Annotated in this window: 44 protein-coding genes and 2 pseudogenes (2 of these 46 only partly in view); 22 read left to right on the top strand and 24 right to left on the bottom strand. The window is 51.6% G+C overall.

From position 1 onward, the window contains the following. From ABV298_RS25100 to ABV298_RS25040, 13 genes are all read left to right on the top strand, one after another. Window positions 1-1,252, top strand: partial view of a S9 family peptidase gene (locus tag ABV298_RS25100; protein WP_353718876.1) — the 3' portion only. It extends 794 nt beyond the left edge of the window; only the last 1,252 of its 2,046 coding nucleotides appear in the window; its start codon lies beyond the left edge, outside the window; it ends in the stop codon at window positions 1,250-1,252. Between the two features lie 61 nt (window positions 1,253-1,313). Beyond that, a complete protein-coding gene (locus ABV298_RS25095) occupies window positions 1,314-2,198 on the top strand; it encodes a DMT family transporter (RefSeq protein ID WP_353718875.1) in 885 nt (294 codons plus the stop codon). Window positions 2,199-2,308: 110 nt separating this feature from the next. Beyond that, complete coding sequence (locus ABV298_RS25090) at window positions 2,309-3,517, top strand: hypothetical protein (RefSeq protein ID WP_353718874.1); 1,209 nt, start codon at window positions 2,309-2,311, stop codon at window positions 3,515-3,517. Beyond that, entirely contained in the window at window positions 3,514-4,716 is a 1,203-nt protein-coding gene (locus tag ABV298_RS25085; RefSeq protein ID WP_353718873.1) for a hypothetical protein, read from the top strand. The genes ABV298_RS25090 and ABV298_RS25085 overlap by 4 nt, the downstream gene beginning before the upstream one ends. 72 nt (window positions 4,717-4,788) lie before the next feature. Beyond that, window positions 4,789-6,702 carry a hypothetical protein gene (locus ABV298_RS25080; protein WP_353718872.1) on the top strand — a complete coding sequence of 638 codons (1,914 nt, stop codon included), beginning with the start codon at window positions 4,789-4,791 and terminating at the stop codon, window positions 6,700-6,702. 37 nt (window positions 6,703-6,739) lie between these two features. Beyond that, the gene (locus ABV298_RS25075) at window positions 6,740-9,997 is read left to right on the top strand and encodes a DUF5107 domain-containing protein (protein WP_353718871.1); all 3,258 of its coding nucleotides are present in this window, start codon (window positions 6,740-6,742) and stop codon (window positions 9,995-9,997) included. A 13-nt stretch (window positions 9,998-10,010) separates the two neighbouring features. After that, the gene (locus ABV298_RS25070) at window positions 10,011-10,775 is read left to right on the top strand and encodes a hypothetical protein (RefSeq protein ID WP_353718870.1); all 765 of its coding nucleotides are present in this window, start codon (window positions 10,011-10,013) and stop codon (window positions 10,773-10,775) included. Further along, window positions 10,726-12,048, top strand: a complete 1,323-nt coding sequence (locus ABV298_RS25065) for a hypothetical protein (protein WP_353718869.1) — start codon at window positions 10,726-10,728, stop codon at window positions 12,046-12,048. The genes ABV298_RS25070 and ABV298_RS25065 overlap by 50 nt, the downstream gene beginning before the upstream one ends. 2 nt (window positions 12,049-12,050) lie before the next feature. Then, window positions 12,051-12,320 carry an ACT domain-containing protein gene (locus ABV298_RS25060; RefSeq protein WP_353718868.1) on the top strand — a complete coding sequence of 90 codons (270 nt, stop codon included), beginning with the start codon at window positions 12,051-12,053 and terminating at the stop codon, window positions 12,318-12,320. Window positions 12,321-12,450: 130 nt separating this feature from the next. Further along, the gene (gene agaR / locus ABV298_RS25055; RefSeq protein WP_353718867.1) at window positions 12,451-13,209 is read left to right on the top strand and encodes a transcriptional repressor AgaR; all 759 of its coding nucleotides are present in this window, start codon (window positions 12,451-12,453) and stop codon (window positions 13,207-13,209) included. A gap of 27 nt (window positions 13,210-13,236) precedes the next feature. After that, window positions 13,237-13,503 carry a DUF1016 N-terminal domain-containing protein gene (locus ABV298_RS25050; RefSeq protein WP_353718866.1) on the top strand — a complete coding sequence of 89 codons (267 nt, stop codon included), beginning with the start codon at window positions 13,237-13,239 and terminating at the stop codon, window positions 13,501-13,503. Window positions 13,504-13,563: 60 nt separating this feature from the next. After that, on the top strand, window positions 13,564-14,037 hold the full coding sequence (locus ABV298_RS25045) for a PDDEXK nuclease domain-containing protein (RefSeq protein ID WP_353718865.1): 474 nt from the start codon (window positions 13,564-13,566) through the stop codon (window positions 14,035-14,037). Window positions 14,038-14,180: 143 nt separating this feature from the next. Next, on the top strand, window positions 14,181-14,300 hold the full coding sequence (locus ABV298_RS25040) for a hypothetical protein (protein WP_353718864.1): 120 nt from the start codon (window positions 14,181-14,183) through the stop codon (window positions 14,298-14,300). Between the two features lie 1,779 nt (window positions 14,301-16,079). Here the strand turns inward: ABV298_RS25040 and ABV298_RS25035 are convergent. Beyond that, window positions 16,080-16,391: a helix-turn-helix transcriptional regulator gene (locus tag ABV298_RS25035; protein ID WP_353718863.1), complete on the bottom strand. Its 312-nt coding sequence runs from the start codon at window positions 16,389-16,391 to the stop codon at window positions 16,080-16,082. Window positions 16,392-16,528: 137 nt separating this feature from the next. Next, window positions 16,529-16,936 carry a hypothetical protein gene (locus tag ABV298_RS25030; protein WP_353718862.1) on the bottom strand — a complete coding sequence of 136 codons (408 nt, stop codon included), beginning with the start codon at window positions 16,934-16,936 and terminating at the stop codon, window positions 16,529-16,531. A gap of 309 nt (window positions 16,937-17,245) precedes the next feature. Here ABV298_RS25030 and ABV298_RS25025 point away from each other — a divergent pair, with 309 nt between their 5' ends. From ABV298_RS25025 to ABV298_RS25015, 3 genes are read left to right on the top strand one after another with little or no spacing between them, the layout of a single operon-like run. Then, window positions 17,246-20,461, top strand: coding sequence for a TonB-dependent receptor (locus ABV298_RS25025; protein ID WP_353718861.1), 3,216 nt, complete (start codon window positions 17,246-17,248; stop codon window positions 20,459-20,461). 38 nt (window positions 20,462-20,499) lie between these two features. Continuing rightward, entirely contained in the window at window positions 20,500-21,975 is a 1,476-nt protein-coding gene (locus ABV298_RS25020; protein WP_353718860.1) for a RagB/SusD family nutrient uptake outer membrane protein, read from the top strand. 55 nt (window positions 21,976-22,030) lie between these two features. Then, the gene (locus ABV298_RS25015) at window positions 22,031-24,331 is read left to right on the top strand and encodes a glycoside hydrolase family 20 zincin-like fold domain-containing protein (protein ID WP_353718859.1); all 2,301 of its coding nucleotides are present in this window, start codon (window positions 22,031-22,033) and stop codon (window positions 24,329-24,331) included. A 57-nt stretch (window positions 24,332-24,388) separates the two neighbouring features. Here ABV298_RS25015 and ABV298_RS25010 read toward each other — a convergent pair whose 3' ends face one another. Both ABV298_RS25010 and ABV298_RS25005 read right to left on the bottom strand, forming a co-directional pair. Further along, complete coding sequence (locus ABV298_RS25010) at window positions 24,389-24,616, bottom strand: hypothetical protein (RefSeq protein WP_353718858.1); 228 nt, start codon at window positions 24,614-24,616, stop codon at window positions 24,389-24,391. 281 nt (window positions 24,617-24,897) lie between these two features. Further along, window positions 24,898-25,506: a sigma-70 family RNA polymerase sigma factor gene (locus tag ABV298_RS25005; RefSeq protein WP_353718857.1), complete on the bottom strand. Its 609-nt coding sequence runs from the start codon at window positions 25,504-25,506 to the stop codon at window positions 24,898-24,900. 199 nt (window positions 25,507-25,705) lie between these two features. Between ABV298_RS25005 and ABV298_RS25000 the strand changes: the two genes are divergently transcribed. Then, a complete protein-coding gene (locus ABV298_RS25000; protein WP_353723252.1) occupies window positions 25,706-26,485 on the top strand; it encodes an SDR family oxidoreductase in 780 nt (259 codons plus the stop codon). Window positions 26,486-26,531: 46 nt separating this feature from the next. Continuing rightward, on the top strand, window positions 26,532-27,446 hold the full coding sequence (locus ABV298_RS24995; RefSeq protein ID WP_353718856.1) for a helix-turn-helix domain-containing protein: 915 nt from the start codon (window positions 26,532-26,534) through the stop codon (window positions 27,444-27,446). Between the two features lie 60 nt (window positions 27,447-27,506). On the opposite strand, the pseudogene ABV298_RS24990 reads toward ABV298_RS24995, so the two are convergent. The 7 genes and pseudogenes from ABV298_RS24990 to ABV298_RS24960 all read right to left on the bottom strand — a co-directional run. After that, window positions 27,507-27,623 (bottom strand): annotated as a pseudogene (locus tag ABV298_RS24990) (helix-turn-helix domain-containing protein); the annotation flags it as partial. Between the two features lie 49 nt (window positions 27,624-27,672). Next, window positions 27,673-28,572 (bottom strand): DUF6268 family outer membrane beta-barrel protein, encoded by a 900-nt coding sequence (locus ABV298_RS24985; protein WP_353718855.1) that lies wholly within the window; start codon window positions 28,570-28,572, stop codon window positions 27,673-27,675. Between the two features lie 117 nt (window positions 28,573-28,689). Next, window positions 28,690-29,670: an AraC family transcriptional regulator gene (locus ABV298_RS24980; protein WP_353718854.1), complete on the bottom strand. Its 981-nt coding sequence runs from the start codon at window positions 29,668-29,670 to the stop codon at window positions 28,690-28,692. Between the two features lie 718 nt (window positions 29,671-30,388). After that, a complete protein-coding gene (locus ABV298_RS24975; protein WP_353718853.1) occupies window positions 30,389-30,724 on the bottom strand; it encodes a cupin domain-containing protein in 336 nt (111 codons plus the stop codon). Between the two features lie 92 nt (window positions 30,725-30,816). Then, the gene (locus ABV298_RS24970) at window positions 30,817-32,967 is read right to left on the bottom strand and encodes an acetylxylan esterase (protein WP_353718852.1); all 2,151 of its coding nucleotides are present in this window, start codon (window positions 32,965-32,967) and stop codon (window positions 30,817-30,819) included. 327 nt (window positions 32,968-33,294) lie between these two features. Further along, entirely contained in the window at window positions 33,295-35,088 is a 1,794-nt protein-coding gene (locus ABV298_RS24965; protein ID WP_353718851.1) for a M56 family metallopeptidase, read from the bottom strand. An 11-nt stretch (window positions 35,089-35,099) separates the two neighbouring features. Beyond that, window positions 35,100-35,504 carry a BlaI/MecI/CopY family transcriptional regulator gene (locus ABV298_RS24960; RefSeq protein WP_353718850.1) on the bottom strand — a complete coding sequence of 135 codons (405 nt, stop codon included), beginning with the start codon at window positions 35,502-35,504 and terminating at the stop codon, window positions 35,100-35,102. A 146-nt stretch (window positions 35,505-35,650) separates the two neighbouring features. Here ABV298_RS24960 and ABV298_RS24955 point away from each other — a divergent pair. After that, a pseudogene (locus ABV298_RS24955) lies at window positions 35,651-37,182 on the top strand (serine hydrolase). A gap of 49 nt (window positions 37,183-37,231) precedes the next feature. Here the strand turns inward: ABV298_RS24955 and ABV298_RS24950 are convergent. Further along, window positions 37,232-38,371, bottom strand: a complete 1,140-nt coding sequence (locus ABV298_RS24950) for a Fic family protein (RefSeq protein ID WP_353718849.1) — start codon at window positions 38,369-38,371, stop codon at window positions 37,232-37,234. A 272-nt stretch (window positions 38,372-38,643) separates the two neighbouring features. On the opposite strand from ABV298_RS24950, the gene ABV298_RS24945 reads away from it, so the two are divergent. Continuing rightward, window positions 38,644-39,546 (top strand): arginase family protein, encoded by a 903-nt coding sequence (locus ABV298_RS24945; RefSeq protein WP_353718848.1) that lies wholly within the window; start codon window positions 38,644-38,646, stop codon window positions 39,544-39,546. A gap of 66 nt (window positions 39,547-39,612) precedes the next feature. Here the strand turns inward: ABV298_RS24945 and ABV298_RS24940 are convergent, their stop codons facing one another. From ABV298_RS24940 to ABV298_RS24885, 12 genes are all read right to left on the bottom strand, one after another. Beyond that, entirely contained in the window at window positions 39,613-39,861 is a 249-nt protein-coding gene (locus ABV298_RS24940; RefSeq protein ID WP_353718847.1) for a hypothetical protein, read from the bottom strand. A 293-nt stretch (window positions 39,862-40,154) separates the two neighbouring features. After that, entirely contained in the window at window positions 40,155-41,138 is a 984-nt protein-coding gene (locus tag ABV298_RS24935) for a Gfo/Idh/MocA family oxidoreductase (protein ID WP_353718846.1), read from the bottom strand. A 6-nt stretch (window positions 41,139-41,144) separates the two neighbouring features. After that, window positions 41,145-43,862 (bottom strand): PQQ-dependent sugar dehydrogenase, encoded by a 2,718-nt coding sequence (locus ABV298_RS24930; protein WP_353718845.1) that lies wholly within the window; start codon window positions 43,860-43,862, stop codon window positions 41,145-41,147. A 14-nt stretch (window positions 43,863-43,876) separates the two neighbouring features. Then, window positions 43,877-45,391, bottom strand: coding sequence for an ADP-ribosylglycohydrolase family protein (locus tag ABV298_RS24925; RefSeq protein ID WP_353718844.1), 1,515 nt, complete (start codon window positions 45,389-45,391; stop codon window positions 43,877-43,879). 96 nt (window positions 45,392-45,487) lie between these two features. After that, complete coding sequence (locus ABV298_RS24920) at window positions 45,488-46,237, bottom strand: endonuclease/exonuclease/phosphatase family protein (RefSeq protein ID WP_353718843.1); 750 nt, start codon at window positions 46,235-46,237, stop codon at window positions 45,488-45,490. A gap of 34 nt (window positions 46,238-46,271) precedes the next feature. After that, on the bottom strand, window positions 46,272-47,381 hold the full coding sequence (locus ABV298_RS24915; protein WP_353718842.1) for a metallophosphoesterase: 1,110 nt from the start codon (window positions 47,379-47,381) through the stop codon (window positions 46,272-46,274). Between the two features lie 72 nt (window positions 47,382-47,453). Then, window positions 47,454-48,857 (bottom strand): DUF5018 domain-containing protein, encoded by a 1,404-nt coding sequence (locus tag ABV298_RS24910; protein ID WP_353718841.1) that lies wholly within the window; start codon window positions 48,855-48,857, stop codon window positions 47,454-47,456. A 30-nt stretch (window positions 48,858-48,887) separates the two neighbouring features. Next, window positions 48,888-50,483 carry a RagB/SusD family nutrient uptake outer membrane protein gene (locus ABV298_RS24905; RefSeq protein ID WP_353718840.1) on the bottom strand — a complete coding sequence of 532 codons (1,596 nt, stop codon included), beginning with the start codon at window positions 50,481-50,483 and terminating at the stop codon, window positions 48,888-48,890. 33 nt (window positions 50,484-50,516) lie between these two features. Further along, on the bottom strand, window positions 50,517-53,909 hold the full coding sequence (locus ABV298_RS24900; RefSeq protein ID WP_353718839.1) for a TonB-dependent receptor: 3,393 nt from the start codon (window positions 53,907-53,909) through the stop codon (window positions 50,517-50,519). Window positions 53,910-54,116: 207 nt separating this feature from the next. Next, the gene (locus tag ABV298_RS24895) at window positions 54,117-55,247 is read right to left on the bottom strand and encodes a FecR domain-containing protein (RefSeq protein ID WP_353718838.1); all 1,131 of its coding nucleotides are present in this window, start codon (window positions 55,245-55,247) and stop codon (window positions 54,117-54,119) included. A gap of 103 nt (window positions 55,248-55,350) precedes the next feature. Continuing rightward, window positions 55,351-55,713: a sigma-70 family RNA polymerase sigma factor gene (locus ABV298_RS24890; RefSeq protein ID WP_353718837.1), complete on the bottom strand. Its 363-nt coding sequence runs from the start codon at window positions 55,711-55,713 to the stop codon at window positions 55,351-55,353. A gap of 10 nt (window positions 55,714-55,723) precedes the next feature. Beyond that, entirely contained in the window at window positions 55,724-55,966 is a 243-nt protein-coding gene (locus ABV298_RS24885) for a sigma factor (RefSeq protein WP_353718836.1), read from the bottom strand. Between the two features lie 214 nt (window positions 55,967-56,180). Here ABV298_RS24885 and ABV298_RS24880 point away from each other — a divergent pair, with 214 nt between their 5' ends. Both ABV298_RS24880 and ABV298_RS24875 read left to right on the top strand, forming a co-directional pair. Continuing rightward, on the top strand, window positions 56,181-56,825 hold the full coding sequence (locus tag ABV298_RS24880) for an integrase core domain-containing protein (protein ID WP_353718835.1): 645 nt from the start codon (window positions 56,181-56,183) through the stop codon (window positions 56,823-56,825). Between the two features lie 403 nt (window positions 56,826-57,228). Beyond that, a protein-coding gene (locus ABV298_RS24875; protein WP_353718834.1) for a penicillin-binding transpeptidase domain-containing protein crosses the window boundary here: on the top strand, window positions 57,229-57,671 show its 5' portion. The gene runs 358 nt beyond the window's last position; the window shows 443 of its 801 coding nt (coding positions 1-443); its start codon is at window positions 57,229-57,231; its stop codon lies beyond the right edge, outside the window.

Genomic DNA, 57,671 nt, shown 5'->3' with positions numbered 1-57,671 from the left:
GACCGGAACCAACGACAGCCCTGCGGAGGATACGCACATTGCCCTGTTACCGGCCAACGGCGGGCCATTCGAATATATGACCAAAAGCCTCGACCGCCGGATCGAACACATCCGCTGGCATCCGTCGGGCAGGTACATCTACTTCACCGCTGGCGACCGGGGCGACACTTCCGTTTACAGGATCAGCATTGAAAAACCGGATATTGAAGCTCGGGGCACTGATACACAGGGTGGTGACACGCAGAGTATCGATACACAAAATACTAATTCACAGCGCATTGAAAAAGTACTGGAAGGCCCGGGCTGCATTTCCGGGTTTTGCCTGGATGCCCGGGGCGATGGGCTGATTTTTGTAAAATCCGACACAAATCATCCCGCGGAGATTTTTCAAATCCGGAATGGCTACGGCAGCGCCCGACCAATCACGCAGGAAAACACCGCCTGGCTGGCGGCGAAGAACCTGCAACCGGCCGAAACCTTCTGGTTCGACAGCTTCGACGGCACCCGGGTGCAAGGCTGGCTCATACGCCCGGCCGGCCTCGAGGAAACGCGAAAGTATCCGCTCATTCTCGTTATCCACGGCGGGCCGCATAATATGTTCGGTCACGATTTCGACGAACGGATGCATTTGCTTTCTGCGGCGGGTTACGCCGTCGTTTATATTAATCCGAGAGGCAGCCACGGCTACGGGCAGACATTTTCAAACGGCACGCTTAACAATTGGGGCGGCGGTGATTATCAGGATTTAATGGCGGGAATAGACTTTGTTTTAAATCGAAACCCCTGGCTCGACGCCGAAAAACTCGGTGTTACCGGCCAGAGCTACGGCGGCTACATGACCAACCGGATCATCACCCGAACCACCCGCTTCAAAGCGGCCGTGACCGACGGCGGGCTTAGCAACCTGGTCAGCTTTGCGGGCACTTCGCTGTACCATTCGCTGATGGAATCCGAATTCGGCGGTCGGGCATTCGACCGGTTCGATCTGTTATGGGAATGCTCGCCGCTGCGCAATGTGGCCCGAGCGACCACGCCGACGCTGTTTTTGCATGGCGAAACTGACAACGAAGTGCCTTTTTCACAAGCCGAGGAAATGTACATCGCGCTAAAAAAGAAAGGCGTGCCCACGCAACTCGTACAATATACCGGCGAAGGCCACGGCTGGCGGCCAGAGCTCGGCCCGCGCAACAAAGCCGACCTGAACGGGCGGATGATCGCGTGGTTCGACCAATACATCATGAACGAACCGTAATCCGGCATCACCATTTACTTTGAGACTAACCCAAACCCTGAAAGACGACAAGCAAGATCCCATGAACAGGAACAGAAACAGTTGGCTGATTTACGTAATTATTCATGTCCTGTTCATCGGAATATGGGGCGCGCTGACCGAAATACCGGAAAAAAACGGCTTCCCCGCCACGCTGGGGTATGTGGTGTGGGCATTAACGATGGTCCCGGCGGCGCTGGCCGCATTGAAATGGAAGGGATGGAAGCTGGATTTTAACAAAAGGGCTATACTTTGGGGCGGCCTGGCCGGCCTTTTGGGCGCGGGCGGCCAACTCGTGCTTTTCTTCACACTGCGCATAGCCCCCGCTTACCTTGTTTTCCCGTTGCTGTCGCTGACCCCCGTCGTGACGATCCTCATGGCCGTGCTGCTGCTCCGCGAAAAAACCGGCAAAATGGGCTGGGCGGGCGTTGCGCTGGCGCTGGTTGCCATTTTTATGCTTTCCTATCAACCGGCGGGAGCAACGCAAACGAGCGGCTACACCTGGATGCTGCTGACCGCTATTCCGCTGCTGGCATGGGGCGCGCAGGGTTACGTCATGCGGTTTGCGAACCAGATCATGCCCGCCGAAAGCCTGTATTTTTATATGATGCTCACCTCCGTGCTGCTCATTCCGCTGGCATTATATATGACGGACTTTACCCTGCCCATCGAATGGGGATTCAAGGGGCCGTACCTGTCGGCGATCATCCAGTCGCTTAACGCATTTGGGGCATTGTGCCTGGTTTATGCATTCCGGTACGGGAAGGCCATTATCATCGCTCCAATTACCACGGCACTTTCGCCGGTGCTTACCGTCGGCTTGTCGCTGGCTTTGTACCAAACCGTCCCCCATCCGGTCATTATCGGCGGCATCGCATTGGCCATTGTTTCGGCGCTGCTCATGGGATTCGAGGAAGTTCAGGGATAAAATGAAATTAAAAAGAAAGATTTCGAAAGAAATTAAGTTTTATAATACACATATAATGCCGGATTTCTTTACATTAGCATCATCAAATCATCACCTAAACCTTCGATCCTTTGACCCGTACATTACACCTATGGCTGTTTTTGATGTGCGCCGCCGCTTTTGCCCAGCAAACGCCGGTCACCGACCAAAATATCCGCTTCATCGAATACCCCGATTTTCCCGACGCGCATTCCACGTGGGGTTCGATCGGGTATAATGCGGCTTCCAATACGGTGCACATCGGCGTGACCAACCACGCCGACAATATCGGTCTGTATACTTTTGACCCCGCACAAAATGTCATGAAACTGAACGGGTTTATCCGCGATATGGCACATTTGCGGCCGTTTCAATGGCAGGGTAAAATACATTCGAAAATCGTGGCGGCGCCCGACGGCACCATCTACTTCTCGACCGACGGCGGCGAGTCGCGCGAGGAATACCTGATGGAACATCCGCAGGGTTATGCGGGCGGCTTTTTCATGCAATGGAATGCGGAAACCGGCCTGAAAAACCTGGGAATGGGCATGCCTTACGAGAGCATCAAGGACGTGGACATCGACCCGAAAACTGGTACGCTTTACGGTATTACCTACCCGCAAGCGCATTTTCTGGTGTACAATCCGGCTACCAATCGGCTGCGCGACCTGGGCCGCCTGGCCAGCTCGCACGTCCCCCGCATCCTGTTTACCGACTGGTGGGGCAATTGCTATTACGTGGACTGGCGACAGCGGCTGGTGAAATACGAAAAAGACCGCGACAGTCTCGTATTCGCCCGCGAAGCGCTGCCTGCATTCCCGGGCACGCCCGGTTCCAAAATCATCACCGGCGTCACCGCCTATGCCAAAGACGAGGCCAAAGGCATTATTTACCTCATTACCTACGGGGCCAAACTTATTGCGTTCCATCCTGAAAAAGAGGGCATTGGAAAGGTAGAAGACCTCGGCGGCGTAATCGACACCGGCAAGGCCGAAGCCTGGGGCCCTTATGTGCCCAACCTGAACATCGGTAAAAATGGCAGGCTGTACTACATTATAGGAGGGCATGGTAATTATGTGATGAAAGACAAAACCGTGCTCGTGGAATACGATCCGGCCACCGGCAAAAAGACCATTCTGCGCGATTATCCGATCACCGCCATTACCGAAGCTACCGGCTGCGACACCCGCGACCAAGACGGAAACCTGTACTTCGCAGCGCGCCGCAATCCATCGGGCAAAGGCGACGATACCCGCCCGTTCCTGATCCAGTTCAACCCCGAAAAAGCAGTCCGGAAATGAAAAGTCTGACCAAAAAAATACTTTTAGCGGCCTTGCCCCTCTCCTGTCCGGGCCAGGCGCTGGCGCAATACACCTTTTTTACCCCCAAAGAAGCGTTCGCTATCGAGGTTTCCTTGCCCAACAGCGCCGGAAAGCGCTTGCCGATGTACCGCAATGCCATCACCTCCCTGGCCGTGCAGGGCGACCGGATACTGGGCGGAACGACGGCCAGCGAAGGCTTGTCTCCCTATCTTTTTGTCGCATCTATCTCGAAGCGCGATTTAGTGACCATCAAGGATTTGCAGGAGATCGTTCCAGGACAGAAGGGCATTGCTACCGGCTTTTGCAAAGGGGCCGGGAACCAGTTTTACGCAGGCACCATCGCACACGCTGCGAACGGTGGGCAGGCGGGGCATTTGTTGCAGATCGGCATTGGACCTAACAATGCCATCGAGGTGAAGGATCTGGGCATTCCCGTCGCCGGGGAAGGCATTTTTGCGTTGCTCGCCAGCCGGGAGGGTTCCGAGCTGTACGGGATCAGCTATCCGGGCGGGCGCTTTTTCACCTACACCATTGCTACGAAAAAAGTGCAGGTATTCGATGAGGTAGCTCCGAAAGAAAAGGAACTGAACAACCTGCACGAATACGCGGTCGGGCCGGAGGTTTATCTGTGCAAGGCGCTGGTGCAGGATAACCAGGGGCTGGTGTACGGCAGCACAGCGGGCAACCGCGTGTTTGCATTCGACCCGGCCAAAAAGCGTTTCTCGTTTCTGGAAGCGCCGCTCCCGGCCGTTTGGGGACGCGAAGTGCTGGGACAAGTAGAAGCCTGGGCCAAATCGCCCGACGGCAAGCTGTATGGCGGCAATGCGGGCGATGGGCAATTATTCGTGCTCGACCCGGCTACCGGGAAGATCAAAAACCTGGGTAAACCGATGATGATGGGCCGGTTGCGGGCGCTGGCTTTCGGACGTGACGGCAAGCTTTACGGCCTGGCTGGCGGTGCGCCGGGGTATTCGCATTTATTTTCGTATGACGATCATGCGGGGTTTGTAGATTTGGGCAATCCCGAATTCAAAATGGTCGCGCCGGGCATCGAGCAGGGCATTCTGTGGCGCGGCTTTCAGATGGGCACGCTCGCGGCCTCGGACGATGGCCAGTACATGGTTATCGGCGAAGACGAGGCGCTCAGCCAGCTCATGATTTTCCCGGTGGGGCGATAAGCCTGACCTGACATTCTTCAACAGCTTTCGGCCGGAAAAACCGCAAACGACATTTCTGAACTCACCTTAACCATGATAAATCTTACAAAACTCCTCTGCCTGATTGCATTGACCGCATCCGGCAGCCAGACTTACGCCGCCGATCCGTGGCGTCTGCGTGCATTGCCCGCTTCCCTGCGCCTGGACCCTGTGAACAATACGATTATCGAACACCGGTTCAAAGGCGTACCGTCCGTCCAGGCCGGGAAAGGCAACCTGCTGGACAAAAACTGGCTTTACGACGGAAAGCAGGTATCCCTGCACGGGGCGCGGGGCGAATATGTTTCGTTTCAACTGGTTTTGACCAACGAATCGGATACGGAGTTGACCGGGATCAAGATCGATATGGCGCCATTCAAAAGCGGGAACGCCGAACTGGTCGTTAAACCCGAACTTTTCCTGGAATGGTCGGTGAATGTATTGAGCCCGAGCACGGGTTATCCGCGTTCTACCCTCGGCACCGGCTGGTATCCCGACGCGCTGATCCCGTTCAAATTCCTGCAAACCGACTCGGCGAAGGTACACGGTCGCTGGGTATATCCGCTCACGTTGCCCGATTTCAATAACAGGATCACTGGTCAGCGCTCGCAGGTGATATGGGTGGATCAATTCATTCCGTCCGACGCGCAAAAAGCCCGGCCCGGCACTTACCAAAGCATGATAACCGTAAGCATCGGCGGTCGGACCCAACAAATCCCCGTCAGCCTGACCGTGTGGGATTTTGAGCTACCGAATGAAAACCTGCTTAAAGCCAGCCTCCAGCACGAAGGTTTCCTCAGCCGGATGGATGAAAAACAGGAACTGGCTGTGTATCAACTCTTCAAGCGCAACCGCATTTCCCTGATGGACCCCACTTACGACCCGGAAATTCAGGTTAAGAATGGCAATGTGGAAGTTCAATGGGAGAAGTTTGACAAACGATTGAAAAAATACCTTACCGGCGCGGCATTCACCGAAGCGTATGGCTACAAAGACGGCCCCGGCTACGGCGAACCGCTCGAAACTTTTGCGCTTCCGTTCGATGTGTACGGCAAGCATGGCACGGCCGGCTGGCCGGATATTGGCAAACCCGACGTGGAGCGCAATGCGGCCAACCAGGCAGTTTATATCAGCGCCATCCGGCAGGTACGCCAGCATTTGCTCCCGATGGTGAACCCGAAAAAGACGCTGCTGACGGTGTATCTGAACGGTCTGGACGAATCCTATTTCCCGGAAGCCTGGTCGCGGATGGTGTTTTATGGGAATTTGTTTAAAAAGGAATACCCCGAGGCGAAATTCCGGGTGGACGGCGGCTACACGAAGGATGCCATGGACGTGATCGGCAAATCCATTACCGATTGGGCGTCGCATACCATCAACTATAACATCGACACCGTAAAACAATACCAGCAAATGGGCATCAAGGACTGGCTTTACGGCCCTATGCTCTACGAAGCAAAGCTCAACAGCTGGGTCGGCAGCTCCACATTTATCGACCTGCCGCTGATCAACGACCGGGCGATCAGCTGGGCGTGCTGGAAATACAAGACCTACTCGTGGATCAGCTGGGGCGTCGGTGCAGGCTGGGAACGCGGCTGGTACGATCCCGAGTCCTGGAAAGACTTCTACAAGGAAGCCTCGGAGGCCGATGCGGAATTTACCTACCGGACATTCAACGGCAACGGTTCGGTGATTTACAAGCCCGGCATGGTACCCAATGTGTCGGAGCCTTGCCCGTCCATTCGCCTGAAAACCATGCGCGACGGCGTGCAGGAATATGAATACCTGCGCCTGCTGGCCAAACTGGACGGTAATTCAAAACGTGCGGACGCATTTGTGAATCAGCTGATTAAAGAGCCATTCGGGGATAAATCCATTGGCAACCTCGATGTGTGGAGCTACGATCAGGAGCAGTGGCATAAAGTCCGGATGGAGCTGGGAGAGCTGATTTCCGAAAGCAAAAAATAATTCCTGATTCAAACTCCTAAACCCTGCATTTTACCGCGTGATCACCTTTCCCTCTCTTTTCATATCGCCAGTCCATGCCGGAATGAGCCGTTTTGTGCTCGCCATGTTGGCATTGTCCCCCGCATTGCACGCGCAGAAGGCCGGCATTTCGGAAAAAGTGCAGGCCATGAAGACCTACCCTTTCTCCGACCCCAGCCCGCTGCCGGTGATGGGCATCGGCAAGAAAGTAGCCCCATTTTATCCTTACTACGTTTTTGACGGCTACACCAGTAAAAGCACGATGCGCGACTGGAAAGTTGTGGAGCTGGAAAATCCCTATATCAAAGTGCAGGTATTGCCGGAAGTGGGCGGCAAAGTGATGGGCGCCGTTGAAAAATCGACCGGCGAGGAGTTTGTGTATACCAACCACGTCATGAAATTCCGCGCTATCGGCATCCGCGGGCCCTGGACAAGCGGCGGCATCGAGCACAACTTCGGGCTCGATCTGGGCCATGCGCCCTGGGCGGCCGCGCCGGTGGACTATGTGACGCAAAACAACCCCGACGGCAGCGTTACTTGCGTGGTAGGCGGCCTGGACCTCGCCTCGCGAACCCAATGGCGGGTAAAAATTGTACTTCCGAAAGACAAGGCCTATTTCGAGACGCAAAGCCTTTGGTATAATCCCCTGCCCCTGCACGATTCCTACCTTTCGTGGGAAAATGCCGCGTTCAGGGCCTCTGACGATATACAGTTCTTTTTTCCGGGAACACACCATGTGGGGCACGACGGCAATGCGAGCCCGTGGCCCGTTGATCAGAACGGTATCGACTTGTCTTTTTACAAGAACAATAATTCCGGCGGCGACAAGTCGTACCACGTCGTCGGCACGCATACAGAATGGTTTGGCGGGTATTGGCACGACCGGAAATTCGGCTTCGGGCATTGGGCGCCCTATTCGGATGCGCCGGGCAAAAAGCTGTGGATCTGGTCGCGGGCGCGCGAGGGGGCGATCTGGGAGGACTTACTGACCGACCAGGATGGACAATATATCGAGGCGCAATCGGGCGTGACTTTCAACCAGGCGGCCGAACGCAGCGGGTTTCATAGTCCGTTTAACCAGAAATCGCTGGGCCCGTTTTACTCCGAGACGAAAACGGAATACTGGTTTCCTGTAAAAAACACAGGCGGAATGGCGGATGCTTCGCCTTATGGCACGCTCAATGTAAAAACTGGCGGCGATAGCTTGAAAATTTTCATCAACCCGATTTCGCCTATTCGCGATACCTTGAAAGTCAGTGTTGCAGGGAAGACTATTTATCGGGACGCGCTTCAATTGAAGCCGATGGAGGTGTATGTTAAAGCGATCGCCCTTTCGGGCGGCGGTCCAAAATCGGTTCGCGTAAGCGTTGGAAACGACCGGCTGGTGTATTCAACCGCGCCTGAAAAAGTTCTCGACCGGCCTGTTCTTTCATCCGACAAACAGGATTTCCGTTCCGCACAGCGGCTTTTCGAGCTCGGAGAGGAGGAGAATGCGATGCGCAACTTCGAGGGCGCGCGGCAGCGTTACCTGTCTGTTCTGGAAAAAGAAGCAACCCATAGCGGCGCATCGATCCGGCTGGCAGAATACCATTACCGCAAAGGCGAATACGTGCAGGGGCTGGATTTTGCACGGAAGGTTTTGGCCGAAAATACCTACCACGGCGGTGCCAACTACCTGTACGGCGCGCTCTACCGCAAACTCGGCGACCTGATCAAAGCCGAAGAAGCGTTGTCGGTAGCCGCCTGGACGATGGAATACCGCTCCGGTGCTTATGCGCAACTGGCGGGCATCGCATTGCAAAAACAGGATTTCGAAAAAGCCGAGAGTGACGCCCGGAAGGCATTAACCTACAACCGCAATAACCTTGTGGCCTACCAGCTGCTGGGTACCGCGCTTCGGAAACTGAATAAGCCGGAAAAGGCCGCGCAGGTTTGGAAAGAACTGCTGGAAATCGACCCGCTGAGCCATTATGCGCATTTCGAGCAGTATCTGCTTGCACCGACGCAGGCCAACCGCACCGTTTTCCAAAAAGCGATCCGCAACGAGCTGCCTCATGAAACATACCTGGAACTGGCCATGGACTATGTGAACCAGGGCCAGTACGAGGAAGCCCGGAAGATGCTCGCATTAGCGCCCGCTTATCCGACGGTGTCCTACTGGCTGGCGTATCTCACCCGGGATTCGTCTCCGCCGGAAAGCCGGAAGCATTTGCAGAATGCCATTACCATGTCGCCCGAGCTGGTTTTTCCATTCCGGTTGGAGACTATTCCCGTGCTGATTTGGGCTGAAAAACAAAGTCCATCCTGGAAAAACCGCTACTATCTCGGGCTGATTTACTGGCACATCCGCGACAAAGAAAATGCCGTGAAGCAATTCGCAGCCTGCGGGAACGAGCCTGATTATGCGCCTTTTTACGTTGCAAGGGGTATTTTATTTCAAAATGACGCCGCGGACCAGGAGCAGGCGGAGGCAGACTTTATAAAAGCCAATCAATTGAATCCGAAAGAATGGCGCAGCCGGCATTACCTGACCCATTTTTATAACAGTCAAAAATTGCAGGATAAGGAGCTTGAAAACGCCCGTAAAGCTTATGAGCACTTCGGTGAAAATCCGGTGATCGGGATCGATTACGCCAAATCGCTGCTGGACGCTGGGCAATTTGAAGCGTGCCTGAAAGTGCTGGATAAAGTCAATGTGCTGCCGCAGGAAGGTGCGCGGGAAGGGCATACTTTATATCTGACGGCCCATCTGGCGAATGCGCTCACATTGGCTGAAAATAAAAAGTACAAGGATGCGTTAAAATCGCTCGAAAAGGCCCGTTTGTGGCCGGAGCACCTCGGCACGGGCAAGCCGCACGAACCGGACACCCGATTAATCGATTACCTGGCGGCTTACTGTGAAGCGCAGCTCGGCAATGCCGCGAAAGCGCGACAATACGCACAAAACATCACCGGTTACACCCTTCATGCCAGCAAAGAAAGCAATCGCAATGCCCTGAGCAATTATCTGGGCGTGAGGTTGCTCAACGACACGGGCGAGTCGGAAAAGGCCTCCTCTTTTCTCGATAACTGGAAAGCCGGGCAGGATTCGCTTCGCACGTGGGGGATCGCGGCAGGCTCCGATGCACCGGAAGTTCAATGGATTTTGGCCAAAACGCAAAACGACGAAGCCCGCGCCGAAAAGCTCCGGCAGGATTTAACAGCTGATAAAAAGTACAACCTGACTACCTTGTTTTTCAAAATACTCGGCCTGGCCGAGACGCGAAAAAAAGGATGATCAACCATGCATTATGAATCAGATTTGCAGTTTTTTTGATTTTTATACAAAAAAGAAAAGTTACCTGCCGCAAGTGTGCACGCTGTCTTGCCTGCTATGGCTAGCGGCATCGGTGAACGTTTACGCACAGCCTTCCCGACCCAAGGCGATCATCGAGGACAAGACTCATTACAGCGAGGTTTTCAAGGAAACCCGCAACCTGCGCCTCATTCTCCCGCCCGATTATTACCAACATCCAGAGAGGCGGTATCCGGTGATTTACTATTTCCATGGCAATGCAGGACGGTTCAATGGGCCGGCCGAGGGCGAAGTTTCCCGCTCGGGCGAGGCGCGGTATTACGACGAATTCAATGGCAACTACGAGCGCTGCGGGCCGGATTCGCTGGATAACTTCGCGACTTACGTCGCTAATAACGACGTGATTATCGCCAAATGGGACGGTTACGTGCCCGCGCAATACCCGCGCCCGTACGACATCGCACCGGTGAAGGAAGACAGGCAGTTTGTCGACTACTTCCCCGAATTCGTGAAATATGTGGACACGCATTACCGCACGAAAGCCTATCGCGAAGGGCGCGCGGTGTCGGGGTTGAGCATGGGGGGGGTTTATGTCGATGCTGGTGGCATCCAAATACCCGCATTTATTGTCGAGCGCTTCGTTTTTCTGTCCTTCGGCCTCGTTTACGGTCGGGCCGAAAGCTTTGCAGATTTACACGCCGTTCAAGGAAATGGGACGGAATTTTGTGGGATTGCCCATTCGGATGCATCTTGGCAGTAAGGACTTTTTACGTCAGCACGACCAGGAAATCGATCAGGCTTATAAAACGCTCGAACTGAACTATGAAAGCTGGCATTACGGGGTCGGCTATTTCCGGGGCTTTCACAATGCGGTCAATATCAAAGGGCAGTTTGATTTTCACATGCATTACTTCCGCATGCCGCTCGCCAGGCCGGAGAAATGGCACCACATCGACCTGTTCCCCAATTTTTCGGTCTGGAACTACGATGTGAGCAGCAACCGGACGATTCCCGGTTTCACCATCCTCGACGACGTGCGGCGCGAAGGATTCGGCCTGCACACCAGGCAGTGGCTGCCGGACGGTCCCGCCGTGCCTGACCTCGCCGTTAAAGTCACAACCGATAGCATTTACGCACCGAACACCCGTTTCGAGCTTATTCAACTGGATGTACCCACCCGCAAAATCACCCGGGCCACCGTGCGCAGCGATGCAAAAGGCCGCATTCAATGGCAGGGTACCGGCCTGCAAACCAACGTCGGCCTGTACCGCCCCGGCGACACGGGCCATATTACCATGGCTTCTTACACGCTCGACCACCCTATGCCCGGCGTTGGCGATATCGTTTCGCTCAGTCCGCTGCTGTTCAACAAAGGCGGCGCGGCGGTGGACTCGGTTCGCATGGAACTGATCGCGCAGGATGAAGATGTGGAAGTGATGGACACCGCTATCACCATCGGTAAACTCGCACAGGGTGCTTTGCACGAAAAAACGGGTTTCAAAATCCGCTCCCGGAATGCAAACCTGGACCGCGGCAAGCTGAAATTAATGCTGACTTACAACGGCAAAAGAGATCAATTTCTGCTGGAAGTGCCCTTTTATTCTCCCCAGGCAGCCCTTACACATTTTAAAATCGCGGACGGCAGCAACGTGAACCTGGAACTGGAAAAGCAGACGCGCGTAGGCGAAGGGAACGGCAACGGAATCGCCAATCCGGGGGAATGGATCAGCATTTTCACCAAGTCGGACCTGGATTCCCTGCATGATTTCGGCCTGCAACTTTATACGGAAGATCCCTACGTGAAAATGAGCAACCGGCACATGCTGTTTTTCGGCCGGAACGACTGGTCGGGCGCGCAGCGGCTCACTTCGCAGGTGCAGATCAGCCCGGATTGCCCGGACGGGCACGAAATCGCATTCTATGGAATATATGAATATCCTAAAAAAGGCAACACGCGCCGCGACAGCCACGGAGCGCATTCATTCATCCGCGAGACCAAACGGGTTTCATTGACCGTGAAAGTGAAGAAATAGCGATGGAAAACCAATCCAGCCGGATATCGGTCTATGTCAGCGACACCAACCAGGTATTGAGCAGGATTTTGCAGTTGTTCGGCAAAAGCCGGTTCGAAGTCACCTATATGCAGGTATTCGCCACAGAAGACGAACATTTAAAACGGATCGTCGTAGAGGCCTCATTTCCAAAAGAAATGACGGGCCTGATCCTTGCCCGTATGGAAAAAATCGTTGAAGTGCACCGCGCTTTCGTGCACGGGGACGAGGGTTCTGCACGACCGGCCGGCTGAACGGATGGCGCTCAGTTTGCAACAGCATTTCGCCAATTGTTATTACATTTACGCTCCGGCCACACGCGTCGGACGTTTTCGAATAAATACCCCGGGATCGACAAAGTAATTGAATAAACGGATTAATTCCATGAAAAAAACTGCACAGCGTCGTTCGCTTATACTGCAAAAACTGGATGAGTTGGGCGAAGTAAGTGTGAATGATTTGAGTGAAATGCTGGAAGTGAGCGAGGTGACGATCCGCAACGACCTGGACAAGCTGGAAAACAGCAACCTGCTCGTCAGAGCCCACGGCGGCGCTTTCAAAACCAATAACATCGCCCTGACGGTCACTGAGAAAAGGAAAATCAACCACGACACAAAGCGGCTGATCGGCAAAAAGGCCGCGTCGCTGATCAACGAAGGCGACAGTATCATCCTCGATTCGGGCACCACTACTTTCGAAATATCCAACAACCTCGAAAAGTTCAAAAGTCTGACCGTGATCAGCAATGCCCTCGATATAGTCAATAACCTGGCCCAATACAAGAATTTGCAGGTGTATATGCCAGGTGGATATCTCAAAGAATTTTCGATGTCGCTGGTTGGGCCAATGGCCGAACGCAACTTCCGGCAGCTGTATTGCAACAAGCTTTTCCTGGGTATTGACGGCGTAAAGGCGAATTCGGGCTTTTTTACCCATTACATGGAGGAAGCCCATCTCAACCAGATCATGATCGATATCGCCGAAGAAGTGATTATCGTCGCGGATTCATCCAAGTTCAAAAAATCCGGTTTGGCGTTTATTTGCGGGTTTGATAAGATTAACAAGGTGGTCACGGACGACAAGATCGAGGAAGCGGATTTGAAGATGCTGAAACAGCATAATATTGACGTGATTATTGCATAGCACAGCCGGGTCTAAAATAACATACCGATGAGCAAGTCTGACATTTCGGCAACTTCGTTAATACAGGATGTTGTTCAAATTTTACAGCTGGCCCGGCAGAAAGCTTACAGTGCTGTGAATAGTGAAATGGTGATAGCCTATTGGCAAATGGGAAGGAGAATAGTGCAGGAAGAACTGCGGGGAAAACAGAGGGCTGCCTATGGCGAGGCTATTTTGAAAACACTTTCCATCGCGCTCACTGCTGAGTTTGCTACACAGTGTGTAGCAAACTGTCGTGGAGCCACAACCGGCTAATTATGAGAGTGGAAAGCCGGGAAGCCGAGAGCCTATTATCTTAAAGAATCCGCTGATCAAATGTGGAGCGTGCGAACATTGGAGCGACATATCAATTCCTTTTATTATCAACGTTTGCTCTCTTCTCAAACCCATTCAGATGTTCCGATCGATAACCAAAAACCCGACAAAACACTAACAACGGGTTTCATTAAAGATCCATACGTTTTTGAATTCCTGAACATTCCCGAGCCGGTAGCTGGATTAGAACAGGATATTGAGAAAGCATTAATCGGAAACTTGCAACAATTCTTACTCGAACTGGGAAAAGGCTTTTCATTCGTCGGAAGGCAATTCAGGATCAGTACCGAAACAAGCCATTATTATATTGATCTCGTATTCTATAATTATCTTCTCAAATGCTTTGTTCTGTTTGATTTAAAAACAGGCAAGTTGACACACCAGGACACCGGACAAATGGATATGTACATTCGCATGTTCGACGACCTGAAAAAACAAGATGACGACAACCCTACCATAGGAATCATTCTTTGAAGGAAGGGATTATGCTTTTTGATTCGGGGAAACGCAAATTATCCGAGCCGAAGGACTGGAATCCCAAGGAAAGACAGAAAAAAGCAATTGACGCTTTTCTGTAATGGTTTAATAACGCAAATGACTTTCAGAAGTATGCAGAGTTGGCCATTCAAAATAACGACAATAATTTTGCCGTATTTAATCTTCACCAAGCCACAGAGACATATTACGCCACCACTCTACTCGTGTTCACTGATTACAAGCCCAAATTCACGACATAGAGAAATTGGGAAATCAGGTCGAAAAACTTCATCCTGCCTTTGCAGCAGTTTTCCCGAAAAGTACTTGGAATACCTGGGCGAGCGGGTTAAGTTATTGAGAGACTTGACGGAACGGATTTGCAAGGAACAGATTGCGGATATGGCAAAATCGGCATGAAGTGATTATTGCATAGGCATAGTTGATCCGCTGACTTCTTAAAATATGCATGTTTTCTTACGGTGCGCTGCACCTTTTTAAACCTTGACTCGACCGGCATTTGTCTACAAATCTTGCGGCGCTCTGCGCCTTGGCGGTATCTGGTATGGGCATGTTGACGGTGCAGCGTACCGGGATATTTGTAAATTATCATGATCCCGTATTCCGTCCGCAGCAGGTGCAGCGCACCGAAATATTGGTAGATGACATGATCCGACATCCCGCCCCTAGGTGCAGCGCACCGGAATACTTCTCGCGCCCCTTCGATCATACCTGGCCTGCTGTGCAACCATAACAGGCAATGCCGCTAAATTTCTCATCATGTAAACTTTTACAGAAACGCGGCTATTTGCAGGATTCTCTTGCGATGCAAATCGATCTTCGCAGAATTTTCTAACGGCAAGACAAACAAAGCTCCGGAGGTGCATTCTGTTTATAGCAAGAAAAAGTGGGGCGAATCCCTGCGGCCCAGGCGTGGCGCCCCCGAATCGGCAACGGATTAGAAGGCCCCGCCAGGGCCTGGTATCCTTGAGCCTAAATTCTGTTTAACTTCAAACAGGGAGCTAGTCTGCAGCTATTTTAAATACTAGCCAAAAACATCTCTTATATTGTTTCCATTCCAGAAACAAGTGATATTAGCCGGAGAAAGAAAATGATGCACAGCGCGTAGCAAATTGAATAAGCCGCTCCGCATTACACCGTTTACTTCTGTTAGCCTCCCGATTTCCTGTTTTTCAAAAACCCTAAAATCATTGACCCTAAAAGAATATTTTTCTAAATTGTTAGCTCATACGGTGAAGAATCGCTGTGCTAAATTGAATCTCCTAACCCCTCAATAATGAACCATTTTTACAACATCGTCAAAGTTTGTACTTTTCTTATACTCCCTGTTTATGGATACGGCCAAATAAATCAGGCAGAGATGTTGGTCCATCTTAAACAAGAAGTAGCTCGGATTGAGAGACGAATACAAAATGAGAGCGATACGTTAAAATCCCTTAGAACTCAAATTGAAATACTCGAAGATCAACATTTGACATTGAAATTTGGGAGTAGTGGCGATGATATGTCTTTACCGACTACACTTAAAATGGACGGCAAAATTAGAAAATCGAGCGACCCGATTTCCGACGTTATTAAATACGTAAACAAGAATGACACAGTAAGGCTAAAAGGCTACCAGGATAATTACTGGATCGTTTCAAGTGGAGGCTTTTACGGATACTTGTCAGAAATTTACGTACATGAATCACAGGACGTCTTATTTTTTAAGAACACGTTAATAAGGCGTGGTAAAGTGCAGGGAAGCAGTTCCCAGCAAGTCGAAGAAAGTAGCACTGGGCGCTCCAACAGTTACGAACCGAGCACGTACACAGGAACATATCGCAGCTCTGCGTCTAACTCAATAATTCATACTGGCCCCAAGGGGTGGAAGGTATTACATAAATTCAAATGGCAACAAAACCTATATTAAGAACCAATCTTCCGGATCGGGCTATGCCAAATATCGAAGATCAAGCACTTCATATAGGTCATATAGAAGACGTTGAGCAAATCTGATATTTAAAATCTTAACGCCAATCTCACCCCACACTCACTCCAATCAACTCAACCCCCAACGCCTCCTCAATCCTCACAATCGTCTCAATCGTGAAATTGCTATTACCTTTTACCCAGGAATTTACTGTTTGAGGAGTTACCTTCAACTTCTCGGCCAAATCCTTCTGGCTCATTCCGAGTTTTCGAAGCTGGGCGAGGATGTTCGTCGCGATAATCCTTGATTTTTCAAGCGCTTTCGGATTTTCGGCTTTGCGTGCCGCGCGTTCCTTCCACTTGCTGGGTTCGGCTGCTGTCACCGATTCCAATTTCCCTAATACGTCTTCTCTCGTTTGCATATCATTCAAAATCAATGTACCCCCAGTCTTCTACGGTTTCAATATTCAGTTCTTTCAAAAATCTTACAAGCGCATCCAGCTTTTTAAGTGCCCCCGCTCGTTCATCGTTTTTGTCAATTTGATGGCGCTGCCGGAAATTATGAAGAAATCGTAGTGCAGTCTGACAGCATAAATTCGGAGCCAGTATTTTGCGCCAGTTCCGTACGCTTTGCTTTTTTCGTTGACGATTTTAATTCGGGCGGTTTCGTCAAGGGCTTGAAAATATCCCCCAATCGTCTTTCCGACTCCTGACCATGTGCCACTCTCAGCAGTTGCCGTTCAAACTCATCCGCTTCCTGCATTGTAATTGAAACGGCCTGACTGACCGAGCAATATCCATAAAAATCTTTGACAAGATCCCGCTCGTGGGTGGTAAAAAATGCATCCAGATATTCTGCATCGTTCCAGTAACTGAATGCGCGGTCGAATTCGTTTTCTATATTTTCTTCGAACCGCGCGGTCCACAGCCTTTCAGGAACAATTCGTGTTAGCTCGACAATCTTCATGGATGCTTACTGCCGCACTTCGACGAACTAATAATGTGTGTACTGCTTATCGGTAGCTAGCCCCAAAGGTAAAAAATATTGTGCAAAAAATCAGATCATAACCTGATTCTCCCATACCCGACGAAATGGCCCCGAACCGCCCTGCCTCCCAAAGCCAATAAAATTTCACCAAAATCTACGTAACCTTTCTTTTTAAACATAAATTATTATTTTTTTCTTACGTAATATACTTTCGTTTTGATAATAACACTATATTTGTTTCGATACCTTTCGATTCAATCATTTCTAGACCGTTAACCTTCCATTCTTATGGGAAACAGAGTGTTTACTGAAAACTATAATTCCCTCCGCCGTGCGTGCGGAGTGCCTTTGCGAATGCTCTTCGCGATGTTATTGCTGTTTTTATGTTTTAGTACCGCGCAGGCGCAGACCGCCGGCCGGGGAAATCAAGTGACTGTGAATGGACAGGTTACCGAAAAAGCGACCGGGCAGCCGTTGGTAGGCGTTTCTATCCGGGTGAAGGGCGGCACCGACGGTGTAGCTTCGGATGCGAATGGCAACTATAAAATCCAGGTCCCGGCAAGCAGCACGCTTCTGTTTACGTATATAGGCTATGGTGATGTGGAGGAACCGGTAGGGAACCGTTCCACCATTTCGCCGCAGCTGGAAAGCAGCGACAAGGCGTTGAATGAAGTCGTGGTGGTAGGTTACGGCAGCCAGCAAAAACGCGAACTGACGGGCTCCATTGCGTCTGTAAGTTCACGGCAATTGCAGGACCGGGCGGTGGTTTCGTTCGGAGAAGCGCTGGCGGGCCAGATGGCGGGTGTGCAGGTACAGCAAACGTCGGCCGCGCCGGGCGGCGGCATTTCCCTGAAAATCAGGGGAACAGGCTCTATTACGGCCGGTACTCAGCCGTTGTATGTGGTTGATGGGGTACCGTTGGATAACTCGGTCAGCAATGCGTCGGCGCAGGGCGGCGATATCGGCGACCAGTCTCCGGTAAACCCGTTGGCCGCCATTAATCCCGGTGATATTCAATCGATTGACGTGCTCAAAGACGCGGCGGCCACGTCTATCTACGGTTCGCGCGGATCGAATGGCGTGGTTTTGATCACCACCAAAACAGGCGCGGCAGGCAAAGCGCAGATCACCATCAATGCGAGCTACGGTTTCCAGGAGATTGCAAAGAAGGTGGGAATTATGAGCAACCAGCAGTATGCGCAACGAAGCATCGACCAGCGGAATACCGATTGGGTGCGCGCAGGCGGAAAAGCGACCGATCCCAATTCGGTAAGAAGCGGACCGCAATACAAAATACCGGACGAATTCAAAAACGCGGCTTCCCTCCCATTCACCGACTGGCAGGACCTGCTTTACCGTCGTGCACCGATGCAGAATTACCAGATTTCGGCCTCCGGCGGAACTGAAAATGCCCGCTATTACCTGTCTGGCAACTACCAAAACCAGGAAGGTATCGTAATCAACTCCGGTTTTAAGAAATATGCATTCCGTTTGAATGTGGATGCGAAAGTGTCCGACCGGGTGAAAGTCGGCTTCCGCGTTGCACCGTCCTACACCAATAACCGCATCGCCACGACCGGCGGTATCCAGGATTATGGCGCAATAGCTACCACGGTGATGTCGGTGCCGGGCTTATATCCCGCACGCAAGCCTGATGGCACCTACGCAACATCCTACACGCTGCATTTCGACGATGGTACGACGCAGAACATCATTTACAACAATGCGCTGGCATTCGGGGAGGGTATCAAGAACACCATGAACCAGTTCAGCACGGTGGGTAGCATGTTCACTACTGTTGATATTTTGAAAAATCTTCAATTTAAAACCAGTATCAATGCCGACGTCAACACATTCAGCAACAACAAATTCTCGCCTTCTTTTATTAGTGTAAACCCGTCATTCGGCCGGTCTTACGCGGCTACCAACATCAGCTGGATCAACGAGAACACGCTGACTTACGACAATTCCTTTGCGGAGCGGCATCATGTGAATGTGCTGGCGGGTTTGACGGAACAGAAATCGTCCTTCAACTCCACGGCTGTCAATGCCAACGGCTTCCCGAACGACCTGGTACCTACACTGAATGCGGGTATCGTAACCGGCGGAAGCTCGCTCCGGTCACAATGGACATTGCTTTCGATTCTGGGCCGCGTGACTTATAATTTTGACGAGAAATACTTTCTGACGGCCACTTTCCGTCGTGACGGGTCGTCGCGCTTCGGTTCGGACAACAAATGGGGTAACTTCCCTTCCGCTTCGGCGGGCTGGCGGATCAGCCAGGAGGAGTTCATGAAAAATGTGGCCGCGGTGAGCGAGTTGAAGCTGCGGGCCAGCTATGGTCTGATCGGCAACAACCAGATTCCCGATTATGCTTCGGTAGGACTGATTTATGGCAGTAACTACATCCTGGGTTCCGGCGACGGTAATATCGCGAGCGGTTTGGCGCAAGGTTCGCTGGGTAATGCCAATCTGGGATGGGAGAAGGCCAAAGAACTGGACCTGGGCCTCGATCTCGGGCTTTTTCAAAACCGCGTTTTCCTGAATGTGGATTACTATAACAAGCTCACATCCGACCTGCTACTCAATGTGCCCGTGCCGCTTTCGACCGGCTATGAAACCGCATTGCGTAATTTGGGAAGTCTGCGTAACAAAGGACTCGAAATCGCATTGGAAACGCGGAATTTCAAGACTTCCAAGTTCACCTGGACCACCAATGCCAACATTTCCTTCAATACCAACAAAGTGGAATCGCTGGGTGCGGGCGGCACGCCGATCATCGTTGCCAACCGCGCGCAGGAAAACTCCTTGACGCACATTACACAGATCGGCCAACCGCTGGGAAGTTACTACGGCTATATTTTCGACGGCGTGTACAATACGCAGGATGAAGTGAACAACTCGGCACATTTGCCGAATACCTACGCCGGCGACGCCAAATTCAGGGACCTGAACGGCGACGGCCAGATCAACGATTCGGATAAGACCATTATCGGCAACAACCTCCCCAAATTCACTTACGGGATGACCAACAGCTTCACTTACGGAAACCTCGACTTCGGGTTCTCGCTGCAAGGTGTTCAGGATGTGGAAGTAATAAATCTTACCAAACGCAGCGCTTACCGCAACAACGGAACCATTTCCGTTAACTACTGGCGGTCGCCGGAAGAGCCGGGTGACGGCAAAACGTTCGGCGCGGGCAGCTCGGCCAACAACCGTACGATTTCATCCTACCTGGTTGACGACGCCTCTTTCCTGCGCATCCGAAACGTGACCATCGGCTATCGCCTCGGCAAAGTGCTCAATGGCACAATCCTCAGGAACTCAAGGATTTATATGAACATCCAGAATCTGCACACATTTACAAAGTACTCGGGCTATAACCCGGAAGTGAATACGACCGAAGGGGATCCATGGATTTCATCCGCGCTCACACCCGGCATCGACTATGGTACTTACCCCATGGCCCGGACCATTGTATTTGGTCTTAACCTCGGTTTCTGATCCCGTTAATTCCAGATCAACCTTTAACACTGACTGACATGATCTCAAAAAATATAAAAATCGCTGTCGCCCTGGTTGTCCTTGCATTTTCAGCAACCTCCTGCGAAGATTTCCTGGAATCCAAACCCATTTCCCAGATCGGCGAAACGGACTTTTTCAAAACCGAATCCGACTTCACCCAGGCCGTAGTGGGCGCATATTCCGCACTGGCGCAAGTATATTCGGGCAACGGGTACTATTCCCTGCTGGTGGACCTTCGTTCCGACAATACCAGCGAACTGGTCGCGGGAGCGTCGGGCAACGATGCCAAACGAAACATCGACGAGTTCAGGGAAACAACTGACAACGAACACCTTACCGCGTTCTGGCAAACGAGCTACGCCCTGATCGCCAGGACGAACAGCATTCTTGTACGCATCGACGGTTCTCCGGTAGGCGATGATTTGAAAAAACAATACACCGGCGAAGCATCGGCCATGCGCGCGCTCGCCTATTTTAATCTGGTGCGGCTTTACGGCGGTGTGCCCCTCGTTACCGAACCTGTGACGGACATCGATGCGAGTTACAGCGTCGGCCGGGCGTCGGTTCAGGAAGTGTACGCGCAGATCGAGGCCGATTTGACGAAGGCCGAGGGTTTGCTACCGGTAACTTATGATGACGCCAATACGGGAAGAATAACCAAAGGCGCTGCGCAAAGCCTGCTCGGACAGGTTTATCTGACCCAGAAAAAATACGCCGAGGCCGCTGCGGAATTCAGGAAAGTCGTTTCATCGGGCACTTACAAGCTCCTATCCGTGTATGCCGATTTGTACAAAGCCGGCCAGCAGGGTAATTCCGAGGCGGTTTTGCAGGTGCAATACAAAGGCGCGGCCAATGGCCTGGGCTCCAACCTTCCCAACCACTTTGCGCCTACCGGCTCGGAAGGGATCACGATCCCATCCGGCGGCGCTTACGGATTTAACCAACCGACCGATGACATTGCGAACGCCTATACCAAAGGCGATGTCCGCCGGAACAATATCGCCGACGGCTATACGCTCGGCGGTGCTTTTGTGGCTGCGAAGTATGTCCGCGGTTATGTGGAGCGTGAGACGGGCGGCGGTTACGCCGATTCGGGCGCAGACTGGTATGTTGTCCGTTATGCGGATGTTTTGCTAAACTATGCCGAAGCATTGAATGAAGTGAACAAAGGTCCGGTAGCCGATGCTTATGCGGCAATCAATCAGGTGCGTAAACGCGCTGGCCTTGCGGATCTGGCCGGTCTGACTTACGAAACCTTTAAGAACGCAGTATATGACGAAGAACGGCTCGAATCGCCATTCGAAGGGCATCGCTGGTTCGACCTGCTGCGCACCGACCGCGCGCTGACGGTGATGAACTCCAAAGTATCCGGCCCCGGCAAAAGCACGGTGGGCATTTCGACGCCGATCAAACCTTACCAGCTCCTGTACCCGATCCCGACGCTGGTGGTGACGACCAGCAGCCCGGCGATTGTGCAAAACGAAGGTTATTAATTGCGGGTAACCGCGGATTGTTTTTTAATTTACCCGAACCCTTAAAAATTTCCCCTTGAAGACGATTGCCATTTGCCGGAAGTTCTTCCTGTTCATTTACTGCTGCATAATCCTGCACGGCCACACCTTTGCACAGATTGCGGCGTCGGCTAAATTATCCGCCGGAAACGGCCGGCCAGGTTCCGGCTTGCTGCCGCTTCCGCAGCGAATGGCGCTGACGGACCAGCGATTTGCATTAGGTAAGAGCTGGAAAATTGTGGCAGATGCTTCGCTTGTCGGAACGCAGGCGATGGCTGGTTTGCAGCAGGGGTTGAAGGAAGCCGGTTTGCCGCTAAGTGTCGCCGGAAATAAAGCGGCAGCGGGAAAGGCACCTGCCATTCAACTGATCGTCAGAAAAGGCGCTGTCGAAATCGGTGCGAGCGTGGATACCAACCGGGCCGCGCTCGCCCGGCAGGCTTACAGGCTGAGCCTGAAGCCAACTTTGATCACCATTACGGCCAATGCGGAGCAAGGTTTGTACTACGGCATCCAGACATTTTTGCAGTTGCTCCGCGAAAGTTCGCAGCTGCCGCAAGGTGAAATTACCGATTGGCCGAATGTGGAAGTCAGGATGATTTACTGGGACGATGCGCACCATCTGGAAAAGCTGAACGCATTGAAACGGATCATCAAACAGGCTTCCACTTACAAGATCAATGCATTCTCGATCAAGCTCGAAGGACATTTCGAATACAAATCCGCCCCGGCCATTGTGGAGCCGTACGCATTGACGGCCCGGGAATACCAGGAGCTGACCGACTATGCGAAAGCACATTACATCGATCTCGTACCCTTCCTGGATGCACCGGCGCACGTTTCGTTTATTCTGAAACACCCCGAATACCGCAAACTGCGGCTGATCGACGACATTAATTACCAGTTTTCGGTCACCAATCCCGGCACCTTCGAATTGCTCGACGCGATGTTCTCCGAGCTCATCGATGCGAGCAAAGGGAGCAAATACATTCTCCTTTCCAACGACGAGGCCTATTACACCGGCAAGGCGCCTTCCGAAAAACCTATGGCCGACAGCCTCGGCGGAAATGGCAGGTTACTGGCCTGGTTTATCAAAAAACTGGCCGACCGCCTGCATGAGCAGGGCCGCACGGTGCTCTTTTGGGGAGAATTTCCATTGCGGCGGGAGGATATTACCGCATTGCCCACGCATTTGGTGAATGGGGTTTATAATAAAGAAATAGCTGCCGACTATAAAAAACACGGTATCCGGCAGTTTGTGTACACCGCTACACAGGGTGCGGAACCTATTTTTCCCAACTATTACCCCCTGCACACGAAAACCGCGGTCATGGCCGACGGCAGTGACCGCTCGTCGGGGCGCGTAGCAGACATGTTCAGGGAGATAGGAACGGCATTCTCCGGCAACCTATCCTCGTTTATGGGGGTCGTAATCGCCGGCTGGGCGGATGCGGGATTGCATCCCGAAACCTTCTGGCTTGGCTATGCCACTGGCACGGCGGCAGGCTGGAACAATCGGAATCTGACTCCGGCCGACGCCTCTGCCCGGTTTATGACGTCGTTTTACGGACCTGCGCAAAAGGACATGGATAGCGTTTACCGCGTCCTCAGCGAGCAGGCCGAGTTCCACACCGACAGCTGGAACTGGATTCCCTCGCCCTGGCGGACGCCCATCAAAGGAAACTCGGACAGTCTTTTCGTTCAACCCGAAAAAGACCAGACGTTACCCCTATTGCCCGTGCCGGAATCCGGTACGCTTGCGATCGCGGGCAAACCTTATCCGGTCAGTGCTGAACGTTTTGCCACAGCAAAAGCAATGCTCCCCCGCAATGCATATGCCATTCGACTTCTCCAAAAGAATAAATCGCTTTCTAAAAAGCAGCTTTACAACCTGGAAGTGCTGGAATCCGTGGCGGCCATCTGCGGACAAAATCTGCGTATGCTGATCACACTGAACCGGGTCGCGGATTTGCTGCAAAATGCATCGGCAGCGGCAGCCCATCCAAAAATGGCCATAAAACACATCGATGCGGCAATGGACATGATCGGCAAGCTGAAAAAGCAACGCGACAGTACCTTTGCATTCGTCGAAAGTATTTGGTTCAAAGAATGGCAGCCGCTGGTTGAAAAAGCCAATGGACGGACATTTTTACAAGAGGTAGACGATATCAAAGACCATCAACCCGTACGCACCATCGACCTGAGCTATCTTATTTACAGAGAGTTGCATTATCCGCTTGACCGGTGGTGGAACGATGTAAAAAAAGTACGGAATGATTTTGCAGAACAGCACAAGTTGCCCTCAACCAGAAAACAACTTGGCTGGCAGCAATACAGGTAGCGCGCCGCTGCATTGTTACCGTTTTTTATGCGGTTACCGGGCAGATTGGAAGGCATATTATGCCCAGTTTTCGATAGGAAAATCAAGCTCGATACCATCGCCCTCAGGCAATGTTTCCCATTTCCGTATCAGTTCGCGGTACTGACCGGCTAAGTTAATGACGTCGTCATTGTCAATAGCAATCCGGTAATCGATGGCATACCGGTCCAGTTCCTCGGATACCATTGCAATAAATTCATCGGCGCTGCCGGAACCGGAGCCAACCGCCTGCAAAGCCCTGGTCATTATTTCGGAAACAGCTGATTCAACCAAATGGGCCGCATTCGCAGGCAATCCTTTTCTTAAACCCGAACTCGGCAATAAATTCATGCTTTCATAGAATTACCGGAAGCGGTTCAATCTGTCGTTCCTCTATAATACACCCGCAATATGCAGGGTGAGGTGATCGAGCAGTCGGGAAATATCTTTATGAATGTAATCGCTATACGGTTTCATAGTAACAGTCTTTCAACTATACAGTGAGACGAAACCGTTGTTTTGTAGCATGAAAAATTGAAAAAGTTTTCTTAAAAGAAGAATAGGAAGGAAAGCGTTGACCGCAAATCGTTGCCGTTGAGCGTATTGCGGAGGATTTTCAGGCTATGATAAATTTGCGAACGCGCGGTCTGATAGTTGATATTGAGCAGCTCACAGATCTGATCGTAAGTCAGATCATTAAAATACCGGAGATAAATGATTTCGCGCTGACGGGGCGATAAGGCATTCATCGCCGCCCTGATCTGCTGCTCGCGTTCCGCTTCTATATCCAAGTCAATGAGGTTTTGTTCAGTGGATGGCTCCACGTTGAAAACCGGCCGATCGATGTTATCCCGGTCGTCGTCCCAGCCGGAAATGAACGAATGCTCTTTTCTGTACTGCGCTTTGAGCTTATTGCGAAGTGCTTTCAGCAAATAAAAGCGCATCGAAATGGGCTGAGTAATACCCTGGCGATACAGCCACAGTTCGGCAAACACATCCTGGACGCAATCTTCCACAGTTGACATCGAACCGCAAAGACGGAGTCCGTAATTGAGCAGGTGCCGGATATGGATCTGGTGGAGTTCTTGAAATGCCTGCCCATCGCCTGCCTGTATTCTACGCCAAAGGTGAAGTTCGTCTTGCGGTAATAAGTTCATCGAACAATTATTTCTTGCAAATATGCAAAATGCCGGCTAATTAAAAGCCATGTTTGGTGTATGCGATTTGCTGACTCGGCGATCAAGCTTGAATCCAGCGGCAAGGCATCTCATCGGAATTTTTCAATATGGACAGATATGAGATTCAACCGGAATTATCGACTACACATTCGGCGGTTCCGGCTACCTTTTGCGCCTGCTGTTTCCCGAATTTTGTATTGTACAACCATTCATACGATATGATCCATGGAATCGAAAAAAGGTAGTCGCCATCACCGGCGCCAGTAGCGGCATAGGTGAAGCAACAGCGGAATTGTTGGCAGCAAAAGGAGCGAAAGTGGTACTGGGTGCCCGAAGAACAGATGCCCTGGCAAGTTTAACGGATCGTATTCAAAAAGCAGGCGGCCAGGCCGCATATCAGCAAACGGATGTTACCAGACAGACCGACGCGGCCTCGCTTGTGCAATTGGCATTGAGTGCATTTGGCAGGCTGGATGTGATCATCAATAATGCGGGCGTTAGCCAGCTGCAATTATTGGAAGATGTGGACGTGGAAGGCTGGGAACAGATGATCGACGTGAACCTGAAAGGCACGCTGTATGGCATCGCCGCGGCACTGCCGGTGTTCAAAATGCAGGGTTACGGACATATTATCAATATCATTTCGACCGCCGGCATCAGCATCGTACCCACAATGGGCGTATATGCCGCCACCAAAAATGCAGTACGCACGATTAGCGAAGCGCTGCGGCAGGAATCAAAAGGACGCTGGCGTGTGACCGGAATTTCGCCCGGATTTGTAGATACGCCTTTTACAGGAAAAATCAGGAATGAAGGTATTCGCAGTGTCCTGACGCAGCGGGCGAACGAAATTGCAATCCCTGCAAGCGCCATTGCAGAGGCCGTTGTGTACGCGATCAGCCAGCCTGATCAGGTGGACATTGGCGACATAGTGATCCGCCCGGCCATCCAGGATTGAGGCCTGATGTTTTAAATTAGTAATTGAAAAGAAGCACTGTCCGCATATGCATAGGCAACCTGTGGTTTTCAAAAATATCTCAGAATTAATGGAGCGGGTCGGCCTGCCGTCGCCGCTTCATCCGCTGATCACATTGGTCAATTACGACAAAAATAAACCTGCGGTGGATGATGCGGGCAGCCAATATTTATTGCATTTCTATAAAATCGCGTTCAAACTGCGGTTCTCCGGTAAAGCGAAATACGGGCCGGGTGCTTATGATTTTCGCGATGGCGGGCTTGCTTTCGTGGGGCCGAATCAGCTAGTGGAGCTCTCCGATGATTTGGACGAACACGAAGGCTATGCATTGTACTTCCACCCCGACCTCTTTTACAAACATCCGCTTGCATCGCGCATTCACCGCTACGGATTTTTCTCCTATTCGGTAACCGAAGCACTGTTTCTTTCCGAAAAAGAAAAGCATGTGATCAAGGCTGTGTTTGAGTCGATTGCCGCAGAGCTGGGAACGCAGACCGATCATTTCAGCCACGACGTACTCGTTTCTCAAATAGAACTGCTGTTGCATCATTGTAACCGCTTTTATCACCGCCAATTCCTGACCCGCAACATGGTCCATCACGACCTGATCGACCGGATGAATGCGTTTTTAAATGAGCGCTTTGAGAAGAAAGAGGCACTCGTAAGTGGCTTGCCGACGACTCAGGAAATAGCCGGGCACCTGAACATCTCCCAGCGGTATCTGTCGGACATGCTCAAATCCCTCACCGGCCAGACTACCCAGCAGCACATTCATTTGAAGATGATCCAAAGAGCCAAGGAAATGTTAGGCAGCGATATGTTGACCACAGCCGACGTCGCTTATGCATTGGGTTTCGAACATCCGCAGTCTTTCAATAAATTGTTCAAACAGAAAACCGGTCTTTCGCCTGCGGCTTTTCGTAAGCTGCTGTATTCGAACTAACGCACATCAACTGGCAAACTATGAATGAAGGGGATCAAAAGCTTGTCAGCTCAGCATACATCAGCTAAAAGAATGTCTGAAATCCAAGGGACTTTGTTTGGTCTTTAATTTAAACAGCTTGCTGAACGATTGTGGATGTTCGAACCCGAGCGCATAGGCAATCTCACTAACCGAGAGAATGGATTCCGGCGGCTATCACAAGCTACGGACTTCGATTGTTTGCTGGCTAGGGCCGGTACTTAATGCCAATTCCGTAAATCAGATTTGTACCCAGGCCATGATAGGGATATTCCGTAAACATTTCAGATACCTTTTTCTCACCATAAGCATAGCGACGGAGCGCGGTAAAACCTAGTTTTGGAATAATCTGAAAATTACCGGCACGGAACGTGGGCGAAAGTGTGAACGGCAGTTGCCAAAAGCTCATCAGCCTGTTCTTTCGCTCACTGTTGGTAGCGACATCATAAGATAGTACTTCCGGTTGAAATGCGAACGAGATATTCCACCGGTAATTGGGAATATAACTAATGCCGACATAATGCGCGATTCCGGCTGACTTGTCAGGCGTCCGGATGTTCAGTTTGAATTTGCCGCCCATCTTCCAATCGACCGTTAAAGCAGGCCAGGGCATAAACGCGCCCAAATTGTTGTGAACAATTGCGCCAAATCCCAAACTGAAGTTGGGGGTGAATCCCCGGATGAATACAGCACCCCCTGCCAGAAATGCGTCATTCTTATCAACTTGTTCAAAGTCGGAATTGACAGCCGTGTTCAGGAACACATTGTAGGCCCATTTCCAGTTAATCGTAGAGTAGTAGTACAGGCCAACATTGACGGCATACAGCTCGGAAGGTAATATCAGCGCATTGTATCCATCCCGGGAAAAGCCAGTGTAACGCGCATGGACATTCGATCCGAGCGACCGTATTTTTCCCGTAGCAGAATCAATCCTGGTGTGGATATTGATCAACGCCGACACATTGATTTCAGACTGGATGGCCTTCCCCGGCCTGGAAACACTGTCTGCGGGGGATAAATATCCGGAGGCCGGATGATACTTTGCCGAAACCTCGATCTCGGAAACCTGGGCATAACCGGCCAGCGCGCGAAACATGATCAGTATCAAAACTAACAATGATAATTTACTTGCTTTCATCTTTTGTTTTTGATTGCAAATAAATCCTGGCAGCCAGACTCCCTGTTTCAAATGCGGTAGTATTGTTTTCGAAAAATGAAAATGCGCTTATCGCAATTGACTTGGGGAAATGCCATAGCGATTTTTGAATGCGTCACTGAAATGGCTGATTGAGGCAAATCCGGTTTGATAGGCTATTTCGGTCAAAGACCGGTCCCTTTTGGTAATTTCCCGATAGGCTGTCCTGAGCCGCTCTTCCCGCAAATAGTTGAATAACGACTGGCCGAACAAGGCCTTGAATCCCGTCTTCAATTTGTAAACATTCATTCCAACCTCCAGCGAAATGGATTCCATTGAGGGCGTAAAAGAGATGTCCGACAAAATATATTCTCTCGCCAGATTCAACCGTTTGACATCGCTTTCATTGAATTTGGAAAGGACTGCGCGCTGGGAGGTATCTTCGATCTGCGCAATTTGCAGGGAAAGCAATTCCAGTATTTTCGCTTCGGTGTACAAACGAAGCGAGGCTGCATTGTAGGCCGATGAATCAAAAGAGTTCAACAGCCTGAGCATGGGCGAGGTTATTTGTAAGTTATGGCTGGTTACGAATGAGTGCTGGTTTCGTGTGTAAACGTCATCAGCCATCCGGTCAATGGCGGGGCTCCCACCTTCTGCCAGTTTGAAAAAATAGGCTGGTAAGAGGTGGATAATGGTCAGGCGTACTTTTTGCCCGGCTGCAAACAATGTCTCTTCTGTTTGTTGGGAATGGCAGACCAGGTTGTGTTGCAGCGTCGTGATTTCCCTGAAAGCTTGCTCGGGTTGTCTCACTTGTACTTTGCCCTTTTCAAGAAAAAGCAGTCCTACCATTAGCGGAGCGTCGTAGGTTTTAAGGCTTATCGACTCCTTCACATCTACGTCGTGCATCGCGACGTGGGTTTGTCCGGCCGTTATTTCGGTAGTCTCGCTCTTCCAGTATCGTTCGACGGTAGAATAAGAATTCTTAATATATGGCGAAAGTCCTTCTTGTCTGTTGTTCTCTATGTTAGCGGCTATTACCTCGCCATGGCTATCTTTTATTTCGACCTTCATAAAACTCTGAGGAATTCAGCCCAAATCCGATAGAATTCCGGCTTGACGGTTCAGCATTTTACATCAGACAACCCAGCCAGCGCTTTCACTAGTGTGAATGAGCTTTTTTTTAGGAAGTTCAAAGTAATCAGGGACACCTTCGGTTGACCAGCCGAAAAACCATTGCCGGTCACCACTTACTTCGCAGCTCCGGAAGCCAGTGATCCAGCAGGTCGCGGCAGTTGATTACTTTCTAACAGGGCCCGTATATGTTCGGGTTTGCAACAAATAACCGGAAGCGTTTGCTGATGTTATCGTCTCAACCGGTGTCCCGGTTGCGGATGCTCCCTGATAAATTTTGATAACCGCGGCGGCGGCTGTCATGTCCAGAAATCGAACCGAAGCACTACTTTGCCGGTTGTGCCGTCGGACAGTTCCGGATTAATTGTAGCGAAGGGGGTAAACGGCATTCATAGACTTGGAGAGTATCAGCTTGCCTGATGTTGCTTTTCCACTCAGCATCGTGAGCCCGCCTGCATGCTTATCTTATGCAGTTTTTAGCCTTATGTGCCTGAAAACAGGCAGCGGTCAGATACACCAGTTCTGCTATCAATTGTGTTCGAATTGCAGGCTGTCGTTTTTACATTCAAAATGGCATCAGCTTATACAAATTCAATTATTCGATGGAATGTGCGGAGCGGGGGGCCTTTTCATGTCGTCTCTTTCGTTTTAACCGTGTCTACATTCTGACGGTTTCCATATGCTGGTGCTCAAATGTTAAGTTTACAGAGCGGCCATTTTTGGGAGCGGTCCGGTGCGGGATATTCCTTTGTACGGTGAATAATTGTCCCGGCGAAAGCTCTATGGTTTCACTTTCCAGTTCAATCAATAAAATGCCTTCAAGCGTCAGAAAAACCTCGTCGGAATTAGGATGAAAGTGCCAATAAAACGGTTCAGTCATTACGCTCAGGCGAACCACATGATCATTCACCGTATTTAGCAGCGTATTAAAATATCCATTTTGATGTTCGCTTGCCATCTGGATAGCATCCGTGATATGACTAAAGTGCTCCATGCTAAACTAACAATATATTTGATCACAAGGTTTGACGGCCAACTGATTGTCCGGTGCCTGACAGTACATAATCTCTCCCGCAAGAAAAACATCTACTTGATCCACAGCATGGCAGATTCCAGCAGCTCTTCGTATTGCAATCCGCAGCGGACACTCAATCCAACGCCCTGTTTTTGTTTCAACGCCCGCTGGTAAATGGAGTCAGCCTGCTTTTGATCTACTTCCTTTCCCGCCGCGGTAACCGGATTAATTACTAGCAGGTCCTTCGAAGAAAGCGCTTCCACCAGATCCGGGAGGTCATATTCGGTCAATGCGCCGGGTACGGCCGATAGGGCGAAGCCAGGTTTATAGAGCCTTTCCTCGACAATGGATTGGTACGATACCAGCGGTTGGAGCAGCACCAATTTGCTGAATGGATTTTGGATCACAGCCGCATGCAGCAAATCCGAGGTTAACGTTCCCGCGGCGACGCCTGTCAGAACAGTTCCTGCGGTTCCGTTTTTTCTGATAAATTCTGCAAGGACCATAATCTCCTCAGCTCGGGTTGCCACCAGACTTTTGTGCGTCAACATGCCAAAGAACCACAAGTTCAGCGGAACACCCTCAATGACCGAATCGCCACCGCTAATGAACCCGCTTCCGAGTTCGCCGATGCCGCTCAGGTCGGGAACGACCACCTCGCAACCCTGACGCGCCAGCCGGTCGGCCAGCTTGCCTTGCTGTACTGCTTGCGCCTTCCCTTGATCATCCAGCAAAAGGACGGTCTTTCCAATGCTTTTTGCGGGTTTAAGCCAAAGAACAGGAAGGTGGTAACCACTACTGCCTTTCACCAGGTATTTTTCCATGGCATAACCGGGACGGTGCAGCCTGCCCGAGAAAATGACGTCCATTTTGCCGGCCGGCTTCGTAAATCCGGAAACAGCCATGATTTTCTTTTTCAGCTCAGCGGAAAGGTCCGCAGCCGACCTTACCGCGCTCCTCTTGGTGGCAAGCGCTTTGGCGCGTTTTTCATTCAGCGAAAACATACTTTCACCCTTCAAAGCGGCGATGGCGCGTCCGCCGGGCGTTACATGCAGCTCTTCGTCGGTCAGCAATTGCACCTCCAGATCGGAAGGACTGCCGGGATTGTCAAGATACTTTTGAAAAAACGCGTAGGAAGCCTCTCTGTTTCTGGCCGTAGAAGCATGACCGGCGTCGTCTTCGGTCATCTGGATCTGTCCGGCTTTCCCGAAAGCCTCGTACGCCCTTTTGGCTTCATTATAACTATCTCTGGCTCCCTGAATCGCAAAGATGTCCCGTGTAGTAGCCACGATCAGTGTGGGTTTCGGTGCGCGCACTTCCAGAAAGTCGGCCATATCGATCCCCTCTTCCAGCCCGAACATCAGGTTTTGCTCAGCGTCCTGCGGCCCGTTTGAGCGGATCAGTTTATCAAAGGTGGTGATGTAGCATTCGGGAGCGGCCGCCGCGATCCGGTCATCCATTGCGGCGATATAAGCGCTTTGTGTTCCCCCGCCCGACCGGCCGGCTATGCCTATACGCGCCGGGTCGACCTCCTTCCTGGTCAGTAAATAATCCACTGACCGAATGCCGTCCCAGATAAAGTAATTGGCCGGTGGAAGTCCGGATATAAATGACTGCACACCCGCATAGGAATGCTCGCCCGTTGCTCCCTCTTTCAGCTCGTCGGGCTGGTACTGTATGCGCTCCCCCTGCCCGATCGGATCAAAGGCCAATACAATGAAACCCTTCTTAACGTAATTCAGGATCAGACGCTGATAGGCTTCGCTGCGGAAGCCGTTCTCACTATGTCCGCTGCAAAAAATGATCGCGGGTGCCTTTTCCTGCCTGCTATCGGGCAGGAACATGGCGGCTGTCACATGGTAACAGGGACGGGACTCGAAATACAGCTTTTCAACTGAAAAGCCATCCTTTTTCAATGTTCCTGTAATGACCGGGTTCAGGGGTGTTTTTTCAGGAAAAGGTCCGACGGCCCTTGCGAGCTTTGCGCGAACGTCCGCTTGCCGTTTCCGCCACTGCGCTTTGGTGGTCAGCGACGAAACAGCTGTCTCACGCTTGCCGAGCTGCCCAAATGCCCTTTCACTGAGCGATTTGTAAAAAAGCTGACTGGCCGCCGGTTGATGGTATTTCCAATAACCATACACCGAAAGGTCTTCCTGGGCAAAGAGGTTATTAGATAACCCTAAAAAACAGCAGTTAGCAAGAATCCTGATATTGTATTTCATTGTATGCAGGTTTAGGCGAAAAATCTAACAGCCAATAGTGTGCCGGGCTTCACACACGCTCGATCCTGGCTGCTGAATTCGCAATAAGGTAGTTACATTCACTGAAAGACCGTAATGAAAAACTCCTACTTTGTAGATTTCGCTCTCGCGGCTACATACGGGTTTTATCTTTAAAAGAGCACCTGACACAATCGGCTTGCATTCAAACAAGCCGCACTTTGCAGTCGGATGATTTAAATATCACCTGCTTTGATCTCGTCTTCCGAAATGAGTGCTTCACCGGACATTAATACGCCCCGCAAAAGCGATAAATCATGTTTGGTGGTTTCACAAATCACCTTTTTCCAGGATTATCCCCTGGCCGACCATCTCGATGGGGCCATAAAATAACCCGACCTTCGGCCGGATGTCATACCGCTCCTTCAACTCCTGATGCAAAGAGGCAGATTGCTTTTTGCCGTTGACAAGCAGTTCGTTCTCATTGATACCAAACCATTCAACCTGCGACGCATTTTCCACCACACCCGCGCGCACCAACGCGGCTATCACGCCACGCACACGCGTCTGATCGTAGCTGATATCGGTTGGCGGGGGCATTTGTTTGACGCGTGAATTTCTCTTTCCCGTCTGCGGCAGGCCCCACTTACCTGTTTTCATATCGGCATACCGCTGGCTGGGTATTCTGCCTTTCATGGCGCGGGCTTTTCCAGCCTGCGCATCCAACCTGGCCTTTTCAATTCCCGCCACAAGGTTATCGTATCTGGTCAATTCTTTTTCAGCAATTTCCTCCCCGTTCACCCGCAGTTTGACCAGAACATGATCGGCAAACTTCAAATGATAGACATTGCCGCGATCATCACGCACGACCATCTCCCGGTTGGGTATATCGTGGTTGTTGTCGATAAATCGGATGCTGTTAAAATGCTGCGTAGTATCGGTTCCGGCAAGGTCAGCGACCGGTACGGTGGTTGTCGGGTGCGTCTTCTTAGCTTTGGGTAAAACCACATGTGCTATGGACGTTGCCGACGAGTTGAGCACTGTCGGCCCGGCTGCCTGGCTGGTGTCGGGCCTCGCGACGGAACTGGCAACATTCGTCTTCTCCGGCTTTATTTTACAGCAAAAAGCGGAGATCGCCAGCAGGCACCCAAGCAGAACGATTTTCTCAAATGCGCCCAAACGTTGATTTTCTTGGCTGATAATTCTTTTTATCCGTCTAGCCAATGCATTTCCGCCCAGTCCAAGCTCCAATGATTCCGAACGATTACTGCTATACGGCTGAAATGCCAGCAGCGCCTGCAGATATGTACTTTTCAACGGACTTTGGGCCAGGACAATATCGTCGCAACAGACTTCCCGCTCTTCCCGGAGCAGTCCCGAGAGCCACAGCAACCCCGGATTGAAGAAAAACACCGTTTCGAGCATCGCTTGCAAAATATTGACCAGGTAGTCCCGCCGCAGGATGTGGGCCAGCTCGTGCAGGAGGATCGTGTCGATCTGCCCTGGGGACAACTGCAAAAATATCCCTGCCGGCACCAGGATCACCGGTTTGAAATGCCCTACCGTGAGCGGGACTTTCACCAGCTCGGACTGCAACAACCTCACCCTTGGCTTGACACCCAGTCTCCGCCCAAGTGACAATAATTTACATTCCCACTCCGGCGGTGCCGCCTGCACCCGCCGGGTACGGACGCGTTGAATGAAGAATAACCCCGCGGTAAATTGCAGACTTTTGATCAGGAATGACACCAGCCATACCGTGAAAATGACCGGCGAATATTGATTGATAAAAAAGACCAGCCTGTCTTCCAATCCAGCGATAGGCATCCGAGCCAGAGTAAGACCATTTACCCAAACCAAAGTCCCGGAAAAAGTATCTGTTTTTATTCCGATCTGCATTTCGGTCGACCATTCGTATGCGAGCAACCCAGCCATTACCAGCGCAAAACTCACCATACATACGCCTAACAGATTGTATCGCAACCGCGCCGACGATTTAGAAGTCAGCATTACTACCGCTCCGCCCAGACCGGCGGCAAGGGTACCTATCCAAAGGGAGTGAACGAGCGTCCAGCAAACCGCACGGATCGCGGCTTCCGACCAAAGCTGGGTTATGAAATGCATATCCATTGCAATTATTGTTTCTGATCTATTTTCCTGATCACCTCGCTGAACACCTCCCATTCCTTTTCGGACATTTCCTTGTCACCCAAAAGCTGCATCATCAGTTTCCCGGCCGAGCCATTGAAAAGGGTATCCACTACTCTATCAAGCAAAAAACTTTTTGTTTTGCTCTCTTCCTGCGCCGGACTATAAATGTGCTTCAACTGGCTTTCGTCCTTTTTCAAAAGCCCCTTCTCGACCATGATTTGCATTAATTTCAGCGTAGACATATAAATGACCTTCCGCTTATGTTCATTGAGATGGTCGTTGACAAAACGGGCCGTGGACGGGCCGAACTCCCACAGTACCTGAAGAATTTCCAGTTCCGATCTGGTGGGCTCTGGTGATGACTGATTTTTACTGCCTTTATCTTTCATGCCTCAAACCTAAGAAAAGTTTCTGAGAAAAAATAAGAAAAGTTTCTTACTGATAAGAATTTTTTCTTACCATTGTACTCGTATTGATATTCAATCAAATAAATACAACACCTATTTCTTTCAATCACCCAAACATCATTCCGGCTATGAAAAGAGCACGCGCTTTTACAATCCTGTACTTATTCGCATTATTAGGACAGGCAAGGCCCTGCTTCCCGCAAACGGATTCTGCCCGTATAGCCAAAATAGATTCCTTTTTAGCGGAAATTGCTGCCTCCGGGCTTTTCAATGGCAGCATCCTGGTGGCCGAACGGGGAGTACCCATTTACAGGAAGTCATTCGGGTATCTGGATTTTCCCTCAGGCGTCCCTCATACCGACACAACCCGCTTCAACCTGGCCTCGCTCTCCAAGCCATTTACCGCGATAGCCGTTTTGCAATTGGTCGAAAAAAGAAAATTGCACTGGCAGACCCACTTGCCAGGTTCTTTCCCGATTTCATTTACCCGGAAATCACGATCAGACATTTGCTCAACCATACTTCGGGCCTGCCCGTTCTCGAAAGGTTGGAAAACGACTATATCCGGGCACATCCAAACGAACTGATCAGTAACCAGCAAGCCTATGCACACCTGATCGGCAAAAAGCTGCCATTGCTTTTCACGCCCGGCGAAAACTGGCGATACAACAATGCCAACTATTTGTTGCTGGCCTTGCTTGTTGAGAAAGTCAGCGGTGTGCCATTTGACAAATACATGCGGAAACATGTTTTCGAGCCGGCCGGGATGCGAAGGACATTTGTCCGCCAACCCGATATGCGAAACACGGTGCGTTACACACGCCCAAATATGTATACCCACGCGTACAGGAACGTCGACTCGCTCGATCGCACACGGGAGTACACATATTATAACCTTGGCGTGCTCGCAGGCCCCAATAATGTCGTCAGCACTACGCAGGACCTTTGGCTCTTCGACAGGGCATTCAGTTCCGGAAAACTGATCACACCCAAATCCATGGAGGAAGCGTTCAAACCCGTTACGCTGAACTCGGGGAAGACCTTTTTCATGGGCACCAGCACCCGTTCCTATGGATTGGGATGGAATGTTTACACCAGCAAAACGGAGCCATTTGACCGTTTTACGTTTCATGACGGCCATATTGTCGGCCTCTCAACCGCATTGCATAAAAATCTGAGCAAAGACCAGACTATTATCCTGTACGACAACACCGATAACAATACGATTCAGATCATGCTGGGCGTTTCCAATTTGCTCAATGGAATGAAACCACCGAAAATCCGCACGACACGGTCTATTGCGCGCATATACGGAGAAACGATGGTCGCGAAAGGTCCCGATTTCGCCTTGTCCAAATTAAATGAATTGAAGAGCGACACCGCCCATTACTACCTGGATGAACTGGAAATTAACCGATTAGGATTTGACTTACTACGAACCGATTCCGAACAGCTTCGTACCTATGCCCTCGAAGTTTTCAAGATCAACACGCTGCTTTTTCCAAACAGCGGCAACACCTATGACAGCTACGCGCATGCGCTGGCGAAGGCCGGCAAAAAAGAGCCGGCCATCGCAATGTACCGAAAGTCTCTTGATCTTTCGCCTGGTAATGAAGATGGCAAGCGAGCGTTACGGGAATTGCTCGATGCCAAAAACTGACCCACCGGCGCCACGCAGCAACAGGCGAAAGGGCCGCCGGCCTGATGGATTACTCAGTAACGATGGACGGAATCTCCGGCAAAGGCCCATCCTCCATCGATTTTCGAACCAGGCTGGCTATAAAGTCAGTAAACGCCGCGATGTCACGGTGAACACTCGCTCTTTCCAGTGCCTGCATGTAATTCTTGCGCTGCCCTAATGGTACTATAGTCCAGGGATATCCTCCGGATGCGAGCATTGCATTCATTAGAAATCTTCCGATTCTCCCGTTTCCGTCCAGGTAAGGATGAATGTAGACGAAGATGAAATGGCCAAGTATAACCCGGACCGATGCTTCCTTTTCCTCTTTCAACAAATCAAACAGTAATGGCATTGTATCTCGCACCGCATCTCTATTCAGTGGAACGTGCATCGAATTTCGTATGTAAACTTGACCGTTTCGGTATCCGGCCAGATCACTAGCCCTTAACAAGCCTGCTGTTACACTTGGTGCGAAAAGCTCTCTGTACCAGACCCTATGATCGTTATCCAAAATTTCTCCCGGACTGTCTCCTTTCAAAACCCTGGCGATGCTTTCCTTCACGGCTACGAAGGCCTGCCAGTAACCCCGGGCAGCTAATGCGTTCGTCTGATCACTGTCTGCCTGGTTATTATCTGGGTTCCATTCTCCCCTTCGAACCCTTTCAATCAACTCTGGGGTGACACGGTACCCTTCAATCGAAAGCGAATGATAAGCATCTGTCACAAACACCTCATCCACCGTTTTCATATAATCCTTTGAATTGGCTGGAAGCCCTGGAGCTTTCGGAAAACCAGCGATGACAGTATCCCTCATTTGGTGCCACAAGAGCCCGATTCGGTTGACATATGGAGATATTTCACGAAATGATAAGACGGATGGCAACCTATCTTCAAACGGATCTGTTTCGCGAGTGTCATAACCTACCGCACGCATGGTCTGTACGATTTCATCGGCCAATCGGTCATTACCAATATTGCGGAAGGCACCTGCTAGCCGTCCGGCGACAACGCTGTGCCCTCCATCCAGTAGCAGGGCAAGCAAATCTGATCCGTCCCGTACCATAGATAACGCCGTGCGGGCATCTGTTGGGTTGTTTATAAAATATGCCTGCGGAGTAGAAACCAGCGCTGACTCCAGAGAGTAAAGCCGTAGTCCCTCCAGTTCCACAATTTGATTCCTCGCAGGTAATGCCGAAAAAAGCGGTCCGCCGCGCGACTCAAAAGTCTTCTCAAAAGAGGTTAATTGCCTCGAAGCTTCACAGGAAAGTGGATATTTACTACCAGGTTGCGATCATAACCGAGTAGTCCTAAGTCTGGGGACGTGCCTATGCGATCCAACAGGCATAATGAATTAAGGCTTTAAGCCTGTGAATCGAGCCACCGTAAATTTTAAGGAACATTTTTAAATTTCGTGAAAAGCAAGATACATACAGATATGTAATGGATAGACAAAATCTCGACGTACAGATTCTGGCAGCGCCTTCTATATTGGGGCTTCGCACGAACGGCGTGCAGGACCTGCCGGCCGCCCTGTTACAAGCTGGCCTCGGCCGGCACCTACAGCCCGAACATCCGGTGCTGCACCTTGCCACCCTCAATGCGCAGTATAGCGATAAAAGAGATCCCGACACCCATTGTCTCAATCCGGTGCCGCTGCGCGATTTCTCTATCGAGCTCGGTAAAACTGTCAATTCAATGCTGGATAAAGACCGTTTCCCGCTAGTATTGGGCGGCGATTGCAGCATCCTCCTGGGTATCATGTCGGGTCTGAAAGCCCGCGGTAAATACGGACTGATCTTTATAGACGCACATGCCGACTTCTACGAACCCGAAAAATCGGTGACCGGCGAAGTAGCGGATATGGACCTGGCGATTATTACCGGCCGGGGACCGGATGTGCTTACCAATATCAACAACGCAAAACCCTATGTACAGGACGACCATGTGATTCATATTGGTCAACGGGATTGGGAGGAAACAAAAAAGTACGGCTCGCAGGACATTCGCGAAACCGCTATCATCCGTTATGACTTGGAAAACATCGAAAAAGAAGGGATAAAACAAGTCACAGATGCTGCAATAGCAAACCTTGATCCCAGCCTGGATGGTTATTGGATGCACTTTGATACCGACGTGTTGGCTAATGAGTTGAACCCGGCAGTAGAATATCACCTGCCCGGCGGCCTTGATTTTGAACAGTCGGAATATCTTATCGACCAACTTCTGGGCACCGGCAGGATCATTGGTTTTGATGTCACCATTTTCAATCCCCGCTTCGATACCACCGGACAGATCGCCCAGAACATCAGCGATACCATTGTCCGTGCCTTCGGCTCCAACTAATGAAATATAATAAAAGCACTTAGTCAAAGGGCTTGCAACCGAATACGACGACCATGCATTCGCTAATCAGCATTCTGAGTACGAAGGCAGAAACAGACCATTCACGGCAACGATGGTTTTAAGCTGTATTACTGTGCCATCTTCCAGTTCAATAGCGGGATCAGCGCTCTGATTAAGAATATTTTTCACGAATCCTTCGGCGCGTTCAAGACCATTCCTGTCAAGAATCATTTCCGCTTTTACCTTTCGTTCTTTACAGTCTGCGAGCATCGGAAGAAAGTCCTCGCCGACTGAGAGTGTATTTCGAATATCCATCTCTACCTACCGATTTATAACTGCTTACAATGCAAAACTAACAAAGAAACAGAATCAAGACCTGGCCCGGTTTCGAAATATTCCTGCAAATCTGAAAACTGTTATTATTCATAGTTCCTGAGCTCTTCCCAGGTCTTTAATAACTTCATTTAATGTGACCACAAACCTCATGAAATTGCTGGCACCTGGCAATTTCCTGCCTGGCCACGAATGGTAAAAACGCAATTATAATTCTTACAAAGGGGACGAATCTTGTTAGTATTTTCCTTGAACACAACCCAATTCGCCGGGATCTATCCCGGCAAAGGCAGTTGTATCGCTTTTCCGCCTTTGCTTCGGCTCAGATCCGCAGCTTCAATAAAACTGAAAATTTCGAGCGTCTCGGCCGGGGTTACGGGGGCCTTGCCGGTCTCAAAAAATGTGACAATTTGTTTTACCAGCGGTTCGTAACCGGAAAAAGGGCCCAAAGGCGCGATGCCCTTCGTACCGAAAGCCGTTCCGGCAATATTCGAGGCGCCGGTCCGGATGCCGCGCACGGTCCCTATGCGGCCATCGCTCCATACACCCACCGTAAGGTCCGTACCATCTCGGTAAGTCCGCGAAACGCTTTGGCAACCCGGGCCCATCACGGTAAACAGCATTTCGACACCGTGAATGGCGTACCAGGCCAGGTCGCTGTGATGTGGCTCTATTTCGGCGGGCGTATATACATCCGCGCCTGTAACGTTGCCGATAGCACCTTCCACCACCTGCCGGACATTGGCGTCAAAACGCAAAGCCGACGAGCTAAAAACCGGTGTGTTGTACTGCGCGGCAGCCTTAAAAATCGCTTTGGCACCCTCCAGGGACGCAGCAACCGGCTTATCGATGAAAATACGCTTCCCGGCTTTGAAAACCGGCAGCGCCTGTTCCAGGTGCGGCCGCCCATCGTTGGATTCGAGCAGCACTACATCGACTTTGCCAAGCAGCGCGTCAATGGAATCGACGATTTCGACCCCCATTTCCCGGACCTTCGCGGTCACGCCCGGCCGGAGCTGTAATGCGGATACAATATCTTTGCTGCCTTGTTCATAAGCCGCTATTACCCGGTACCCATTCATTTCCGGGGAACCAGCATTGATCATCCTTGTAAAAACTTCGCTGTGACTGGTATCCAGCCCGATTATCCCTACCCTTTTGCCAAGTTCAACTTCACGGCTTAACGACAAGTCACGGGCGGCAACTACCAGGCCGGTCGACGACAGGACCGAACTGTAAATGAAACTTCTGCGGTTCATAATTGATTAAGGTTTAGAATCTTTTGAAAAATACATCCAGTCGATGTGAAAGAGCGGCTCGGCGGCTTCCTCATTTTTAAAAACCAGATAAATATCATGAGTCCCGACACCGCGCTCCACGGGTAACGAGATTTCCTTCCAGCCTTCTTTAAGGTCTGCAAGTTTGCCTCCGGAAATTAGCACCTTGCCGGCCAGCGGTCCCTCCCGGCTATCCAGCCTGAGTTCCACCGTTCCACCCGCACCATGCTCCTGAATGCGCAGGCGGATGTTTTTAATATGTGTCAAATCGATCCTGTTGAAGCGGGTATATTTTCCGTTGGTGATATTGGCAATGTAGGACACGAAGCCTGTTTGCTCGGTCGCAATCACGACTCCCACATTTCCTTCCTGATAATCCTCCATCTGAACCAACGGATTGCGTAGTATAATACGGTTTTCACTTTTAAGCGGTCCTATCCCGTTGGCACCCTTGTCAGTATACCTGGCTTGCAATACATATGCGCCCTCACTGCCCTGGCCGATATGTTCTGTGAGTTTCAGCGTGGATTTCAATGGAAGTTGCGACGCCGGCTTTCCCAACGAGAGAATATACTCGGCCAGCTCCCTGGCACTTTTTTCGGGCAAATCGGGATGGGGAGGCATCGGATATGAACCCCATTGTCCGCTTCCACCGCTGATGATCTTTCGCGCCAGTATATCGGCAGCGTCCGGTTTCCCATCGTATCGCCTCGCAACATCCTGCAATGGCGGACCAATCGATTTGGCATTCATCGTATGACATGCACTGCAATCCAGCGATGTGTACAGTTTGGCTGTTGCAGCATAGCGGATGTTTTCGCCCTCCCCTCCCGACAAGGCGCCGGCAAGGTCCTTTCCGAATGCGATGTAATGGAACGAGGCACGGATTTTCGAAGTCTCGATCTTGCCGTCCTCCCGGTCGGTGGCAGTGATCTCGTAATCGAATGCAGAATTATCCCAGTAGAAACTGCGATTCGCACCGGTCTTAATCTTCACAACCGGCGGGGTATTACCAATTTTAAATTCGGCCGTGGCCGTGCCCTTGCCCCCATGCTGGTCGCTGACTGTGAGCACCACGTTATACACTCCCGGTTTTGTAAATGTATGTATCAACGTTTCGCCGGTGAATTTTCGGGAGCCGATTTTCCATTCGTAGGCGAGCCTGTCGCCTGCATCATAATCTTTCGACCCTTTGGCAGAAAGTGTGGCAGTAAACGGAGCTGCACCCGTCGTATTACCCTTGTTCAGTACAGCCACAGGGTTTCGGTTGCCCTCTGTATATTCGACACGGATAATACCCGAATCGGTGTTACGGGCAAACCAGTTCGTACCATAGGCGAGCAGGTAAATAGCGCCGTCGGGGGCGATCTGCATGTGGATGGGCGCCCCCACTTTCAGCTGCGGCAGGAAAGGTTCCATGCCCAGGTAATTGCCGTCCTTATCCATGCTGACTGCCATAATCCACTTCCTTATCCATTCAAAAATGAAGAGCTTACCGTCGTAATATTCGGGCAGCTTATAGGGCGCATTAGGATATTGGTCGCTATGATAAACCGGGCCGGCCATTGCGCTGGCCCCGCCTTTGCCCACCAATGGATACTTTTTGGAGGGGCCTTTTCCATACCAGATAAAAGCCGGCTGGGCGGGAGGCAGCTCACGGATGCCTGTATTGTGCGGTGAGTCGTTGACCGGCCTGAGGGGATCTTTACCAGGGCCTTCCTTTTTGGTCGCAAAATCGTAATCGGGAAACACCTGGTTGTCGGCCAGGAAGTAAGGATAGCCAAAAAAACCGGGTTTGCGTGCCTGGTTAATCTCGTCATAACTCATTTTACCCTCGCTTCCCGGCACCTCGGTATCAGGTCCCACATCGCCCCAGTAGAGAAAGCCCGTTTTCGGATCAACGGATATGCGAAACGGGTTTCTCACCCCCATGACGTAGATTTCCGGCCTGCCCTGCGAGCCATCTTTGGGAAAGAGGTTGCCATCCGGAATGCTGTAAGTCCCGTCGGGCTCAGGTTTGATTCTGAGAATCTTGCCCCGGAGATCATTGCTGTTTGCCGTTGAAGCCTGATCGTCGGACAGCTCACGTCCGGGACGTTCGTCGATCGGCGTATGCCCTTCGATCTCCTCCGCATTGGTATTGTCGCCGATCGATAAATAAAGCAGGCCGTTCGCGAAAGTGATGTAGCCCGCGGAGTGACAACAGTATTTGCGCTGCGTCGGCACTTCCAGCAGCACTTTGGCCGATTCCTGCACCAGTTTCCGCCCTTTCAGCTCAAAACGCGTCAAATGACTGACGCTTTTGTCCCCTCCGACTCCGTAATACAGATAAATCCAATGATTTGTCTTAAAGTCCGGGTCCGCGGCCACACCCAGCAAACCGTCTTCGATTCCGCTGAACACATTGAGTTGTGCAATAGTGGAAAGCTCTCTGGTCGCATTATCGAAATACCGGACGGCCCCTTTTCGCTCGGCGACGACAATATCATAATTAGGTAAAATAGCCATTTGCATTGGTTCGTCAAGGCCCGATACGAGCGTTGCAGAGGTGAAACGGCTTGAATCCGGAGCATTTTGCGATATGCCCATGGAAATTGGCGGCCTGGCCGGTAAATCGGCAAACAATTGCGCTGGCTGCTTCCTTGTGGCGGCTGCACAAAGCAGGCAAGCCAGGAAGGGCACGATGAGGTATCTTACTTTTTTCACAGGAAAAATTTTAGCTATCGGTAAACAACTGCTTCCCGGGCCACAATCTCGTAGTCCGGATCGGGCGACACCGCTTTCAGGGTAACCCTGTGTGCTCCTTGTGGGAGGCCATATTTCCAACAAAGCTCGGTCCGCCGGTGCGCTGCGATCAATGGCAGGTCAAACTCTTCCAAAAGCTGACCGTCGATGTATAATGCCACGCGTACCGGCTTGTCGGGAGCATTTCGGGATAACTTTTGTGCAAACCCCCTTAACACAAAGCCCTTACCATCAAAGCGGAAGGAAACCGAATCGCTTCGGGTGGTATTGACCTGCACTTTTCCGGTAGGAAAGTGCCCGGAAAAACTTTCTTCAAACCGCACCGCCCTGACCGGCTCCTGAGGGATTTCCACGATATCGCCCGAGATGCGGCCACCGTTATCGGCAACGTGCTGTAATGCGTGCTTAACCCCAAGCTCATACACATCCTGCAATGCCAGTGTGGTATGGCTAAACGGTAGTCGCTCCGCCTTTTTGAGCGGGTCCAGCCAATAGGCGGGGATCCTGGAGTACCCAAGCATAGTGCCCAGCACACCTCCCGCCGTCGACGGATTGCAATCCGAGTCTTGCCCCGCTCGTGTCGATATTTCCATGGTTTTGGTAAAATCGCCATTCCCGTAGAGTAACCCGAGCACGACATAAGCGGCGTTCAGTTTCGCATCGATATTGAGCGGATGAAATACGCCGTCGGGGCAACCGGTTTCCGCACTCCATTTCCGCTGGATTTCAAACCAGGTCCGCTTCCAGTCGGACGGGTACCGCCGGTGCCAACGGATGACGTCGGCGATGCATTGGTAAAACTTGCTTTGCGCAGGAATAGCCCGCAATGCCTGGCCAACAACGGCTTTTACATCGTTGCTCCTGAACGCCTGGGCGTACATATTCGCCACAAAAACGCCCCCATACCAGCCATCGCCGTAATTCATGATATGCCCTACTCGGTCGCACAGCGCAGATGCCGCGCCAGGCATGGCCGGGCTCATCAGACCCGCAAAGTCGGCCTCGATCTGAAAATCGATATCGTCGGCGTGCGGGTTATGCTCCCAGTGCCCCGATCGAGCCGCCGGGATTCCCTGCAAAACATTATATCGTCCTGCCTGATTAGCGTGCCAGAGCTCATAGCCCGCACTCGCATAGGCACGGGCGAACGAGTCAGCGGGTGCGTGAACGCCCAGCCGTTCGATGACCTCCACGAAAGTCAGGTCCATGTAAATGTCGTCGAACAAGCCCGGGAAGGTGCGCATTGCCTCGGAAACATAGTCGGCATGCCACGGGATCGGTTGATAATCCTGGATAAAAGTGCCCTGATAAACGAATTCTGTTGGCCAACCGAATGTTACGCCGATCGTCTGACCAGCCCATCCGCCTTTGATCTTATCCTGCAAAGTTTCCCTGCTGATACGAAAAACAGCGCCTTTTTGCTGCGCCGAAGCCTGCCAGCCCGACAGTAACAGCAGGAGGAACGTATTTATTTGAATAAAGTATTTCATGAAGTTGTCTGACATTAATGGTTCATAGTTAGCTCCGTAACCAGCGGAAGATGATCGGAAGCATAGCGCTCTACGACCGCGTGATAATTGCGTCGTTCAAATATTTTCCCGGCGCGCTTGTTCAGCATCAGGTAATCGAGCGTGCGGTCGGGGTGATCGGCGGGGAATGTAAGCGGGCAGGCGGTGCAAGGCACTACCAGCTTCCAGTTGCGAAATGACCGGGTTGTTGGGCACGGCATTCAAATCCGCGCCCAAAATAACCGACCGCTTCCGGTAGCGATGCAGAATCTTATTCAACTGACCTATCTGATGCGACCGGTCGGCATCGCTCAAATGATCCAGGTGCGCCGAAATGAACACCACCCGTCCCATCGGCGTGCGAACCGTAACAACAGCCGCCGCCCGCGTCTCGGCCTCCGGGTGCCCCGAAACAGTACTCAGCCGGAAACTTTCGGCCTTCTCGATCGGGTACCGCGACAGCACCGCAACACCGTAGTCGCCATTGCTGCGGCCGATGGCTTTGGCAAAATGATACTGCATTCCCGTGAGTTTACCCAACTCGCGCGCCTGGTGCGATTGCTTCCCGGAACGGTCTGTGAATGCGTCTACTTCCTGCAATGCCACCAGATCGGGCTGCTCGCGGCTGATCACCGCCGCTATGGCAGGCAAATCGGTATAGCCCCAGCCTTTTGAGGGCGGACTGGCAATGCGGATGTTGTAGGTCATTACTTTCAGGCGCCGCGTGGCTGCTCCATCGGGCTGCGCAAAAGCAGTTGTATGGAGCAGCACGGCCGTCAGTGCGGACGGGAAAAGGTTTAGGAATAATCGGTGTAGTGAAAAAATCATGATAGTCTGCTAGCAAATGCAAATGAACAATGGATCAGTCCAGCGAAAACTCGAACTGGTCGAACGTTTCAGTACGCCACGCCAGGTGTTGCGTGGAAGGCGACATCGCGAACAATGGCGAAAAGGTTTTGACTTTTACTGTTTTGCCATCGGGCAAAAATTCGAGGATGCGCAGCCAGCCATCGCCTCCGTTGCCTTTCCAGTTGCCGCCTTCGTTTTGTGCATTGAAAAGCATCTGGTGTACTTTTTGGCCCATTGCATTCAAATCCGTGCGAAAACCGACGTGGCCAGCATGCGACGCTACATCGATGATATGTCCGCAAAAGACCATTTTGATATTACCCGCCGGCTTTACGAATTGCTGCCACAATGTTTCGCCAAGCGTGTAATCGCTGAAACCGGGTGGATAATCCTCCTTCACAATGCGCTGGTTATCCCGCAATCCGGAGCGCATGTAGCTGTGTGTCAGCACCATGCCTGTGTGTTTTCGATATTCGGGCCTCGCAGCCAGCGCCTTAGCCCATTCCACCACGGCTTTCCGTGGCGCATATTCCAGAGAGAACACGAGCATCGACGGCCCAAACGGTGGTTTGAACTCATAGCAAGCATTTTCCAGCGTCCGGACGCCGGAAGCATTCGGCGCCATTTCAACGAGTATTTGCCGGTTCAGTGGGTTTCTGTCCGGCGGAAAATAGCTGTTGAACTGCGAGTAGCGGTTCTCGGTCGCATTGGTGCCGTAATCGTGGTTGCCGGTGCAGAGCATATAGGGAAGTTTCCCGTCGAGCCGCTCGAATGCACCGCTCACGCATTGCCATTGCGAGCTGCTGAGCTGATCGCCATTCTCTTTGGGAAGTTCCGTAATGTAGTTCTGCTCCACCAGATCGCCAGTGCAAAGCACCAGTCCGATGTTCAGACGCTGCCGGTTATCGTCGATCCAGTTGGTCATCAGATCCAGCAAGGGCTGGTTCCTTTTGAACTTGGTATAACCTTGCGGGTCGGGCACAATCACCATCGACCACGATTTCGGGTCCGACAGGCGGGGTGCTTCGTAACGCTGCCCCGCCGCCGGCTTCGCGGCAAGCAAAGCAAGCACTATCATCGCCGCCAGGCAGCGAAGTATATTTCTGAAAATAAAAGAAAACATGTTGGGAATAGGAATGCGTCAGGAGCATCGCTAGCCTTGACATGGCCGTGCTTCGCTCCTGACGCACATTTTTTACTGCTTGTTATACTTCATTTTATAAACCATAATACCCGAGGTGTTGGCCGCATTCGTCGCCATCGTTGCATAGAAATAGATTTCATTGCCACGCACATCGGCCACAATGTCGCCATAGCGGTTGTAGTTGGTGCCACCGTAAGCTTCGGACTCAAAGAGCATGAAATCGGAATAACCCGCCGCGCCCGGTACCTGGCCGAATTTGCCCGCGTCGGTTGTTTCAAACACTTTCACATGGGTAGCGTCCCAGGCGTAGTAGCCTTGCGTGAGCATCGCGGTGTATTCGCCGCCATCCACTTGGAACACGTCGAAACCGAGTACTTTATAGTAATGATTCTGTTTTGCAAAAGGCGTGACTTCCATATCATTGGTAAAAGACACAAAACGGCTTCCCTGCGCCAGGTTAGGATCGGACGCATTGTAATTGCAGTAGGTAAAATAATGTCCGGACGTCGGATCGAGCGACTTGCGCTGCACGTGTGCAAAAGTCCAGGCCTCGGCGGCCGAATAGCGGATTACTGTCGGTTCGTTGGAGGTTGGGACGCCGTCCCGCAGCTCCCAGTAGTAAATGCTGTTGTTACCGTTGGTCGTAGAATAAATATACGCCCTACCTGATTTCAGATTTCCGATCACACTCACCTTCCGTCCGAGGTTGACAGGACAACCCATGGCCGCCGTGTAGTTCAGCAGCAGTTTCGGCTCGCTATTGATGTTCTCGTAATAATACACCATAAAACCCGCCGAGTACACATTATAGCGGTTGATTACGAAGTGACCGGCGTCGTCGGCTACGACCTGCATACAGAACGTCGTAGGCGGCGCAATGGATTTGACCAGCTCACCGGTCGTTTTGTTGAACACACGTACGCCATTGTCTTCGCCCGTATTACCGCCGTTGAAATCCGCCACGAGCAGGTGTTCACCTACGATCGCAAGACCGGAGATATTGGTACGCTTGATACCCATCTCCTCGGCGGTTTTAAACCAGGATTTTGAAAAAACGGTCTTGGGTAATGTCGGCACCACTTTAACCACGTGCTTGCTCACCACACCGCCACCATTGGTTACCTCCACCTCCACGGGTTTGCTGAAATCCATAATGCTGCCCAAAGCCGGGCGGATGACCGCATTATGTCCCAGGCTGGCAAAGGGTTTCAGATGAGCGAGGTCGAGCGGTGCTTCTTCGGTGGAAGGCACCCGCACGAAAATCGTGTCGCCCGGCGCATACGGCCCTGCCTGCGTCGCGGGATATTCGATGGTTTGACCTGGAATGGAAACTGAGAAATTCAGCAGCCCCTGCCGGGAGTTCACCCCTTTGTTTAAGTCCACCTGCTCGCATCCGAACTGGCCGAGCAACGCCAGCAGCCAGCATCCTGCCTGATAAATATATGTTCTTTTCATTTCGAGAATCTTTGACGGTTTCAACTGGGACTATTTCCATTCGTCGAACTGCTCCATCTGCGCATTGCGCTGAAGCTCTACCGACGGGATCGGAAAACGGTTGTATTTGGCCAGATACACACGCTTCTTGCCATTGTCCGCATCCACCTCGCGGTAGCTGGCCACCGTATCCGCGACGACCACCGGCACGCGACCGGTGCAATTGATGCCATTCAGGACGGTGCGGGCGAGGTCCCAGCGACGCAGGTCCCAGTAACGGTGGCCTTCAAACGCAAGCTCGACCATCCGCTCATGCCGCAGCAGGCGCATGAAATCGTCCTTGCTACCGGCCCTCACATCCTGCCTGAAACCAGCGCGCTTGCGGACACGGTTCAGTGCCTGCAATGCCTGCTCTATTTTACCCTGCTCGGCCATCGCCTCGGCTTTGATGAGCAATACTTCGGCATAGCGCATGAAATAGAAAGTCAGCTCGCCCGGCTGGAAACCCAGGTCCTGTGTTTTGACAGAACCATCGAAAAATTTGCGCATATAGTAACCCGTACTCGTCGTGCCGCCGCCGATCGCATAACCATCCACACCACCCTCGCGGGTATCTACCGTACGGCCTTTCCACGAAGCGCCATGGTACAGGATCGAAGCATAAAACCGGGGCTCCCGGCCCACGTAAGGCTTGGCCGCGTGTGCGGGGTTAGTCCAGCTGAAATCGGTACCATCGGCCATTTGGTAAGCCGAAACCAGGTTTTCAGTCGGACTGACCTGCGAATAGCCCTTATCGCCCGGCGGACAGAAAAAGTAATCAAAAGAATAGCCGAAATTGGGCGACGAATAACCAAATTCCAGAATACTCTCTTTATTCTCCTGATGCAATGCCCGGCGCATCTGGAACAATTTGTCATAATCCGGATAAAGGTCGTACAGGCCCAGGGCGTCCAATGCATCCACTGCGTCGGAAGCTGCTTTCCAGCGTTGCGCGTATAGCATAGCCCGTGCTTTCAGGCCCAGCGCAGCACCTTTGGTGAGCTTACCGGTGAGCGTGGCAGGTACGGTTGCCGGCAAATGCGATGCGCCGAAATCCAGGTCGCTGGCGATGAAATCCCACACTTCCGCGGGTGTACTTCGGGCACGGGAAGGGCCGTCGGGCAGTTGGTCGAAGAGAATAATGCTAGCACCATAGCGTTTGGCCATCTCAAAATTGACATACGCCCTGAAAAAACGTACTTCGGCCTCGGCACGCATGCGAAGCTCTTCGGGAAATTTGCCCCCGTGCTGCCGCATTCCATCCAGGAACTCGTTGCAGGTGCGGACCCAGGTATAGCCCCAGTCCCAATTACCCAGCGGGTTTTCCCCCGGCGTGATCACCGACGAGCCCAATGTAAACAGGTTGGAGCTTGCCGATGGCGTGTTCATTTTCAGAATGTCCGAAAATGCGTCCTGGTTAACGTGGGGTGTGTAATACGTCTGCCCGATGAGCGGGTAGAATTTATTAAGTGACAGTTCCAGATTTGCTTCACTCGACCAGGCGACCTCCTCGCTATATACGTCCGTAAGCTCGGGGTCGATGTTGCAGCCCGAGAGCAGGACAATGCAACAGGAGATCATCAGGTTTATTTTTGAAAAGACTTTCATATTGTTAAGATTAATGGGATAGACAACCGCGGCTCAGAACGACAGGCTTAGCCCAGCTTCAAACAACTTTTGCTGCGGATAATAGCCCTGGTTCACATCCGGCATTTCCGGATCGAGGTAATCAAGGCCGGTCAATGTAAACAGGTTGCTACCGGAAACGTGGAGGCGCAGGTTCTCGATCTTCATTTTGCGCGTCAGCGAAGCAGGCAGCGTGTAGCCGATCTGCGCACTTTTCAACCGCAGATAGGAAGCGTCGCGAATCCACCAGGAGGAAAACTTCCCTCCGCTCTGTGCCGGCAGCGTGCTCAAACGCGGGTATTTCGCATTGGTGTTCTCCGGCGTCCAGGCCCCTTCGGCGAGGTATTTCGGCGAGTTGCCATCCTGGTAAAAGGCCATGGTGTAAAAAGTGTTGTCATAAACGCCCGAACTCGCATACAGCCCGGACAACGCCACATCCGCAATCGCAGCACCCTGAAAGAAGAGGTTGAAATCGAAGGCTTTATAGCCTCCGCCTACGTTCAGACCGAACATCATTTCAGGCGTACTGCTGCGGCCAATGGCCGTCCAGTCCTGGTCCCAGGTAATGCGGCCATCGCCATTCAGGTCTTTTAATTTCACCTCCCCTACCTTGCTCGGACCGAAGAGGGCGCTGTTGGCGATCTCTTCCTCGCTCTGGAAAAGTCCATCCGCCACAAATCCGTATTTCATGCCGATCTGGCGTCCGGTGCGGCGCAGGTGGTCGGGGACATTCACATTCTCAGTGGTTTCAATGACGCGGTTGCGGGCCCAGCTCACATTCCCCCTTACGTTATAATAAAAATCGCCCAGGCTCTTGCGGTGCGTCAATATAAGCTCGAAACCTCGGTTGTCGACCACCCCGGAATTGACGGTAGCCGGGTAATAGCCTCCCATCGAAGGCGGCATCAGGCCGCTCTGCGGTTGCAGGATATCTTTGGTCACATTATAAAAAACGTCCGCTTCCACGCCCAACAGGCCATTCCAGAGCGTACTCTCGAAACCAGCATTATAAGTGGTAGTTGTTTCCCATTTAATGTCCTTGTTCGGCACATTGTTCACGCCCAGCGAGCGAACGATCTTGTCGCCGATCAGTGCCACCGGGTCTGCGCCCATGGCCATTGTGCGGATGTAAGCATAGTCGCCCACGGCATCGTTACCCAGCCGCCCCGACGATATGCGGAGTTTCAGGTCGTTGACAAAATGGACGTTCTGCTTGAAAAAATTCTCGTCCGAAATCCGCCAGCCCAATGCGACAGCCGGAAAAAGTCCCCAGCGGTTCCGGGAGGGAAGGCGCGTCGAGCCGTCGTAACGGCCTGTGAACTCGGCCAGGTATTTGCCTTTGTAATCGTAGGTCAGACGCGACACATACCCTGCACGATGGAACATCGAGTGGCCGCCTTTTACGAGATCGTTGATCACCTCTTCCCCATAATTCAGGTCCATGATATCGGTAATGGGAAAGCCCCGCCGGCCTGCCGACATGGAAGTACCATTACTGCGAATGTACTCGTACAAAAGCATCCCACCCACCTTATGCGCTCCGAAAGTGCGGTTGAAGTTGATCGACGGCTGTACGGTCGTCTGCCACGAATCGGCGAACCACTGGTTGATGGTCGCATTGCCTGTGAGCGCGTGTCGTGCGTAAGTTTCCGTAAATGTGCGGGTCGCATTGTTGTATACCGAAAGCAGATAGGGTAAAACGGCCGCTTTGCGCATGCTGTAACCTTTATCGAATGCACCATTCACCTTCAGGTTCAGGCCTTCTATAAATGGCAGGTCGTATTGCAGGGTAATGTTGCCCTGCATATTGTTGGCACGGGTGTCCTGCTTACCCGAAAGGTCGCGCGCTGCGAGCGGGTTCTGGTTACCATTACCGGCGTTGAAGCTACCGACCGGCTTTCCCTCCGCATTGGTCGGGCGGAGGAACGGGTAAGACATCATAGCCTGGCTGAAAATAGATGCATACGTGTTGCCCAAACCTGCCGAAAGACCGGGCTGAGTGGTTGTTTCATCCCGCACAGCAATCCCGAAAGCCGCTTTGAAACGATCGGAAACCTGTGCGTCGATGTTGGCGCGGAAGTTATAGCGGTTGTTGCTCGTCCGCGCAATGGCGCCCTGCTGGTTATAGGAGCCCACGGACACGAAGTATTTAAACCTGTCGGAACCGCCGTTCAGGGAAAGGTTATTGGTATAAATCGGGGCCGATTTACGGAAAAGCAGGTCAAACCAGTCGGTATTACCGAAGACGCCCTTCTCAGGATCGCCATTGTTGATCCGTTCGATTTCTTCGGCTGTGAACCGGCGCGCAGTTTCCGCTACTCCGTCCATTTCCTGAGCTTTGTTGTACCAGCGGGCATATTCCGGCCCGTTCAGGAATTTGGGAAAACGCGTGTTAGAGCTGAGCGCAAGGGAAGAATTGAAGGTAATGGTCGGCTTTTGCACCGTGCCTCTTTTAGTAGTAACCAAAATGACGCCATTGGCAGCCCGCGCGCCATACACCGCCGCGGAAGCGGCGTCTTTGAGCACGGTTACGGATTCCACCTCGTCGGGGTTGATCTGCGGAAAACCCCGCTCGATGCCGTCGACGATGATCAGTGGGCTGGTGCCACTCAACGTGTTCATACCCCGCACCAAAAGCGACGCGCCGTCCGAACCGGGCTGGCCGCTGGATTGGCGCGTGACCAACCCCGGCAGGCGTCCCTGCAACATGGAAGATAAGTTGGCGGTAGGAGCCGTTTTCAATTCAGCCGAACTGACCTGCACTACCGAAGACACAATGCTTTGCTTCGTAGTAGCCCCATATCCCAGCACGATCACATCGTTCAGCGATTTGTTTTCGACTTCCAGCACTATTTTAATGTTGCCATCGCCTTTGACAGCCACTTCTTTGGAAACATATCCGATGAACGAAATCACCAATACATCGCCCTTTTCTGCCGGAACCGAAAAAATTCCGCTGGCATCAGTCGTCGTCCCGATCCCGTTGCTGTTTTTGACCACTACCGATGCCCCTACCAACGGCGTACCATCGGTATCGAGCACTTTACCCGTAATGGTCGCCTTCCGGATCTGTTCATTCGGCGCTTCGGCTTCCTGCTGGCGGACGCTAACCGGCTTCCTTCGCACAAGCACGGTAGCTTTGTCAACGGTATAATAAAGCGGCTGACCTTCCATACAGGCATCGAGGATCTTGTCCAAAGGCGCGTTGCTGGCGTTGATGGTCACCGGCCGGGTATCTTTCAGCTCGTCGGAGGCGTACAGAAAATCGACGCCCGTCTGCTTTTTAAGCATCCCGAACACTTCCCGGATAGGCGCATTTTTGACACGGATAGTGGCATTTTGGCCATAAACCGTCGCCGCGGCTACTTCCAGCACGCCGCACAGCACCATCATGAGGCACAGTTTCATAATGAGAATTAATTTCCTCCACGCCGAAATCCCGTTCCGGCGCAAGGGTACCACCCTTTCTTCGTACATTTGTTTGCTATAAGGTTATCCTTGAAATTGAAAATGTTCGCTGCATTTCGAATCGGGGGCCTAGCACAGCTTTCCCAAGCTGTCGTGCCGGAGGTGTTCCACCACTTCCGGCTTTTTTTCGGCCAGGGTCATAGTCGCCTATTGTTTTACCATAATTTTCTTCCCCTGTTGTTTAAAGTGAATATTACTCAGCTGCCCCAGATAGCTCAGCAGACCGTCAAGGTCTTTGGACTTTGAAAAAGTACCCCCGAAACGCAGCGGCGGAATATCTCCTTCATACACCACCTGCACGTCGTACCAGCGGGCGATCATCTTCATCACCGACCGGAGCTCCATGTCGTCGAACACAAAATATCCTTCTTTCCAGGCCAGCGAGCCCTCCACATCGACCCCGCGCACGGTCAGTTTGCCCGAATCGTTGCTCAGTGCCTGTTGGCCGGGTTTCAGTACAGCCTGCTTCCCTTCCCGGCTCACCAACACCTGCCCTTCGGCGAGCGTCGTGACTACATCCTCTTCGTCTTCGTAGGCGTTTACATTGAAATGCGTCCCTGTTACTATGATTTCCGTTCCGCCGGAAAGTACCTTGAATGGCCGCTTTTTGTCCGGGCTTACTTCGAAATAGGCTTCGCCGCTGAGCTCCACCAATCGTTCGTTTCCCGTATTGCCTGCCGGGTAGGTCATGCGCGTAGCCGAGTTGATCCAGGCAACAGTGCCGTCCGGCAGGGTCACCTTAAAAGTGCTTCCCCGCGGTACCAGCAGCGTATTCCGGCCCCCGGAAGCCCGGCCTGCGGAATCCTTCCGGTATTCCAGGTTTCCCTGGTCCGTTTTGAGGACTGTCATATCACCGTCCCTGGAAAGCACGCCCCGCGCCGCGCCGTCCACCAGCACCGACGAACCGTCGCTGAGCGTGAGCATTGCCTGCTGCGTTCCGGGCTTCACGGCCGTTTGCCTGTAATCCGCCACCCTATCCCGGCCATTTCCGGAGTGAAGTAACCACCATGCGCCCGCCACCATTAGCAGCGCCACGGAAGCCGCCACGCTCAGGTAACGCCACAGTCGCTCCGGATGACGATCCGTTTCCTTGATCTGCATTTGAATACCGTTCAGCATTTGCTGCCGTGTGTGCTCCCGCGCCTGTGCATCCGTCCATTTCCAGTCCGACTGCACGGAAGTCTGATCGAACCATAGTTCGAGCAGTTCTTTTTCCTTTTCGGTGCAAGTCCCTTCCCGAAACCGTCGCAACAGGTCTCTCAATTCTGGTTCATCCATAATCATGTTGATATCGCGTGCAGAACACCCGCCAGTGGTAAGTGCATAAAAAGAGGCGTAGGTAGTACCCGTCCTCCGAAAATTTTTGAAAATATTTTGGGGATCAGTGTACAGCTACCGTACTGAGCAGGACCGTAACCCACATGTGCTGTTCATCGAGAGCGCTTCTCAGGTGCTTCAATGCATTGTGGATCTGCTTCTTAACGGTTTTATCGGAGATATCGAGCCGCTCCGCGATCTCGGCGTAAGAGAGATGCTCGCGGCGGCTCAACAGGAAAACTTCCCGCATGCGCTCGGGCAGGCTGTCGATACACGCGTTCAGACGACGTTCCATTTCCGTCGCCATTAGCCCGGCCTCCGGGGAGGGCTCGTGGTCATTGAAAAAATGGAGCAGGGAAGTCCGGTAGCGGTCCCGGGAGAGGCTGAGACTGACGCTTCGCAACGCCTTATAGCGTGCAATACCCATCAGATAAGATTTAAGGGAGTAAATTTCCGGCAATTCGGCTCTTTTTTTGCCAGAGTGCGATGAAAGTCTCCTGTACCACGTCGCGCGCCTCGTCGTCGTCCCTGAGCACACGCATTACATAGAGAAATAACGGCTCCCAGTAACGATTGAAGATCTCTGTCAACGCTGCATTGCGGCTCTGGCGTATCAAGTCGAGGATCTCGATATCCCCTAACTGGCAGTATTGATCTCTTTTATTAGGAAAGCGGGTCACCAGAGGGCGTTGGGGTTTGGTTCATCAGAACAATCTGCAAAATAGCACAAAATTCCACAGACCAGGCGTTACGCAAGCATTAAATTTGGATACTATCCAAAAAACAAGCCAAATCAATCACCTGACCGAACTTTAAAAGAATATCATACCGCTCGGATGGCCGCTCAATCTGTTAAGCAGGGTTGCAAGGGAACAGCTTACTAATTTATTTGGATTGTCAAGACAAGCCTGGTATGCGGCTGCCAGGCGTCGTGAAAAGAAATGCTTCGAGCAAGACCTTATCCTTGGTGACGTCCGTCGTATCAGGCGGCAGATTCCTGGAATTGGAACTGCGAAATTACACGATTTAATGAAGGATTTTTTGCGTGGCCACCAGATAAAGCTTGGCCGCGATAAGCTACATAAGTTACTGAAAGACAATAATTTATTATTGTCGGTGATCCTGGATGCCTGCTCACGCAAAATTGTCGGCTGGCACCTGGACAAGACCATGCAGGCGCAGGGATCGGTACAAGCCTTGGACATGGCCCTGTTGTCCAGAACAAATCCTTCGCAACCGCTCATCCACCATTCTGATCGCGGCGTGCAATACTGCTCATGGAAATACGTCGACCGGCTCAGAAACGAAAACGTGTCCATCAGTATGGCTGAAAGCGGCGACCCGAACGAGAATGCAATGGCCGAACGGGTCTTCCGAACATTGAAGGAAGATTGTAAACTGAGAGGATTTCTTTCTTTTTCAGCAGCAAGCACTTCCATTGAACGAGCCGTTCATGCCTATAATAACCTTCGGCCGCACGCCTCAATCGGCTATCTAACGCCCACCAGGCGCGTCGACGGTCAGGCCCGCTCCCACTAAAATGGTATCATATAAAAAAGTGCGGTTCGAAAATATCCAATACGGCGCTCATTTTCAGCAAACTGGCTAGCTGTCAACGCTATTCCGTAGCATACGATGGCAAGTTCACTAATGCGGATACAATTCCACGGCTGGACCAACCCACGGTTCCGTTGGACGCTCAGAAATGATTTCCAACTTTTTAAATCGCTGGACGTAGGCATTGCGATTTATTCATACTGGGGGCATAAGGCCGCATACAACCAAAGGAAAAATCGCGACGGGTTTCTCGACAGAACCAGTTCGACAGTAGAATAAATTCTATTTGGCTAAGACACACGCCCAGGGCAGCATGATTCCGTTTTTCACCTCTACTTTAAATACGCTCATGCATTGATATCTTGCCGCAAAAGTTATAACCGTCATGAGAATCACATTCAAGTTCCTCATATTTTTTCTATTCTATTCGTTCGCCACTTTTGCACAGTTAGACCTCGTTACACCGTTTAAAGATTGCAACTCAACCGGCAGTATCACTATTTACGATTACAAAAAACAAAAGTGGATCATTAGTGATGAAGTGGATTCCCGGAGTGAAACCCAGCCTGCTTCAACATTCAAAATAATCAATCTGCTCGTGGCGCTTGAAACAGGAGTCATTAAGGATGAAAATGAGGTGATCAAATGGCCTGGTTCTACTGACACGACACTTTATGGCTACCGGCCGGAAATTTATAAAGACATTACCGTGAAGGAAGCGTTTGAGGTTTCAGCCGGATGGGCGTTCATTGAACTGGCAAAAAGGATCGGCCGTGAGAAATATGCACATTATCTCAAGCTCGCTGGCTACGGGAATGGAGATCTCTC

Origin of the sequence: Dyadobacter sp. 676 (assembly GCF_040448675.1) — a bacterium.
GTDB lineage: Bacteria > Bacteroidota > Bacteroidia > Cytophagales > Spirosomataceae > Dyadobacter.
The sequence above is the reverse complement of the archived record's forward strand: the minus strand, read 5'-3'. Positions and strand labels throughout refer to the sequence as shown.

What these genes read in the sequence shown, in the direction of transcription:
- ABV298_RS25065 (WP_353718869.1), top strand. Translation starts at nt 10,726, where the DNA reads ATGGGACGGAATTTTGTGGGATTGCCCATTCGGATGCATCTTGGCAGT.
- ABV298_RS25045 (WP_353718865.1), top strand. Translation starts at nt 13,564, where the DNA reads ATGTGGAGCGTGCGAACATTGGAGCGACATATCAATTCCTTTTATTAT.
- ABV298_RS24995 (WP_353718856.1), top strand. Translation starts at nt 26,532, where the DNA reads ATGCATAGGCAACCTGTGGTTTTCAAAAATATCTCAGAATTAATGGAG.
- ABV298_RS24965 (WP_353718851.1), bottom strand. Translation starts at nt 35,088, where the DNA reads ATGCATTTCATAACCCAGCTTTGGTCGGAAGCCGCGATCCGTGCGGTT.
- ABV298_RS24920 (WP_353718843.1), bottom strand. Translation starts at nt 46,237, where the DNA reads ATGATTTTTTCACTACACCGATTATTCCTAAACCTTTTCCCGTCCGCA.
- ABV298_RS24940 (WP_353718847.1), bottom strand. Translation starts at nt 39,861, where the DNA reads ATGGATATTCGAAATACACTCTCAGTCGGCGAGGACTTTCTTCCGATG.
- ABV298_RS25035 (WP_353718863.1), bottom strand. Translation starts at nt 16,391, where the DNA reads ATGCAAACGAGAGAAGACGTATTAGGGAAATTGGAATCGGTGACAGCA.
- ABV298_RS24960 (WP_353718850.1), bottom strand. Translation starts at nt 35,504, where the DNA reads ATGAAAGATAAAGGCAGTAAAAATCAGTCATCACCAGAGCCCACCAGA.
- ABV298_RS24970 (WP_353718852.1), bottom strand. Translation starts at nt 32,967, where the DNA reads ATGAAATACAATATCAGGATTCTTGCTAACTGCTGTTTTTTAGGGTTA.
- ABV298_RS24905 (WP_353718840.1), bottom strand. Translation starts at nt 50,483, where the DNA reads ATGAAAGTCTTTTCAAAAATAAACCTGATGATCTCCTGTTGCATTGTC.
- ABV298_RS24925 (WP_353718844.1), bottom strand. Translation starts at nt 45,391, where the DNA reads ATGAAATACTTTATTCAAATAAATACGTTCCTCCTGCTGTTACTGTCG.
- ABV298_RS24980 (WP_353718854.1), bottom strand. Translation starts at nt 29,670, where the DNA reads ATGAAGGTCGAAATAAAAGATAGCCATGGCGAGGTAATAGCCGCTAAC.
- ABV298_RS25085 (WP_353718873.1), top strand. Translation starts at nt 3,514, where the DNA reads ATGAAAAGTCTGACCAAAAAAATACTTTTAGCGGCCTTGCCCCTCTCC.
- ABV298_RS24890 (WP_353718837.1), bottom strand. Translation starts at nt 55,713, where the DNA reads ATGGGTATTGCACGCTATAAGGCGTTGCGAAGCGTCAGTCTCAGCCTC.
- ABV298_RS24895 (WP_353718838.1), bottom strand. Translation starts at nt 55,247, where the DNA reads ATGGATGAACCAGAATTGAGAGACCTGTTGCGACGGTTTCGGGAAGGG.
- ABV298_RS25030 (WP_353718862.1), bottom strand. Translation starts at nt 16,936, where the DNA reads ATGAAGATTGTCGAGCTAACACGAATTGTTCCTGAAAGGCTGTGGACC.
- ABV298_RS24910 (WP_353718841.1), bottom strand. Translation starts at nt 48,857, where the DNA reads ATGAAAAGAACATATATTTATCAGGCAGGATGCTGGCTGCTGGCGTTG.
- ABV298_RS25010 (WP_353718858.1), bottom strand. Translation starts at nt 24,616, where the DNA reads ATGACCAGGGCTTTGCAGGCGGTTGGCTCCGGTTCCGGCAGCGCCGAT.
- agaR (WP_353718867.1), top strand. Translation starts at nt 12,451, where the DNA reads ATGAAAAAAACTGCACAGCGTCGTTCGCTTATACTGCAAAAACTGGAT.
- ABV298_RS25005 (WP_353718857.1), bottom strand. Translation starts at nt 25,506, where the DNA reads ATGAACTTATTACCGCAAGACGAACTTCACCTTTGGCGTAGAATACAG.
- ABV298_RS24900 (WP_353718839.1), bottom strand. Translation starts at nt 53,909, where the DNA reads ATGAAACTGTGCCTCATGATGGTGCTGTGCGGCGTGCTGGAAGTAGCC.
- ABV298_RS25060 (WP_353718868.1), top strand. Translation starts at nt 12,051, where the DNA reads ATGGAAAACCAATCCAGCCGGATATCGGTCTATGTCAGCGACACCAAC.
- ABV298_RS25020 (WP_353718860.1), top strand. Translation starts at nt 20,500, where the DNA reads ATGATCTCAAAAAATATAAAAATCGCTGTCGCCCTGGTTGTCCTTGCA.
- ABV298_RS24945 (WP_353718848.1), top strand. Translation starts at nt 38,644, where the DNA reads ATGGATAGACAAAATCTCGACGTACAGATTCTGGCAGCGCCTTCTATA.
- ABV298_RS24975 (WP_353718853.1), bottom strand. Translation starts at nt 30,724, where the DNA reads ATGGAGCACTTTAGTCATATCACGGATGCTATCCAGATGGCAAGCGAA.
- ABV298_RS25095 (WP_353718875.1), top strand. Translation starts at nt 1,314, where the DNA reads ATGAACAGGAACAGAAACAGTTGGCTGATTTACGTAATTATTCATGTC.
- ABV298_RS25070 (WP_353718870.1), top strand. Translation starts at nt 10,011, where the DNA reads ATGAATCAGATTTGCAGTTTTTTTGATTTTTATACAAAAAAGAAAAGT.
- ABV298_RS25080 (WP_353718872.1), top strand. Translation starts at nt 4,789, where the DNA reads ATGATAAATCTTACAAAACTCCTCTGCCTGATTGCATTGACCGCATCC.
- ABV298_RS24915 (WP_353718842.1), bottom strand. Translation starts at nt 47,381, where the DNA reads ATGTTTTCTTTTATTTTCAGAAATATACTTCGCTGCCTGGCGGCGATG.
- ABV298_RS25050 (WP_353718866.1), top strand. Translation starts at nt 13,237, where the DNA reads ATGAGCAAGTCTGACATTTCGGCAACTTCGTTAATACAGGATGTTGTT.
- ABV298_RS25025 (WP_353718861.1), top strand. Translation starts at nt 17,246, where the DNA reads ATGGGAAACAGAGTGTTTACTGAAAACTATAATTCCCTCCGCCGTGCG.
- ABV298_RS24935 (WP_353718846.1), bottom strand. Translation starts at nt 41,138, where the DNA reads ATGAACCGCAGAAGTTTCATTTACAGTTCGGTCCTGTCGTCGACCGGC.